We start from the raw sequence: 57311 nt of genomic DNA, 5'->3' as shown, positions 1-57311 counted from the left end.
TGAGGAAAAACAACCGAAATCGGTTCCTTCTCATTTTGGGAGCACTCAGCGGATCAATCCTGCTGTCGCTCTTCTGGGCCGGTTTATGCGTAGCCGGAACAATTTTTTTTTATAAAGACGAGCATGGAAACATGCACTTTACGGATACTCCCACCTCTGCAAAATTTCGTCCTTTTATCTCGTTCCGCTCCGGCATGAGCAGCGCGGACCGGGCTTCCATCACCAGGTACGTCGAACGTTACGGCGCTCAATACGGCATTGACCCGAACCTGATCCTGGCCGTGATCGAGGTGGAGTCAGGCTTCAACCATCAGGCCATATCCCGGGCCGGCGCCCAGGGGCTGATGCAGATCATGCCCGCGACACAGCAGGATCTAGGCTTGGTTTCGCCCTTTGATCCCCAGGAAAACATCGAGGCGGGCATCCGCTATCTGAAGATGCTCATGGAGCGTTTTCCGGACATCACTCTGGCCCTGGCGGCCTATAACGCCGGACCGGCCAATGTTGAGCGTTACAACGGCATTCCGCCATTCAGGGAAACCCAAGACTACGTGCGCAAGGTGCTTTCCAACTACGATCGCCGCAAGTCTGCCCGGAACTAGACATGCTCAATCCAGCCAACAAAGTCACCTTGGCCCGAATTATTGCCGTTCCTTTTCTGGTGCTCCTGTTGCATTTTCCGAGCAAACCGCTCAATGCCGTAGCCATGATCGTGTTCATCCTTGTTGCATTGACCGATCTGGCCGATGGGATCATTGCTCGTCGGTGGAACTTTGTTTCCAACCTGGGCAAATTTCTTGATCCCCTAGCGGACAAGCTACTGATCAGTTCCGTGCTGATCATGCTCGTCAGCCTGGGCTGGGTTCAGGCCTGGATGGCCATAGTCATCATTGCCCGTGAGCTTACGGTCACCGGGCTTCGCGCCATTGCCGCGGATCAGGGGCATGTCATTGCCGCGGACAGTTTTGGCAAATTCAAGGCAGTCATCCAAGTGGTGGCCCTGTGCCCACTGATCCTGCACTATCCATGGTGGGGGATTGATCCCCAACCCATCGGTCTGTTGCTGCTCTATCTCGCGCTGATTTTGACGGTAATATCCGGCACAAAGTACATCTATCAGTTCTTCCGCCAGATAAATCGTGAATAATCCCCTCACCTCCCTCAACTTGCGTCAGTCCTGACGAGAACGAATCATGGCCCAAATTGATGCTTTTTTCCGGATGATGCACGATCTTGGTGCATCGGACCTGCACCTTTCCTCGGGCTCTCAGCCGATCATCCGGCTGCACGGCGAACTGCAACGGATCAAGTACAAAATGCTGGAACATGAGGAACTCAAGAAGTTGCTCTATGAAATAACTCCGGAGCAGAAAATCAAGGATTTTGAAGAGAGCGGGGATGTGGATTTTTCATATGAAATACCCAATCTAGCCCGTTATCGGGTCAATTTTTTTCAGCAACGCCGCGGCTGCGCCGGCGTGTTCCGCGAAATTCCTCAGAAAATACTGACAATTGACGACCTGAAACTGCCGTCCCTTTTCAAAAACCTGGCCATGCTGCCCAAGGGTTTGGTCCTGGTGACGGGACCGACGGGAAGCGGCAAGTCCACGACCCTGGCAGCCATTGTGGACTATGCCAACAGGCATCGCAAGGATCATATCCTGACCATCGAGGATCCTATCGAGTTTGTGCATGAACCGATCAGCTGCCTCATCAACCATCGCGAAGTGGGCAAGGACACCAAAAGCTTCAAGTCGGCCCTGCGCGGTGCGCTGCGTGAAGATCCGGACATCATCATGGTCGGTGAAATGCGCGACTTGGAGACCATCGAGCTGGCCATCGAGGCCGCGGAAACCGGTCACCTGGTTTTTTCAACCCTGCACACCATCTCCGCCTCCAAAACCATCGACCGGATCATCGAAGTCTTTCCCGGAGACGTCCAGGGCCAAATTCGTTCCGGCCTTTCCGAATCCCTACGGGCAGTCATTTCCCAGAATCTTTTCAAACGCGTGGACCGTCCTGGACGGGCCGCGGCCCTGGAAATTCTGGTTGGCGTTCCCGCGGTTCGCAACCTGATCCGGGAAAATAAGACATTCCAAATCAACTCGGTCATCGAAACCGGCCGCAAGTATGGCATGCAATCCCTGGACGACGCCATTCTCAAACTGCTCAAGGAGGGGATCATTTCCCCCTCGGACGCCTACAACAAGTCCGTGGTCAAATCCAAGTTCCGCGATTTCCTGAGCGAACCGCCGCTGGATTTCACCGAGGCCTGACCATGCATAAAAACCAGCTGGACGCCACCATTGCCGAACTCCTCGGCAAGGCCCCGGACACTTCGGATATCCTGTTCACCGCGGGCAAACTCCTTCAGGCCGAGGTTCACGGCAAATTGACCGACGTGCTCACGTCGCTGTTTCAGGGTCCGCTTGTTCCGTTTCAGATCGAATCCGTGGCCTTTTGCATGATGCTGAACAAGCATGCCGGCAGCCTGCGACTGTTTCAGGACCTGATCGAGAAGGGCTCGTGTGATCTGTCCTACGATCTGCCCGGATATTCACGATTCCGGGTCAATATTTTTTTCCAGCAGGGTTCGCCGGCCATCGTCATGCGCAAAATGCCCAGCAAGATCCCCACACTCAAGGATCTCAATCTGCCTCCCCTCTTCGGCCAGATGGCAAACGAGCAATACGGACTGATCCTGCTTACCGGCGGTACGGGAACCGGAAAGTCAACCACCCTCGCTGCATTGATCGACGCCATCAACGAGCGCCACGCCAAGCATATCCTTACCCTTGAAGATCCCGTGGAATTCGTGCATCGCCACAAGAACGGAACCGTCAATCAGCGGGAACTCGGCACGGACTTTGACCAGTTTTCCTCAGGTTTGCGCGCGGCCCTGCGCCAAGCGCCCAAGGTGATTCTGGTGGGGGAAATTCGAGACAAGGAAACCATTGAAATCGCCCTCCAGGCTTCCGAGACCGGACACCTTGTGCTCGGCACCCTGCACACCAGCGACACCGGCCAGACCATTAACCGCATCATCGGGATGTTTGAGCTGGCGGAAGAACGTCTGATTCGTCAACGCTTGGCTCAAGCTCTGCGGTACGTCGTCTCGCAGAGGCTGATGCCGCGAATCGGCGGAGGCCGTGTTGCGGCATTGGAGGTAATGGCCAACACCCTGCGTATCAAGGAATTGATCTCCAATGGAGAGTCCGGTGAAAAGACCTTTTACAATGTTCTGGAAACCGGAGAAACCTACGGCATGTTCACCTTTGATCAGCATCTTGCCAAGCTGTACACCGCTGAACAGATCACCGAACAAACAGCCATGGACACGGCTTCGGATCGCTCCCGCCTCAGCCAGACGATCAACCGGATTAAAACTATACGTGGAGAAAAAGTGACCAACATTGAAGGCTTGGAACTGGACCTGAACTATGACAAATCCAAATCATGAACAGCCTCGGGAATGCAGCTGACTCCGGAATTGACGAAGGAAAATCGTGATGCGACTGATCTGCCCCCACTGTGCCAAGCAGTTGTCCGTGGCCGACGAAAAGATACCGGTGGGCCAACGCTTCCGCCTGAACTGCCCGCAGTGCAGCCAGTCCTTTGCCGTTGATCCCAACGCACCCCAAATCACGGACGCCACTGCGGATAGCCTTCCCTCCTCGCCTCCTGAAAAATTGGAAGACAATACTTTCTATCCACCGGGAGCAAAAATTGCCTTCCTGTGTTTGCAGCATCCGGCATGGCAGCGCGCCCTGATTGATGTTCTCGGCGAACGCGGCCATTATCTTGTTTCGGTTTCTGACGCTGTCGAGGCGTTGCGAAAACTTGAAACCGCGCCATATGAACTTATATTCGTGGAGCAGTCCCCCCATAACCTGAGGGTGCTGCAACGAATCCACGGATGGCCCGGGCTGCGGCGCAGAGGTGTCAATGTCGTTCTGCTCGGCACCGAAGCACCAAGCCTGCACCCCGATGCCTCGTTGCGAAACGGCGTCAACTGGTATCTGCACCTGGAGGATCATTCAGACGCCGCCCACCTTGTGCAGACAATCATTACCGGGTACGAGGAAACGTATAAAACGTGGCGACTGGTTTCGAAAAATATCGAGAATTCCCACAGCTGAACAGTATGGAATCACAAAAAAAAGCACGTTTGATGAATTGCCTGCAAACCATCCTGGAGATGGAATCCGAGTTGAGATCGCTGCGGGAAGCAGGTTCCCTCGTGGGCGAACTCAACTCCTTGCGATCTTTGATGAATGAGCTCAAACTGGAGCAGGTTCGTCTCGATGAAGCGGATATCCAACGCATCGAACTGGCCACCACGGTTTTCCTGCACGAGCTTGAGATGCATTTTCACAATGTTCAGGCAAAACATCCACATACAGGCATATTGCAATAGATTTTCTTGCAGTTGATTTCTCCGTTGCAAAAATTCGCTTCTTGAACCCACCAGGAACATCCGTGAAATGAGCTGGATTCGGATACTCTTCACATTCCTTCTTCTTCTGAATATTGTCCTCTCCTGGAAGCTTTTCGGCCACGATGATGGCTGGAAATCGTATCTGGAATTGCAGCACCGCCGGGACTCCATCGTTCAACAGATTTCCGCGATTGAAGAGATCAACCTGGACCTGAGCCGGGAAATCCGCAGATTGATCACGGACCATGAATATGTGGCCAGCGTGATTCGAATGGAAATGCATTATCTGCAACCCAATGAAGTGCTGTACATCCCCCAAAACGATACGTTCCGGAGACTGCCATGACTGAAAAAATCGCCTGGTTCGAGGAAGTGCTGAATCTGGAACCCAACTCCAAGCTGTTTTTTCCGTTGGCCCGGGCGTACGTTCACGATAATCGCCATGCTGATGCCGTGCAGGTCCTACGCAAGGGTTTGGCTTTTCATCCGGAACACCTGGAAGCCCGATTACTGTTGATCGAATGCCTGGCCGAGCAGAACCTGGAAAAGGGTGAGGATCTGGAGCGGACGTCTCCTGAAGTGGCCTCGTTGTCCGCGACTTTGTCCACCTATCCCTCATTCTGGCGACAATGGGCCGCTCACAGTCGATCCGCGGGACGAAGCGATCTTGCTCTGACCCTGGAGATGCTGGCGATACATTTGGAAGGCGGCGGCTTCAGCTGGGGAGCTGTTCTGGAAAACGGCCTGCGGGCCATGGCCCCTTTCGGCGGCAGCGAACGACAATTTGACGCCCCCTTTCAGGCTTCCGGCGCCCTTGAAACGGATACCGAAGAATCATCCTTCCAGGCGACGGGCATTGTTTCATCTGATCCGCCGGCGGAGGAGATTTCGGGAGATCTCGCAACGGCCGCATCTCCTGCGGACTTTTCCGACAATCCTGACTTGTCAGCATCCGCGGAAGCTTCTGATCTTTCCGGGCTTGCCGACGCTTCTCCTTCTTCCGGTTCAACTGATCCGGAAGAAGCCATTGTCCTTGAAAAGGCTCGCGAGAATGACGCGGACTCCTTTTTCAGCAGTGAGACAAGCCCTGGTTCCGATCTTACCGCCAAAGATGACTTCCTGAAGAGCGATGGCTTAGATTCCGATATCCTGCCCGATGCCCCCCACGCGGACGTCCCCCTGACCGAAGGAGAACGCCGATACTATGAAACCAAGACCTATGCCGACCTGCTGGCTGAACAAGGCGAAAATGTCGAAGCGCTGGAACTGTACAATAAGCTGCTTCAGTCATCACCAGATGACGACCAGCGGAAGGATCTGCAAAACCGTATTCAGGAGCTGAACAGCCGCATCGGCAACTCTTTGAAAGACCAGGAGGCTCTTGATGCTCCTGCCGAACAAGAACTTTTGCCTTTGCCGGACAACGATGAACAATCCGAGCCAGGGGCTATCGCCGACCACCCTGTCGATCTCAAAGCCGCGACAACGGCACGAACCCTGACCCGACTGGCGGAACGCCTGGAATCCCGGGCTGGCCGCTGATCAACGGCTGACCGTCTTCCTTACCCCATGCCGGCTCATTATTTTCCACCTCTTCACACCTTTGGAGTTTCCACGTGTTCATGACCAGACAAACGTTATCACGCTTCTGCCTGCTTGCCGTCATTGCCCTCCTTCTCCCCGCCTTGGCCGGATGTTCGACAACGCAAAAGGCCTGGGACAGGACCACCGATATCTACGACACGTATCTGGACCCTAAACCGGAAATAGACCTCGACCGACGCCCTGGATTGTCGCGCAAGGAACAAGTGCTGGCCGTTCAATTCAGTCTGATTGACCAGCACCTGGAAAGCGCCCTGCGCACCCTTGCCCCCCAGGACAGGTTTCCATCGGAAGCATGGTTTTTGAATTTCCAGTCGCAATTCCCATGGATGACCTCAATCATGGCCGTGGACACGCAAGGTCAAATGTTGGCCCAGTACCCTGAACATCCTCTCAAGACTATCCAGACGCCACCGCTTCTGGACCATGAATGGTCCATGCTTCATCGTGGCCTGCAGGGCTTTGCCCAACAAACTCCGCTGGGTCCCGAACTAATCATGGCCGGCCCGTTCTTCCGTGACGGCATTTGGCAAGGCTTGCTTGTCGCTCATTTTGATCCGCGCCGTCTTGTGGAGTTCGCCACTTCACCGGACCGGCTTGTGATGCTCGCGTCTGGAGAACTGCTGTGGAGCGGGGTTGATCAGGAAGCGGCCCAGGAAATGCAAGATGCTCCCTGGGACCAACTCCTGCGCGGCAATGTCCATGGGCAATGGTCTACGCAGGCGCATACCTTCTCCTGGATGGCCCGCCCCATTGGAAATCTTCGATTAATTTACGCCGTGGCTCTGCCGAATTAGTTTCCTCATCCATCAAGGGAGAATCAGTCATGCCTCAAATTACGGTCATTGAACACCTGCTGTACCATCAAAAGGAATCACCCATGGCCACTGGGCGTTTCACACGCCTGCTTTCCGAAATGATTCTTTCCGGCAAGATCATCAACCAGGAGGTGAACAAGGCCGGATTGGTGGAAATACTGGGGCTGACAGGGGAAACCAATATTCAAGGCGAAAAGGTCCGCAAGCTTGACGAATTCGCCAACCAAGTCCTGGTCCACCGCCTCCAGCAGGCAGGAGTGCTCTGCGCCCTGGCTTCCGAGGAAAACGCCGATCTGATCCTGGTTCCGGAGGATTGTCCTCGGGGAGACTACATCATCATTTTCGATCCCTTGGACGGTTCCTCCAATATCGACGCCAATGTCAGCATTGGAACGATCTTTTCCATTTTCCGGCGCATCAGTACCGGTGAAGAACCAGTGACCCTGAACGACGTACTGCAAAAAGGCGCCCGACAAGTGGCCGCCGGCTACATCATTTACGGCTCCTCCACCATGCTCGTCTACACCACTGGCAACGGGGTACACGGCTTTACCCTGGACCCAAGCGTGGGTGAATTTCTCCTTTCGCATCCAGACATCAAGATTCCGGAACGGGGCAAGATCTATTCCGTGAATGAGGGATATTGGCATTATTGGGACCAAGCTACTCGCAACGCCGTGGACTATTTCAAGAATCCGGACAACGACTCGAAGCGGGTCTACCGTTCACGGTACATCGGCTCCCTGGTGGCGGATTTTCACCGCAACCTCCTCTACGGCGGAATATTCCTTTACCCGGCTGACACCAAGGACCCCGCATGTTCCCACGGCAAGCTGCGTCTGATGTGTGAAGCCAATCCACTGGCCATGATTGTCGAGCAGGCCGGCGGCATGGCCACGGACGGCATCAATCGAATTCTCGATCTGCAACCAAAAGAACTGCATGAACGCGTGCCTCTGGTCATCGGCTCCAAGCTGGATGTTCTCCAGGTTGAAAAATTCATGCGCGCCGGCGCTGCTTCCGGTGCGTAGCGAGGCTGCCCATCGTGCTCTGTCTCGGTATTGAGACTTCCTGCGACGAATCCGCGCTGGCCCTGGTAGAGGATGGCCGGTTGCTCGATGAGTGCCTGCATTCTCAGGAGGCGGTACACGCCCTTTTCGGAGGCGTTGTCCCGGAACTGGCCTCCCGGCGACACCTCACCTCACTACCTTTTCTCCTGGCCCGCTTATTGGAACGCACCGGCAGGAACATCCACGACGTCCAGGTTGTGGCCGCGGCCCGGGGGCCTGGGCTTATGGGAAGTTTGCTGGTTGGAATGGGCATGGCAAAAGGACTGGCTTTATCTCTGAACGTTCCGCTGGTCGGAGTGAACCATCTCCACGCACATCTTCTTGCTGCCGGACTTGAGCAGGACATCGTCTTCCCGGCCCTCGGGCTCTTGGTTTCCGGAGGACATACCCATCTGTACAGGGTTATTTCACCAAGCGAGTTTGAACTCTTGGGACGAAGCCTGGATGACGCTGCCGGGGAAGCCTTGGACAAGACGGCATCCATGCTCAACATGCCCTACCCCGGCGGCCGCTTCATTGATGCCCTGGCCGCCATGGCCGAACCGGATCCTCGGATGTTTCCCAGACCCTATCTGGACAACAAGAATCTCAACTTCAGCTTCAGCGGCCTGAAGACCGCGGTTTCTCTCCACCTTGCGAAGCATCCCCATCTCCGCCTGCCGCGTCTTCCGGACAATGAAGCGCTCATGAGCTGGGCTCGAAAGAATCCGGAAATCTGTACGGTGTGCGCATCACTCAACTGGAGCATTGTGGAGGCCTTGCGCATCAAGATTGAACGGGAACTGGATCTTGGATATCCTTACCGCTCCCTGATCGCCGCCGGAGGGGTCGCCGCAAATTCCATGCTGCGCGGGATCTTGCGAAAGACTGCCGAGCAGCGTAGCCTGCCGCTGATTCTGCCAAGTGCAACCCTATGTACGGACAATGCTGCCATGATCGGCTACATGGGCTGGCTGTTGGCCACGGCAGGATGGTCTCATGACCTGAACGTTGAAGCCGTCCCGCGCGGAAAACCGATTCCCTGGGACTACCATGTCCAATGTGCCCGCCTTGACAGTTCATGCACGCGCAACTAGTCTGGAGGCTTGCACTCGTGCGTATGTACCGCTTCCAATGGTCTTCCATCCATCCCAATCGGCACATCCAAAGAACCTGCTAGCGAAAAGGAGTGACTCATGGCACATGAACTGAATGATACCAACTTTGAAGCCGAGGTCTTGCAGTGCGACCTTCCGGTGCTCGTTGATTTCTGGGCGCCCTGGTGCGGACCGTGCAGAGCCATCGCCCCGGTCATTGAAGAACTGACGCAAGAACTGGCAGGTCAAGTCAAAGTTGGAAAAATGAATGTGGATGAAAGCTCCAAGACTCCATCACGTTTTGGGATCCGTGCCATCCCGACCCTGATCCTGTTTAAGAACGGCGAGGTCCTGGAGCAGCTGACCGGTGCCGTATCAAAAAGCAGCATCAAGGACATGATTGCCAAGAAAATCAAGTAGGCTCATGAAATCCTACGACGCAATTATTATCGGGGGCGGTCCGGCAGGAATGACGGCCGCCCTCTATCTCTTCCGTGCGGGTGCGTCTGTCGCCCTGGTTGAGCGGCTCGCCACAGGAGGACAAGTTCTGACCACGGAATGGATTGAGAACTACCCTGGTCACCCCAGCGGCATCAAAGGATACGAACTGGCCGATCTAATGGCTGACCATCTCAAGGGTTTCTCCTATGATGCCTACCGTCAGGAAGTGCGCTCCATTACCCACCAGATGCCCGGCCTGAACACCGTGCATCTGGAGGAAGAGACAATTCAGGGGAAATCCCTCGTCATTTGCTCCGGCGTGGCCTGGAAGCACTTGGGGTTGCAGAGAGAAGATGAGTTTATCGGACGCGGCGTATCCTACTGCGCTTTGTGCGACGCCAATTTTTTCAAGGGCCAGGCTGTGGCGGCCATTGGCGGCGGAAATACAGCCCTTGAAGAATCCTTGTACCTGTCCAAGATTGTTGGAAAAGTCTATCTTATCCACCGTCGCGATGCTTTTCGGGCGGACAAAATCTTTCAGGAACGGGTCAAGAAGGTTCCGAATATCGAGTGCATCATGAATTCCGTCGCCACCGAGCTTCTCGGAGAAAATGAGCTGAATGGGCTGGTCGTGAAGCATCTCCCAGACGGAACTGAACGCCAGCTCGCTATTTCCGGCCTTTTCGTCTTTGTCGGTTCCAAGGCCCTGACCGATTTTGTTCCTGAGAATCTCGACCAATCTCCTGAGGGATTCATCATTACGGATCAGGAAATGCAGACCAACCTGCCCGGCATTTTTGCCGCCGGAGACGTCCGGCTCAAATTGTGCCGCCAGGTTGCCACCGCTGTCGGAGACGGCGCAACTGCCGCCAATTCCGCATCCCTTTTTCTGGACTCTTTGTGAAAACAACACCTATTCGCGCTCTGCTGCCTTGCTTGCTCCTGACCTTTTTGATCTCAGGCTGCGGCATTATTGACTATTACTTCTTGACGCCTCCCGAAGATACGGCTCAGGAACTTGCCCAGGCCGGATTCGAAGCCATGGAGTCCAAGGAATATCGTCAGGCAATCACCTATTTTACCAAGCTCAAGGACAGATATCCCTTCAGTCCTTTCACTTCCGCGGCCGAATTGGCTTTGGCTGACGCGTACTTCCTGTCAGAACAATACGATGCCGCTGTCCAGACCTATCTGGAATTTGAATCCCTGCACCCCGGTCATGAATCGATTCCCTACGTCTTGTTCCAGGTCGGCATGTCCTACCTGAAGCAGTTTCGCTCCATCGATCGGCCAACGGATAATCTGCATCTTGCCGTTCAATATTTCACCCGTGTCCAGCAAACGTTTCCAGACTCCGTTCACGCTCATGAAGCGGGCGAATTCATCACCCAGGCCCGGACCCGCATAGCCGAGAGCGAGTTGTTCGTTGCCGATTTCTACTGGCGCAGAGGCCAGTATGGTCCGGCATGGCACCGATACCAGCAGGTTTCGCGTGAGTTTGCAGATATTGATGAAATTGCCGAGTATGCCGCCAGACAGGGCGACTTTGCCTACTATCGCTTTCAGAAACAACAATCGCGAGAGGATCGGGAAGAACGAGAAGGGACATGGAAAAGGCTTCTTGATTGGCTCTGATTCCTCAAGTCTTGATTTACCGGCCCGTGACGTCCGAATGCTCTTTCCTCCACGTTCACAGCCGGAATATTTAAATGTCCATACCTGTTCCCCTTGCCTGGCCTGATTTCATTGACGATTGGCGAATCCCGGACCAGGCATTCAGCGATGCTTATGCTTCCTTGAGCGACTTTGAACGTTCATGGATTAAAAAAAACATCGCCCAACTCTACGCACTTCATCCGCCTAACCGGTTACGGTCCTCAGATCATCGGACCGACTGGACCGCCGGATTCCAAACAAGGCACATGCTTCAGCCAAGGCCCTGGGCTGTCGTACTACTATCTGCAATCAACGCCAGTCCGGCACGAACCCTGGCAGCTCTGCTGCCAGCCATGACTGCCGGAATACCTAAGATTCTGGTTGTCCTCCGCCAACAGGCCGGTTGGGATGCCCTTTTGCTGACGAGCCTGGAACTGTGCGGAGCCGAGGTCGTCTGCCACATGGATGACCCGACGATCCTCGACACCCTGCGCCGGATGACCGAACTGGATGCGAATGGAACCATTCTTGCCCTGGATGATGTTGACACTTTGTTCCTGGACGCTGAACCGGCTTTTGCCGGCGTTGACGTGTGGAGACTTCAGGCCGGGCTGCCAATCCGGATCTGGCATGAAACTCCAGACGAGTGGGAATGGAATGTCCTTCTCAGGAATCACCCGGCAACCCCCCTGGAGGTCTGGGGACCGCTCCAGGACCAAGCGCCAAATTCAATTCAGCCAAATTCCGGCACATGGGATCAGTTTTGCCGTGGTTCCCGTGTAACGCTCGGTGTCGGAAGCCATCTGCTTTCGGACACGGCCTTGCCGTCCACCGGATTGATTTTCACACCAGGTCAAGAAGGCTGTTGGTTCTGGCCGAACCTGCCTGCGGATGTTTTTTATCTGCACGGGATGGTTCTGGCCTGTTCAAATGCCTATTCATAGTTTCCACGTGGTGACTTCGTTTTCATAACCAGGAATGATCTCTCCCCGTTTTAGTCGTTGTAACTTCCAATCAGCATATTCGGAACCATGAGCAAATCCAAATCATCCACCGGCGGCCTTGCCCATGTTCGCAATATAGGCATCATTGCCCATATCGATGCCGGAAAGACAACGGTCACGGAACGAATTCTTTTCTTCACCGGAGCCATCCACCGCATGGGGGAAGTTCATGAGGGCAACGCTACCATGGACTATCTTCCCGAGGAACAGGAACGAGGAATCACCATCACCTCGGCCTGCACCACCACGCAGTGGAATCAGCATATCTTGAATGTCATCGACACCCCTGGGCATGTGGACTTCACCATTGAAGTAGAGCGAAGCCTGCGCGTCCTGGATGGCGCGGTTGGCGTATTTTGTGCCGTGGGCGGCGTAGAACCGCAATCGGAGACAGTTTGGCGTCAATCAGCCAAGTTCGGCGTTCCCAAAATCGCCTTCATCAACAAAATGGATCGATTGGGTGCGGACTTCGAATCGGTGCTTGAGGATATGCGGTCCAAGCTGCGCATCACTCCTTTGCTCCTGCAGATTCCCGACGGCCAGGGCCAGGACTTCAAAGGCGTCATCGATCTGCTCCGGATGCGATTCCTTGCCTTTGACGGTAATGAACAAAGTGCCCAATGGCAGGAGGTGCCACTGACTCCTTCCCAGGAGGAATCAGCTCGTCCCTGGCGCGATCAATCCCTGGAAATACTTGCTGAACACGACGACGCCCTTCTTGAGGCGTATCTCTCAGGCTCGCCCATTGATCTATCGGTCCTTAACGAAACCATTCGCCGCCTGACCCTGAGCGGGGCGTTGGTTCCGGTCCTGTGCGGTTCGGCCTTGAAGAATATCGGGATCCAGCCGTTGCTGGATGCGGTCTGCACCTATCTGCCTTCACCCGAAGATACGCCTCCGACAAAAGGCCTGCATCCGGAGAGCCGCAAGGAAATCCTCCTGCCCAATGCTTCTTCCGGCCCCTTCGCGGCACTGGTCTTCAAAATAACTGTGGAAGCCGGAAGACGTCTGGCATATATCCGAATATATTCAGGAAATTTGCGTGAGGGAGATCAGATCCGCAACATTTCACAGAACACTGACGAACGTGTCGCGCACATCTACCAGATGCACGCGGACAAGAAGCAACGACTGGAGCTGGCCCAAGCCGGGCAGATCGTCGCACTGGCCGGATGCAAGTCCACCCGGACCGGAGACACTTTGGCCGACCAAAATCACCCGGTGCTTCTTGAACAGATCGCCCAGTATCAGCCGGTGATTTCACTGGCTCTGGAGCCGAAAACCCAGGCCGACGCCAAAAGGCTTTCTGAAGTCTTGCAGTTGTTTCTGCTCCAGGATCCAACGCTGTTCCTGGATCAGGATCCGGAGACGGACCAGTTGATTCTCTCCGGCATGGGGGAACTTCACCTGGACGTGGTTCTGGAACGAATGGCTCGGGAATACGGAGTCTCTCCACGCTCCGGCAATCCGCAGGTGGTTTACCAGGAAACCATCACCAAGCCGGCGCAGGGGCAGGCCGAATTTGACCGGGAACTGGGCAAGGTTCGGCATTTTGGTGCGGTTCGTGTCCATGTCGCTCCACGCAAGCGAGACGAAGGCTTGGTCGTCCGCTGGACCATGTCCGTCGAAGGCTGGCCGGATGCCTGGATCCAGGCAGTGAACCAAGGCATTGAAGATGGTCTGCGCAGCGGCGTGGTGAAAGGCTATCCGGTCCAGGACGTGCTGGTGGAAATATCCCACCTGGAAAGGCGCGACGGCGATTCCTCCGCTGTCGGCTATCAGATGGCCGCAGCCCAAGCCCTGAAACTGACTTTGAGCGAAGCCGGCCCCCTGTTGCTGGAACCGATCATGAACATCGAGATGACCGTTCCGGATGAACACGTCGGCGAGGTCATCGGCCTGTTCAACTCCCGGGGCGGCCGGGTCGGCAACATGTTCGACCGGGCCGGAGCCAAGGTTATTCTCGGCATAGCTCCCATGCGCCAGCTCTTCGGTTTTTCCACGGCTCTGCGTTCCGCCTCCCAGGGCCGGGCCGGCTTTACCATGCAGTTCGCGCGCTTCGACATTCTGGCGTAACGTTGAACATGAAAACGAAACCTTCACGGCTGTGGTGGGAAAACCTGTTACGCAGCCTGCGCCATCTGTACAAAAAAGTTCTGCGCATCAAGTCCACTCCCCATGATCTCGCATTGGGCATGGCCTTGGGGATATTTATCGGGTTGTTGCCGATCATACCATTGCAGACCATTTTCGTTCTGATATTGGCCGTGGCGTTTCGATGCAGCAAGCTTACCGCCCTCATCGGAACTTCGATCACCAATCCGCTGACCATCCCTTTTTTCTACCTGCTCATGCTCAGGATTGGCCGTTTCTTCCTGCCTGAAGGACGGGGACGGCTCAATCCGGAACACTGGACCATTGGCGAATTGCTGCAGACGGGATGGTATTTTTACGCCAGCATGTTGCTGGGCGGTTTCTTGATCGCCATACCCAGCGCCCTGTTCGCCTATTTTCTGACATTGTTTCTGACCAAAGCGCACCAGGCCAGACGAGCCCGAAAAATGTCCGCCTCACCATATGCAAGATTTTATTCACCCGAGTCTTACGATCAGCCCCCTCCGCAAACCTTCGAGAACTCCGACATCAAAGCCGACAGGCACAATGCGGATGCATCCGACAAATTCTTACGATCATGCAAGTCCAAAGGCTCAAACGCATGATTCGGACGACGCATCGCCCGAAACGCAGTCTCGGCCAGAATTTTTTACAAGATCAAGGCACAGCTGCAAAAATCGTCGCTTCTCTGGATGCGCCAACCAACGCTCGAGTTTTGGAAATTGGACCCGGCCAGGGAGCCTTGACCCGCTGGCTTAACCAATCCGGATGCACCCTGCATGCCCTTGAGAAGGACGCCGACTTGGCCGCCGAATTGAAAGCGCGGTGGCCGGATCTTTCTCTGCTCGTGATGGATGCTCTGGAGTTTCCATGGGAACGGCTGCACGGTCCCTGGAACATCATCGGAAATCTTCCTTACAATGTGGCCTCACCGATCATCTGGGACGTGGTCTCTCGAGTATCCGATCTGGAGCGCGGCATTTTCATGGTCCAGAAAGAGGTCGCGGATCGTATCGCCGCGATTCCGGGAAACCGGAGTTACGGAGCCCTGAGTGTCTGGGTGCAAAGCCATGTGCAAGTCCGCAGATTGTTTGTGGTTGGCCCTCATGTCTTTTATCCCAGACCGAAAATCGATTCCGCGGTAATACGTTTCCTTCCCCTGCCCAATGAAGAACGGACAACTTGCGGCCCGGCTCTTCGTAAATTGTTGAACATCTGCTTTCAGCAGCGTCGCAAGCAACTGAAGACAATCCTTCGGTCCTTCTGGCATGAATACCTGACCATGTGGCTCATTGACCAGGGACTGAAGCCGGAATGCCGTCCCGAGGAACTGTCTCCGAAGCAGTTTCAGCATCTGGCGCAGTTGCTTTTTGCCGTTGAAGCCGTAAATCACAGCGTCACTTGATAGCTGCCCCCAATGCAAAAATGCAAAAGGCCGCCCCATGTGGGGCGGCCTTTTGCATTGGAGGAGGGTGTGAATCGTTTATTTGATGAACAGCATTTCCTGATAACTAGGCAAAACCCACAGATCGTCGGCTACGACGATTTCCAAACTGTCCGCCCATTCCCGGACAGTGTTAATGGCCGGCAAAACCGAATCGCAGAAATACTTTGCTTCCTTGAGTGTGTCTCCGTGCGGCACCTTCTCCAGGACGTCTTCCAGGTCCCCTACGGATTTCTGCATCATGCGCAATTTTGCCGTCACGTCTTCGAGAGTGATCATCTTCACATCATGTCCGATGGCCTTCAGGTTGGCGCAGGTCGCGGCCAACTCGCCCTGATATCGCATGGCAGCCGGGAAGATGATGGTCTTGGCCATCCGGATGACCAGGTTGGCTTCGGTGTTGATGCTCTTGCTGTACTGTTCCAGGTAGATTTCCTGGCGGGAATGCAGTTCCGCCTCTGACAGCACGCCGTATTTAGTGAACAATTCAATGACCGGTTTGGCTGTGATTTCCGGAAGAGCTTCCGGAGTCGTCTTCAGATTGGGCAGGCCGCGTTTTGCAGCCTCCTTGTGCCATTCCTCGGAGTAGCCGTCTCCGTTGAAAATAATCGCTTCATGCTCAGTGATGATTTTCTTCAACAGGCTCTGGACAGCCGTATTCAACTTTTCCGGATCGCCCTTGGTGGCTTTTTCCAGTTCCGAGGCGATGTAATCAAGGGACTCGGTCATCATGGTGTTCAAAGCGACCTGCGGGCCTGCAATGGACTGCGAAGAACCAACAGCTCTGAATTCAAACCTGTTGCCCGTAAAAGCGAACGGGCTGGTCCGGTTGCGGTCGCCCGGATCCATGGGCAACGGCGGAAGGGTGTCCACGCCCACGGTCAGGACGTCCTTCTTTTTCGATCCCTTGATGTTGCCGCTTTTGATCTGCTCGAAGACTTCGGTTAACTGCGCTCCAAGGTAGACCGACATGATAGCCGGAGGCGCTTCATTGGCGCCAAGGCGATGATCATTGCAAGCCGTGGCCACAGTGGCCCGCAGCAATGCGCCATATCGATGCATTGCCCGAATGGCCGCTGCGCAGAAGATCAGGAACTGGGCATTCTCATGCGGCGTTTCACCCGGGTCGAACAAGCTGCCCAGTTCGGCATTGCCCAGCGAGTAGTTGAGATGTTTGCCGGAGCCGTTGATCCCGGCAAAAGGTTTTTCGTGCAACAGGCACTCCATCCCGTACCGCTTGGCCACGTTGCGCAATACGGTCATGACCAGCTGGTTGTGGTCCGTGGCCAGGTTGCCGGCCTCGAAGATAGGCGCGATTTCGTACTGCCCCGGCGCCACCTCGTTGTGGCGCGTTTTCACGGGCACCCCAAGCTTGTACAGTTCGCGGTCCACTTCCATCATAAAGGACAGTACCCGGCGCGGGATTGCTCCAAAGTACTGGTCCTCGAACTCTTGTCCCTTGGCCGGTTTGGCGCCGAACAATGTTCGACCGGCGATGAGCAGATCCGGACGGCTGAAGACGAAATTTCGGTCGATAAGGAAATATTCCTGTTCCGGTCCGGCATAGGAAATGACGGGGAGCTTGGTCTCCACGCCGAAAAGCTGAAGCACGCGCTTGGCCTGCTTGTTCAATGCCTGCAGGGAACGCAGAAGCGGCGTTTTTTTGTCCAGGGCCTCTCCGGTCCAGGAGACGAAAGCCGTGGGAATACACAAAAATGTTCCATTGGGGTTTTCCAGAATGTATGCCGGACTGGTCACGTCCCAGGCTGTGTAGCCGCGGGCTTCAAAGGTGGTCCGCAGTCCTCCGGAGGGAAAACTGGAGGCATCCGGCTCGCCCTGGATCAGCATTTGGCCGCTGAACTGGGCCAAAGCGCCACCGTTCCCATCCGGAACAAGAAACGCATCGTGCTTTTCCGCCGTCAACCCGGTCAGGGGATAAAACACGTGGGTAAAATGGGTCGCCCCGCGTTCAATGGCCCAGTCTTTCATGGCGTTGGCCACGATGTCGGCCAGGGCCGAGTCCAGCTTTTCTCCGTATTCGATGGTTTTCTTCAGGGACTTGTAGGCATCTCCGGGCAGACGTTCCTTCATCACCTTGTGATTGAAGACATTACAACCGAACAGGTCCGTAGGTTTTGTTTCCGCGAAATTCAACGGCGCCGCTGTCGGCGAGTAGTTGGTAACCGCCGAAATGGCGTTCAAGCGAGACTGGATTCCACTCATTAAATCTTCTCCTTTGCTTATATTTCCTTGTGTTGACAAATATCGTGGCCTCAAGAAATACTGGACTTGAAACAGTATGATATGAATTAGCGTGTAAGGGTTGAATGCGACGCCTGAAGTTGCCATCACTTTCATTGCCTCGAAATCGCAATACATCTTGCAACTGTTGTTCCAAAAAAATAAGACGCAGTATTCTGGAATGTTAGTGGCTCAAACAGAACACTCGCCATTTTATTCTTACAATTTTGTATAGATTTTTTCTCCTGATTGTGCTTTTCATGCCTCGATTATTACATTTATGTACACCAAAGATCTTGCTAAATGAGGAGCATCTAGGATCATGACTCAGACCATTTCCGCCCTGACGAAGAACAGCCCAGGTGTTCTGGCCGACATGGCCCAGGCGATCCGCAAATACAACGTCAACATCCGCAGCATCTCCGCGGGTGAGACGGAAGACCCGACAATATCGCGCCTGACCATCGGCCTGGATGGATCGGAGGACGACATTCAGCGCATCACTGAGGAAATGGCCGACATGGATGTGATCATCAGCATGGATGATCTGCGGCGCAAGGAATTCGTCGACCGGGAACTGGTTCTGGTCAAGGTGGCCATGGAATCCGCCTGCACCACGCAGATCATGCAGATCTTCGAGGTTTTCCGGGCCAACGTGGTGGGCATGGGACAGCGATCGATCACGGTGGAAATGAGCGGAGACCGGGAACGGGTCGATGGCCTGATCAAGATGCTCGCCCCCTTTGGCATCAAAAGCCTTTGTCGTTCGGGAATGATTGCTCTCAAGCGCGGCGACGACTGACTGCAAGGCACTGACTGATGCCCATAGCCTCTCTTGACGAACTGGTTCGCCGGTCCATACCGGATGACAATCCTCCCCGACTGGCCATTGCCCGTTCCGGAGACGCCTATGCACTGGAAGCGGCCCTGAATGCCTATGCCGCGGGGCTGATCGATCCGGTGCTTATCGGCGACATGGAGACCACCAGCCGTATCGCCCGGGACCTGCGAACGGACATTTCCGCATTGCACCAGGTGCATCTTCCTGACGACGTCGCCGCTGTGCGCGAAGCCGTGCGCATGTTCCGGGAGCACGAGGCGGATTTGATCATGAAAGGCGGCGTCGGCACGAGCACGCTGCTCAAGGCCGTGCTGGACAAGACCCATGGTGTTCCGCCCCAGGGCATCATCAGCCATGTCACGGTATTCGAGAATCCTCATGCTGAAAAACTGCTGCTGCTCAGCGACGCGGCGGTGAACATCCGCCCCAACCTGCAACGCAAGGTGGAAATCGTGCGCAACGCCCTGGCCGTGGCGCGCAAGCTGGGAATTGTACGCCCCAGAGTTGCCCTGCTTGCCGCCACGGAGAAGGTAAATTATCCGGCAATGCCCGCCACCCTGGACGCGGACCTGATCGCCCGAATGGGCGCCGAAGGCGCTTTTGGCGATGCGCGCGTCGCCGGCCCCATGGCCCTGGACATCGCCTTGTCCGCCCGGTCCGCGGCCAGCAAGCATTTTGTCGACGAAGTCGCCGGGCATGCCGATATTCTCATCACCCCGGACATCGAAAGCGGCAATATGCTTTACAAGTGCCTGAACACCCTGCTTGGCCTGGATGTGGCCGGCGTGGTCGTCGGCAGTTCCGTTCCCATTGTCGTGCCCTCCCGAGCCGACAGCCCCCGCTCCAAGTTCCTGTCCATCGCCTTGGCGGTTTTTCTCGCAAGAGGCCGATCATCCTGACCACTGCCGACACTTTTCCAAAAATCATCCGCTCCAGAACTATAGCTGTATGCAACATGCCATCCTGACCATCAATCCCGGCTCCACATCCACGAAAGTCGTCCTTTTCCAGGACGGCAAGCCGATCCTTTCCCGCGATGAACAGCATCCCAAAATGCAGCTGGCTGCTTTCGCCGATGTCTGGAGTCAGTATGCCATGCGCCTGGATACAGTCCTCAAAGCCCTTGCCGAGTCGGCTTTTGGAGATCTACGCCTTGATGCCGTGGTCGGGCGCGGCGGATTGCTGGCTCCGTTGCCCGGCGGCGTCTACGACATCAACGAACAAATGATCGATGATCTTCGGAATCAGCGTTACGGCGAGCACCCCTGCAATCTGGGCGCGCCGCTGGCCCTGGAGTTGGCCTCACGCTTCGGAGGCAGAGCCCTTGTGGTGGATCCGGTGGTCACGGACGAACTGAGCGCGGAAGCCAGACCCACAGGATTGCCGCAAGTGCATCGACGAAGTGCTTTTCATGCTCTGTCCCAGCGCGGCGCGGCCCGGGAAGCCGCCCGTCGCCGGGGCCTGAAGTATGAGGCAGGCAAGTTCATCGTCGCCCATCTTGGCGGAGGAATCAGTATCGGGGCCCACCTGCGCGGCCGTGTCGTGGAGGTGACCAACGCCCTGGACGGCGAAGGTCCCATGACTCCCGAACGCACCGGCGCCTTGCCGGTCATGGAAGTCCTTCGTCTGCTTGAAAACGGCGATTACGATGTTCCCGGCCTTCGCCGGGCTGTCCTGCGCGGAGGCGGCATCCTGGCTCACCTGGGCACCAATGATTTTCGCGTCGTGGAATCGCGAATCCGCGAAGGCGATCGACATGCTCAAGATGTTTTCCATGCCTTTGCCTACAACATTGCTCGGCATGCAACCTCCCTGCTGCCTGCCCTGATCACCTCTACCGACCCTTTACCGGTGGATGCCCTGGTCATCACCGGAGGCCTGGCCAAGAGCACCGTACTTGTTGCCGAACTTGCCGCTCGCCTCTCGCCCATCATGCCCATCGAGACCATCCTCGGAATGACCGAAGCCCATGTCATGGCTTCGAGCGCCTCGGACGCACTTCAGGGAACAATCCAAATCCAAGTCTATCAGGGCTAACCGCCGACTCTCGTAACAGCACCTTTCGTAACTGCCCAAATGAGTGGGCAGTCGAACGCCAAGGAAAAACCTGAATTCCGGTTTTTACCGAAATACCTTTTTACCATAGCGTCTCCAAGCTGCCAGTGAAATAGTCAAATTGAGGTTGAAAAATTGCAAATCCTGATGCCCAGCAGGTTTATTCCTCTCGCAAAAGAATGTAGTAGCTGTTCGAAAGACGATTTTGAAGGCAACGATGTACTGTTGCATCATCAATACTAGACTAGCGAAATACCTATTGGAGATCGAGCATGGACATGAATGAACTTGGAAAAATGCTCCAGAGCGAGAGGCTGCGTCAAGGGCTGGAACTAGCTGACGTTACCACGGCGACCAGGATCAACAGCTCTGCCCTCAAAGCGATTGAAGAAGCAGACGAGGCGGCTTTGCCGCATCCGGTATATCTGAAGAGCTTTGTTAGAAACTATGCCAATTTCCTAGGATTGGATACGGCTCCCCTGGAAGACGTCCTCAGGGAGTTCAATGCGGAATCCGATCTGACGAAATGGTCTCCTGTTGAGCAGGTTCCCACGGGCAGGAGTTTTCCTTTTTTGGGATCTTCCGTGGCTGTTGCCGTGCTCATTACGTTCATCGGCGGGGGCATATGGTTATTCCAGAAAGATTATTTCGACCTGACCGGGCTTACCGCACAGAAAAACCCTCCTGCCGCGCAAAAGACTTCGCCATGGGATGCCTTGCCCGAAGAATCAACAGCAAAACTGCTCGGTCCATTGGACCAGCCCGAGCAAATTCTGGACATATCCTTCAATAACCTGGAAACGGCTCCAGAGGCCGCTTCCGGAGTGCAGTTCAAGCTTGAAGACGGGCAGACCGTTGAAGTTGCATCGCTGCAGGAACAATCGGAAGAGAGAATAGCTGTGCTGCAGGATCTGGACTTACGCAAGGCCGCGCTGGGCAACGTTCAGCTTTCGGTTGCAGAAGGAGGCTTTTTGGCAAGCTTTGACTTGAGCAACCTCACCAACGACATCCTGTCCGGCAAAATCTCCATCAATTTTATCAGCAAGGACGACGAAACTTATTGGGCTCTTGGAAACGAAGAGATACCTCAATTCAGGATCCGCAACTTTCGAAACATCAACACCCGTCTGCACCTGCCGTCGGGATTGGACAAGAACGACTTGGCCGCGACGCAGATCGTGGTAACCGACTCCCATGGTGAAAACATCATCGTCAAGTCCTTCCCCATGAAAAATGTCTAAGCGTCAGCCGGATTGATCTTCCGGAAGCGAATGCTTCCATAACGGGTTCACTTGCCATTCCTTCCAACAGGGCAAGACAGAAGCGGAAAAATCCGGCAAATCTATTCTGCAGTGATGCAGATAGATCCATCCCAGATCCGGCCCCGGCCCGTACAGGGGATCAAGAACCACCGGATGGCCGGCCCAGGCCAGATGCGCCCTGATCTGATGCCGCCGCCCTTTCAGTATTTCCACAAGAACCAGACTCTCATCTCGCTCATCACTCGATGAAAGCGGCAAAGCCCGAGTCCACCGCAAGGGGTCCGGCTCGATTCCGGGTATGGGACGAACCCTTCGCCGTTTGGCCGTGTCCAGGGTCGTTTGAATCAACATCTCTTCGCTGAGATTTCCACGAACCGCTGCCAGATATTGCTTCCGCACCAGGCCCTGCTCCTGCCAGGCGGCATATTTTTGCGCCGCCGGATCACCCAGGGCCACCAGCAAAAGACCTGAAACGGATTGATCCAGGCGGTTGAGCAAGATCGCCGGAATGCCCGGAAAGAGTTCCGGCAACACCGCTTCAATACTGGGTCCAGTGCTTCCGGCCACAACTTCACTGTGCATCCCGCTTGGCTTGACAAGTGCCGCGAAGGATTCATCGCGAGCCGCCAACACAACCGGAAGATGGTCATCCGGATTCCGGCTCTCCACATCGCCGCGTCCACTCTCCAGAGGCCTCAGACTGATCCGCTGTCCAGCCTGGACCCTGAATCCGGCCACGCGTCGTCGTCCCTCCACCAGAACCAGGCACTGCTCAAATACTCTCCGGGCTCCTCGCCGCCCCAGCCCGGACGTACACCGCATCAACGCCTGATCCAGCCGCAATCCCTGACAATCATGGGGAACGGTCCACTCCCCGCCTCCCCGCATGAATTCCTGATCCAATTCGGATTCGGATGCCGAATTTCCCAACCTATTCGCCAATGATCTTCACCAACACCCGCTTGCGGCGGTTGCCGTCGAACTCTCCATAAAAAATCCGCTCCCAGGTTCCGAAATCCAGCCGTCCCTCGGTGACGGCCACCACCACCTCCCGGCCCATGATCTGGCGCTTCAAATGGGCGTCGCCGTTGTCCTCGCCGGTCCGGTTGTGGCGGTACTGGCTGATCGGAGCATGCGGCGCCAGCCGCTCCAGCCAGGCGTCGTAGTCGTGGTGCAACCCGGATTCATCGTCGTTGATGAACACGCTGGCCGTGATATGCATGGCATTGCACAACAGCAGCCCTTCCCGGATGCCGCTTTCCCGCAGGCATTCCTCCACCTGGGGGGTGATGTTGATGAAGGCCCGACGCCCTGTAACATGAAACCACAATTCCTTACGATAGCTTTTCATATGCCTCTCCCTTGGTTTGATCAAAGGTTTGATCGGGGATTTGCTCGGGGATTTCGCACTGCTCAGGTCTGCCCAGGGGATCGTCAAAGCCGGCGGCCGAGCCGGGCGTTTCCATGCGGATGAAAAAAGCCAGCAAAGACGGAATCACAAAAATGGTAAAAACCGTTGAAAGAGCTAGTCCGCCCAAAACCACGCTGCCAAGTCCGCGGTAAAGTTCCGATCCCGGTCCCGGAAAGACCACCAGTGGCAGCATGCCGAAAATGCTGGTGGCCATGCTCATGTAGATGGGCCGCAGCCGGACCCTGGTGGCTTCCAGCACGGCCTCCAGGTGCTCCATGGCCAGCTGGCGGACATTGATCAGCGACTGGTTGACCAGCAGGATGGCATTGTTCACCACGACCCCCACCAGAATAACGAAGCCGAGCATGGTCAGAACGTCCAGAGGCTGGGGCGCGATGAACACGTTGACCAGCTTCAGTCCCACGAATCCCCCGGCCGTGGCCAGGGGAACCGTGAACAGGATGATCAACGGGTAGAGAAAGTTGCCGAACAAGGCGGACATGAGCAGATAAATTATCAGCACGGCCAGCACGAAATTCCATTGCAGGGCCAGGCGGGTCTCGTTCAGCTTGTCGGCCACGCCGCTCATTTCCACACTCGAGCTTGCCAAAAGTCCCTGGGCACGCAATGCGGGAACAACCTGGGTTGCAACGGTTTCCATGGCCTCTTGCAAGGTCACGGCCTCGGGCGGCGTCAATTGCAGGGTCACGGTCCGCTGACGCTCCAGGTGCCGAATCTGGGTGATGCCGGTGGTCCGTTCCATAGATGCCAGTGAGGAGACCGGCAGCGGAATGCCCTGGGGTGTCGCCACGAGGGCTGAATGCAAAACTTCAGGGTTGGCCATGGTTTCGGTGGAGGAACGCAGCACGAGATCGATGGTTTTCCGCCCCTCTTCCTTGAATTCGCCGATCCTGCGTCCATGGGTCAGCACGTCCAGGGCCAGCCCCAGGTCCGCGGACGTCATTCCAGCCGCCCTGAGCCGATCCCGGTCCGGAATGAAACGTATCTCGGGGTAGGTTAATTCCAGGGATGGGATCGGGCGGACCTGGGCTCCGGGATAGATGCCCCGGAGCATGCCGAACATGGCTCCGCCCACGGTCACCAGTTCCTCCAGATTCGGCCCCACGATGTCGATGTCGATGGTCCGGCCGCGGCCCAGCCTGGTTTGAAAAATCCCGGCCTGCAGGCTCACGCCGAGCATGCCGGGAATGGAACCGATCACGTTGCGGAATAGGGGGATCAATTCACCGGCCCGCTGCTCGTGGATGCTGGTGGCCCCAAAAAACATGAAGGATTCCGATCCGACGTAAAACAGGTGTTGAATACCCGGAAATCCGTCCCGGTCCTGATCATAATGGGGCTGTAGCCGCTCATGAATGTGCCGGCCGATCTCCACCCTCTCCGGGTAGGACAACCCGGGTGGCGGAATGAGAATGTTCAGGATCAGATTGCGGTTTCCCTGGGGGAGGTAATCCATTTTCGGGAAGAACAGCCAGGCGATGAGCAGGGCCGCGGCGGTCAGACCGCTGACGGTCAGAATGCGGGTGAACCAGTTGCGCACGGCTTGGCGCACGAAAAACATGATCAGATTGACCATGAAGCCGCCCAGCCGCTGCAGGGGCCCGAGATCCCGCGGCTTGACCGAACTGACCACTCGGAAAATTTGGCAGGTCAGGGAAGGGATGACCATCACTGAAACCAGCAGGCTCAGACTGATGGCGCAGGTCACGGCAATGGCGATGTCCTTGAACAGCTGCCCGGCCTCCTCCTGAATGAACACCACCGGCAGGAAGACGGCCACGGTGGTCAGGGTGGATGCCAGAATGGCCCCCCAGACTTCCCGGGTTCCGTCCAGGGCGGCCTGACAGGTGGGCTTGCGCATCTTTAGGTGACGATCGATGTTTTCCAAAACCACGATGGTGCTGTCGACAAGCATGCCCACGGCAAAGGAGATTCCGGCCAGGCTGACCACGTTCAGATTGCGGCCCAGGGCGTTCATAAAAATGAAGGTGCCGATAATGCTGATCGGAATTGCCCCGGCGGCGATGCTCGTGGTGGAGATGCGCCGCAGGAATACGAAGAGCACGATCAAGGCCAGGGTTCCGCCAATCAGGATGTTCTGCTGCACCAGCCCGATGGCTCCCAGGATGTAATTGCGCTCGTCCGCCAGCCATTCCAGGTTCAAGCCGTTGGGATTGAGCAGGTCCCGATTCAGCCCCTGAACCACTGCCTCCATCCGGTCGGTCAGATCCAGGACGTTGGTTCCGGGTTCGGCCTGCACGCCCACGGTGATGCCCTTCTGGCCTTTATGCAGCATGGCTGCCGAGGGCTTTTCATAGCCGAATTCGGCATGACCCACGTCGCGTAAGAAGACCCGTTGCAGACCGGTGGACCGCAGGGGAATGTTCTCGATCTCCGCGGGGCTTTGAAACTCCGCCACAGTGCGGATTCGATAATCCCTCCGCCCCACGTCGATGCTGCCGGCGGCCACATTCACGTTCTCGGACTGCAGGCCGCGTACGACCTCGTTCAGGGTCATGCCATAAGCCGCAAGCCGCTCCGGCAGGACCACGACATGCATTTCCCGCTGCGTGCCCCCGAAGACGAAAAGATCCGCGACCCCTTCCACCCGCTCCAGATTCTGACGGACTTCATTCTCGAAAAACGTGCGATAGGTGTCGATGTCCTGTGGGTTGTCCGGCAGCACCCGCAGCGAAGTCCAAATGACCGGCGAAGAGGCCGCCCCCGTGGCGGAAATCACCGGTCGATCTGCGCCCTGGGGATACGAACGGACTTCATTCAACTTGTTGGAAACGCGCAGCAGGGCGTCATCCACGTTCGTCCCCAGAGAGAACCGCAGGTTGATGCGGCCAAAGGAACTGAAGCTTTCGCTCTCCATTTCAAGCAGGCCGGGAATGCCTTTGAGGACGTTTTCCTGCTCCTCGATGATGTCCCGCTCGATTTCGTAGGGAGTGGCCCCGACCCAGACCGTCTGGACCGAAATTTCCGGCTCGACCACCGTGGGACTGAGCTGATAGGGCATGCCGAACAGGGAAATCAGGCCGAACAGGACGACGAAAATCACGCCCACCATAATGGTGACCGGATTACGAATGGCGAAACTGATTGGATTCATTGATGACTCGGGAGTGGATTCAGATGGAAGTCTTTTATGCAAAATGTCGCGCGGACCACCGGCGCCTCACGCCGATCCAGATCAGTGTTCGAAGATAATCCTCGCGTCCATCAGGGTCCGGCGCCCTCGGACTGGTTGCCGCGAAGGCGCACGGGCTGGTTGTCCCTGAGCCGCTCCTGCCCCTTGACCACAACCAGATCGCCCTCTTCGACCCCCTGGGCCTGGATGCCGGCCTTGTCCCAGGCATAGGCGGCGACGGTCACCGGGATCATTCTGGCCTGCTCTTCCCGGACCAGAAAAATGACGCTGCCCATGGGACTGGAAACCACCGCATCCCGCGGAACGATCAGCCCCTCATGGCTTTCACCGGTTGGCATGAAAAGGCGGACCTCCATGCCTTCCAGCAATCCTGGTTCGTCGTGCAGCCGCACCTTGACCGGGAATGTCCGGCTGCCCACGTCACCCCTTGGGATGACGGCCGTGACCCGCCCTTCCAGCTCTCTTCCTACTGCCTGGCCGGCCACGGTCTGTCCCTGCTCAAGGGACATTGCCACGTTGATCGGGACGTTGACCATAATATCCAGCAGCCCTGTGCGGGCCACTTCGGCCACCGGGGAACCGGGAGCCAGCCATTCCCCGAGATTGCTTTGCCGGGAGAGCACGACCCCGTCAAAGGGCGCCCGTACCTCCAGTTTGCGCAGTTCTTCCTGGATCTTGGCGATCTCCGCCGCCAGAGATTCAGCCCGGCGCTCAAGCCCCTCGACCTGAAACCGGACATGATCATATTCCTGCTCGGAAACCGTGCTCTGCTCGAAAAGCCGCTCCAATCGTCCCAGTTCCCGCTGGGCCCGGGCAAGTTCCACCAGCGCTTCCTCGCGTTGCGCCTGCCGCGACTGCAGGTCCTTGGACTTCAACACCCCGTCCATGGTCACCAGCTTTGCGCCCTGGCTGACCGTGTCGCCCTGCTCGAAATGCACCGCCGTGATCCGCCCGCTGACTTCAGCGGCCACCAGGGAGGTTTCCTGGAAGTAAACCGTGCCCAGGAATTCCTTTTCCACACGCATCAGGCCGGATGTAATGCTGTCCACCTCCACAACGGCCGGAGGCTGTCCGGGAGGTTGGGCGAGAACCTCGCCGCCATTTACCAGCCCTAAAAATATCATCACCAACAGAATCCGCCAGCAATTGTTCATCTTCTCTCCAGAATGCTTTTCTCTTCCGTGTTTTGACCGCTTCGGCAGGTGTGTTACCGCGGCATCGAACATACTCAAAGGCGATGATCAAGATGTCAAGTAGCCGCAAAGGAAAAAGCGAATGATGCTTGGCTTTTCTGAACTCTGAGGCTATCAGCCTGGCAGCAGTGCAGGCGGCGAAACGGCTCGACTGCCGCATGACGGAGCGTCCATTGCGCCTGCCACTGCAACTGATTCGTCTTGTACAAGGCCGGGACAAGAACAACCGGCCTTGCTGCGGCGCACGTTCACTTTGTGATCAGTCTGGGGCATATCCGATCCCCGGGGGATGTATGCAAATCCAAAAATTTCTCATTGCCGGAGGCAATTCCACAGCTCTTGTGCTGGAATGCCCTTCAGGCAGGCGCAAGACCCTTGTGGCCGACCTTCTCCAGGAGGTGGAGCAGGTCGGATTCATCATGGTGGATGATTCCCGTTCCCCGAGAATGGAAATGATGGGCGGAGAATTTTGCATCAATGCCTCCCTGGCCTTTGCGTCCACCCTGGGACCACAAGGTTGGATCAAAGTCAGCGGGCTGGAGCAGCCCGTTGCCTACAAAAACCATGGCGGCACAACCGTCATCACCGTGCCCATTTCGTGGAGCAGGCAGGACAACATTATACTGCTGCAAGGCATCGGCTTCATCCTGCTCCCATCGGCACAACGCCCGAACATGGGTAAGGCGTTCCTTGCGGATCTCTGTTCCCGGTTCTCCATGCCGGCCTTTGGTGCTGTCCTGTACGCGGAAAACCGCATCACCCCCTACGTTCATGTCGCGGCGGTGGATTCTTTTGTTCCCGAGACCGCCTGCGGATCAGGCAGCGTGGCCTACAGCATTTTTAGCGGCGTCAATCGGGTCGTGCAGCCTTCGGGAGGAGTCATAGCCGTCAGCCAACCGGGTAACCAAAAGGGCGCATCGAACCATTCTCATTTTATCATCGAGGCCGAGGTGACGTCATTGACGGAGTGAATCATCGCCTTGCGTTCTTTTTTGAAAGACAAGTGCCCGCCAAACATGCGAGATTGCAATATCAAGACAAACCGGACCTCGGCTGAATACTTGTTCTAAATAAAGAATATATTGCCCTTTGTGATGGGTACGTTTACTATTTTTTCGCCGTGAATGACATGGCTTAATCCTAATAGAAGGTTGACGACCTGATATCGATTGTTTTCTCGACGCACTCGCCAAAAAATATCATAATATCATGCCAAAATTACATAAAACGTGTTCACACTGCGCCGGATTGCTGGAGGATTACCTCAATCCCGTCCCCACGGTGGACATCCTTATCCACATCCCCGGACAGGGAATAGTGCTCATCGAGCGCCGCAATCCGCCACCTGGCTGGGCCTTGCCCGGGGGGTTCATCGACCATGGCGAATCCGCTGAGCAGGCCGCTGTGCGGGAGGCTCGGGAAGAAACCGGCCTGGATGTCGAGCTGACCGGTCTTCTCGGCGTCTACTCCGATCCCCGGCGTGATCCCCGCCAGCACACCATAACTACCGTTTACACGGCCCAGGCCGTCAACCCGGAACAAATGAAAGCCGGAGACGATGCAGGCAAAATCGGGATTTTTCCAGTGGACGACCTGCCTTCGGACCTGGCCTTCGACCATGGCCGGATCCTGCAAGATTATTTGCGTATCTTTCAGCCCCTGAACAAACCCGTTCCCTGAAAGCCAGCGGACGCCGTTGACGGGAGAAAATCATATGGACAACTATCCTCAGGTCCTGTTCGTGACCTCGGAAATGTACCCGTTTTCGAAGACCGGGGGGCTCGCGGACGTGATGGGAGCCTTGCCTTTGGCTCTTTCCCGGCTCGGCGTCAATGTCGGGGTGATCACCCCGTTCTATGGCCGGCTCGCCAGCAGCGAATTCCCCTTGCGGCTGATTTACGAGGACTGCCCCGTCGGCTACCCCTGGCCGGACACCACAGCAGACATTTTCCTGGCCGACTACCACGGCCTGCCGGTCTACTTCATCTCGCGCGGTGAATATTTTGATCGGCGCTTTCTGTATTGCACCCACAAGGGAGATTATTTCGACAACTGCGAGCGGTTTATTTTCTTTTGCCGGGCAACCATGGAGTGGACCAGACGACTGGCCCATCCACCGGCCGTCATCCATGCCCACGACTGGCACGCCGCCCTGGTGCCGGCATACCTGCACTTCCTGCGCAAGGTCGATCCCTTCTGGGAGAACACCAAGTCCGTGATGACGGTCCACAACCTGGCGTTCCAGGGCCGCTTCGCCTACCGCCTCTTTCAGCACTCCGGACTGCCTCATACGGCGTGGCACAGCGGCGGGGCCGAATACTTCGGGGACTTCAATCTTCTCAAAAGCGGAATTTCCTACGCAGATATGGTAACCACGGTCAGTCCGACCTATGCGGAAGAGATACTCACACCGGAATTCGGATGCGGACTGGAAGGCATTCTTCAGTACAGGGCTTCGGACCTGCGAGGCATCCTCAACGGAGCCGACTACGAAATCTGGGATCCTCGTCAGGACCGGTTTCTCCCGTGCACCTACTCACCGGAACTGCTGAAAGGCAAACTGCGCTGCAAGGAAAGTCTCTTCCATGAACTTTGTCTGGACCCGAAAATGCTTACCCGCCCACTGCTGGGCTTTGTCGGCCGTCTGCGTCGTCAGAAAGGCATCGACATGCTTCTGGACATCCTGCCGGAACTGCTCCGTCGTGACGTATCCGTTGTGGTTCTGGGCGAAGGCAATCTGCAGTTCGAGGCCCTGCTCCAGGACATGATGGAAACCTATCCTGGTCGATTCGTGGCGCGGATCGGATATACGGAGGACTTGGCCCACCGCATTCAGGCCGGCGTGGATTTGTTCCTGATGCCCTCCCGATACGAACCCTGCGGCCTGACCCAGATGTACAGCCTCCGGTACGGCAGCCTGCCCGTCGCCTCGGCGGTTGGGGGCTTATTGGACACCATCGTCAGTTACCCCCACCCGGAATCTACGGGCTTCATCTTTTCGCCCGCCGAATCTGATGCCTTTCTGAAATGCATCAATCAGGCCCTGGACCTTTGGTCAAAGCGTCAGCAGTGGAATGCAATGCAGGTGCGGGCCATGCGTACCGATTTCTCATGGACCAGCGCGGCTCAAAAATATATTCGGGCCTACAGCGAACTTGGCGCGGATCTGTCCAAAGGATAAGCTGTTGGACGAGATTTCCGTGCAATACGTGCCTTCAACCTGAAAAATGAGGACGTTTTACCCATGAAAATGAACGAAATCCGGGCCATGGCCAAGGAAAAAGGAATCAAGTTCGGCATCGGCATCACCAAGATTCAAGCCATTCGAATGATCCAACTTGATGAAGGCAATTTTGATTGCTTCGCCCGGGCCGAGACAGGTTTTTGCGACCAGACCGGTTGCGTCTTTCGTGAGGATTGTCTCTCCCTTTCTCCCCGACAAAAGGACGCATGACTTCCCATTCCCGACCGCGTCCCGGTTGCGGATCAAAGCCCGAAAAGCCTCTACAATCGTCCTTTTATACTAGCCGATTATAACTGCATCATGCCCTTCCCGTATGCATACTAAGACGCAGTCGGGCCAGTCGGCAGCGCCAAGCCTTTCCACCGTCGCCCTGACTCTTGGAGATCCAAACGGTCTGGGTCCGGAGCTTGTTTGTCGTATCTTCGGCGAATCACTCTTCCCCGATGGACGCATCCTGATCATCGGACCTGAACAGGCTTTGCATCATCACCTGCGGATGAGGAGCCAACCCTCCTTCTGGCGCCCCTTACCGGATGTGAACACAATTTCCCTGCAGCCTTCCGGAGTGTATCTCCATGCTCCTCCCAGCCTTTCCAGGTTACCGTTTCAGCCCGGACTGGCCACCATAGCCGGGGGCAAGGCCGCCGGCGAATCCCTTGAAATTGCTTGCACCCTGCTTGACTCTCACACCGCCCACGCACTGGTCACCTGCCCGCTGAACAAGGCCATGCTCCAGCAGGCAGGATTCGCCTATGCCGGGCATACCGAATTCCTGGCCGCCCGTGCCGGATTGTCTGGGGACAATGTCTGCATGCATTTCTGGGGACCGGAACTGCGGGTCAGTTTGGCCACCACCCACCCGGCACTGCGGGCCGTGCCGGAATTGATCACAACGAAACTGATTCTCCACAAGCTGGAATTGACGCACAAGCTGATGCATTCTATGGACATGCGCCGGCCCATTGCTGTATGCGGCCTCAATCCGCATGCCGGGGAGGAAGGGAGCATCGGTGACGAGGAACAAAGAATCATTACTCCAGCCGTGGCCGAGGCAACGGCCCGGGGATGGAACGTCGTCGGTCCGCTGGCCGCGGACACAGTTTTTCACCGCGCCAGGATCGGCGACTTCTCTGCCGTCTTGGCCATGTATCACGACCAAGGACTCGCGCCATTCAAGCTGCTCCACTTTCATGCCGGCATCCAGATGACCCTTGGCCTGCCCTATGTGCGCACCAGTCCGGATCACGGCACGGGGTATGATCTCGTCGGCAGGGATGCGGCTTCACCGGAAAGCCTGCTTAATGCCGTGACCATGGCTCTGAACCTGATCTCAACACGTCAATAAGGTAATCATGTCTCAACCAATGCCTCCATCATCGTTGGAAGATCCGCCCTACACGCATATCGCCCCGCGTCTGCGTGGGCTGCGCGAAGCCCTGGACCTGAGCGTCGAAGAAATGGCCGCAAAGATTGAATCCACATCGGATAAAGTTGCCCTGTACGAATCCGGTACAGTGGAAATTCCGGTAGGCCATCTTTTTCAGATCGCCCGGGCCTGCGGCGTCGACCTGACCGTCCTCCTTTCCGGTGGCGAGGCCCATTTGCACAATCACGCCCTGGTCCGCCGCGGCAAAGGCATGAGCGTGGACCGGCGCAAGGACTACACCTACAAAAGCCTGGCCTTCAGTTTCACCGGCCGCAGGATGGAGCCGTTTCTGGTGACCGTGCCGCCGAAAACCGAAGATGAGCTGACATTCACCGAACACGCCGGCCAGGAATTCATCCACATGATCTCCGGCAAGCTGGAGCTCCGCCTTGGCGACCAGATTCTCATCCTGGAACCGGGAGACAGCCTCTACTTCACGTCCAGAACGCCCCATGCGCTGCGAGGGCTGGATCAGGCCGAAGCCACGTTTCTGGACGTCATTATCTAGGCCTTCGCGGTGCCAACTGCCTGTGAAACCTCCGGAAATTCCACACCATTCAAGGGAACCGGCAGTGACGGAACATGGTGTGTCTTGATTTCCCACCACTGATCCCTCCTGGAAGCGCAAAGCCCGCGTCGAATTTTTCAACATCTCATCGAGAACGAGCGACAAATGAACGTTTCCTCCACGTCATACGAAGACTTTGTGAAATCCTTTCAGATCGACATACCTGAAAACTACAATTTTGCTTTTGACTTTCTGGCCGAACAGGCCCGGCAGGATCCTGACCGACCGGCCATGATCCATGTCGACGATGCCGGAGTTCGTAAGGACTACACCCTTGGCTTCTTCGAGCTGGAATCCAACAAGCTGGCCAATGCCCTCCGGAAACTCGGCCTGGGCAAAGGCGACCGGGTGATGCTCATCCTGCACCGACGGGTGGAGTTCTGGATCAGCATGCTCGCCTTGCACAAAATTGGCGCCGTGGCCGTGCCTTCCCCAGCTCTGCTCACCGCCAAGGACATCGTCTACCGGGTCAACTTCGCCCGCATTAAGGCCGCGATAGTCGATGGCGGAGTCGCGCCCGTTGTTCAAGCTGCCCTTGCGGATTGTCCCGGCCTGCGCACCCTGATTCATGTCGGATCCGGAGAGGCGACGCTTCCGGCACGTGGCTGGCTGGATTACGCCGCGACCGTTTCCGAAGCCGCAGAAACGTTTCCTCGGCCCGAAGACGCAGCCGGCGGCCAGGAAAGCCTGCTGATCTTTTTTTCTTCCGGCACCACCGGGCCGCCGAAGATGGTCGAGCATGTACATACCTATCCTCTGGGTCACTATACCACCGGAATCCATTGGCATGATCTGCGCCCAGGCGACATCCACCTTACACTGGCCGATACGGGATGGGGCAAGGCGGTCTGGGGGAAATTCTACGGTCAATGGATGGCCGGGGCCGTTGTTTTCGTCCACGACTTTCGGGGCAAGTTCGATCCGGCAAAGCTGTTGGCGCTCCTGGCCGAGCACAAGGTGACGTCCTTCTGCGGACCGCCCACGGTGTACCGATTCCTGATTCGCCAGGATTTCTCCGGCCTGGACCTCTCCAGCCTGCGTCATTGCACCACTGCTGGAGAACTGCTCAACGACGGCGTTTTTCATGCCTGGAAAGAAGCCACCGGACTGGCCATCTACGAAGGCTACGGACAGACCGAGACCACGCTGCAGGTCGCCACGTTTCCCTTCATGACGCCCAAGCCGGGTTCCATCGGCAAGCCCAGTCCGGGGTGGGACGTGGTGCTCCTCAACGACGACCAGCAGCCCTGCGCGCCGGGCGAGGAGGGCGAGATCTGCATTCGCCTCGATGGCGGCAATCCCCTGGGACTCTTCACCGGCTATCTGGATGAGCCGGAGAAGACGGCCCAGTCCAGGGCCGGCGGGTATTATCATACCGGCGACAAGGCCTGGACGGACGAGGAAGGGTATCTCTGGTTTCTGGGAAGGGTGGACGACCTGATCAAGAGTTCCGGCTACCGGATCGGACCGTTTGAGGTCGAAAGCGTTTTGATCACCCACCCGGCCGTGGTGGAGGCCGCTGTCACCGGCATCCCGGACCCGGTTCGCGGCCAGGCGGTCAAGGCCACGGTGGTGCTGGCTCCGGGATATGCTGCTTCGGAAGCATTGACCAAAGAGCTCCAGGAGCATGTCAAATCCCTGACCGCCCCCTACAAATATCCCAGGGTCGTGGAGTATCTCGACGAACTGCCCAAAACCATCAGCGGCAAGATCAAGCGGGCCGAGATCCGGACCCGGGACATCCAGGAGGCGGGCAAGGCAGGCTGATTACGAGGGGAGGAAGCGGGGTGGAACTTGCGAGGTCGGAGAGTCCAGCGCGACTTCCTCAGGTGAGTAGACACGATTGCGATTGCGATTGCGATTGCGATTAGAAGAGATTCGTTGTTTATCTGGGAAGTTGGCAATAGGGGCGGTAAGTTCAGAATTTGCCGAGGTTCGTTTGACCAAAGACGCTTCCATGACGAAAACACAGCCCCGCATCTGGGGGACATTGGATCCGTTTCTCGAATCCGGGGCGATCTGGGGCCGCAGGGTGGCGAATGAGCAGTTTCTGTCGGCCCTTTTTGATCTCGATCCGTTTGACGCCTACCATTTCTTTCTTGCCACGCCCAGAGAAGTACAGCAGACCGAGGAGATTTTCAGGCAACGATATCCAGGCTTTCTGAATAACGGTCATGTCCGCTTTTTCCTGCGCCATGAATTGCCGAAAGCCCTGCGGACCAATGGCTATCACTGCTTCCATCTTTCGGACTGCATCAACCACCCCCCTGCCCTGGCCCGATTGCGCAACGCCTATTCCGACGACCTCTTTCCCGTCACCAGCGTCACTCATTCCCTGAGTTATCCCGGATACCCGGCCCAATTCCTGGCCCACCTCTGGTCCGGATGCACGGCCCGCGACGGGATCATCGCCACGTCACGTGCCGGAAAAGGCGCCGTGCAGGCCTATTTCACCCATCTGCGCCGGCATTTCGAGCTGGATGCGCACCGGTTCCCGCAGCCCGAGGTGTCCGTCATCCCTCTGGGCATGAAGCCTCCTAGCACGCCAGCTCCCCACGAGGCCATTCGCCGCAAGGGCAGAGACGGCCTGAAGGCGTCCGACGAGACCTGCGTAATGCTGGTGCTGGGCAGAATTTCGCCCCATGCCAAAATGGACCTGTTGCCCCTGCTCCGGGCATGGCAGCGGATTGCTCCGAAAAAAGACTCCCGGGTACTGCTTGTGATAGCCGGCTGGGTCGAGCCGCGGGACGACTTTCCCGAAACATTTTCCGCCCTGGCCCGCAACGTCGGGCTTCCCATCCGGCTCATTCCCCGTCCCGACGATGAGCTCAAGCAGGAACTCTATACCGCGGCGGACATCTTCATTTCCCTGGCGGACAATCCTCAGGAAACCTTCGGGCTGACCCTCCTGGAGGCCGGTCTGGCCGGACTGCCGGTCATCGCCGCCGATTACAGCGGGTACCGGGACATCGTTCTCCATGAACAGACCGGATATTTGATTCCCACCATCGGGCCAAAGGATTCAGACGACATCGACATGCTTTCCGGCTTGATCCCGGATTACGAGGTCCAGTTTCTCCTGGCGCAACAAACGGCGGTCCTTGTACCTGCACTGGCCGAAGCCCTGAGACGGCTGATCGACAACCCCGAGCTACGCCGCGACATGGGCCGGCGGGCCGAACTCCACGTCAGAACCCATTACTCCTGGCCGGATCTGATCCGGCAACATCTTGCGCTTTGGGATCACCTTTGGGAGCAGGAGGTCGCCCCCTTGCCCGGAAAAGTCTTCGCCCGTCCCCTGGAGCTTCCCTATGCCGGAATTTTTGCCGGCTTTCACCATTCAACCATGGACGCGCAAACAAGACTGCGTTGCTCGCGCATTGGCGAAAAAATCTATTCGGGTCGGGATTTTCCGGTGATCTATGCCGGGTTGGAAGATCTGGTCACGCCGGAGGCCATCAGGCAGATCCTTTTTTGCGCCCGCAAGCCAGTGACCTTTGCTGAATTGGTGATGAAAATGGACCGGCTCTTTCCCCAGATTGACCAGGCAACCGTTCGCTTCTGCCTGCATTGGGCCCTGAAGCACGATCTGCTGGAAATCATGCCCGAAGAGGAAGGGACATTGGATCAAGTCAGCTGAGGCTTGGCTTGTTACGTCGACTCAAGGCAAACCAAGTCCATCTTGCCCCAAACGCCCACCTGGTCCCCGCACTGGGCGAAGACCCCGTCCAAGCCATGTCTGGCGAAACGTTTGGCCTGATCCATGACCCGGGACATCTCCCCGGGCGACTGCAGCATGTTGCCAAGGGCGGTGGCCGCGGCGTCGGCCAGGGCGGCGTTTTTGGAGCGCGTCACCACCAGGTCGGCTTGGCCGAAGCTCAGGGAATGGCCGATGGTTGCTGATGATGAGCAAAGTGAACAAGGGAAATCCTCAGGCATTAAACGTAATCCCATGCTCATTTCGCTTTTGGGAACCGCAAGCAGGCCGACAATGCGCTCCCGGGTCGATTGCAGGTAAAGATCTCCGCCATTCTCCACGATGAGGTTCGGACTCCGTGACGCGCATCGTTCGGCTACCCATTGCGCCACGGACCCGGCCACGGCGGCCATTGGGCCAACGTTGCAGATCCGACCAGCCTTGGCCATGGCCTGGATGACGGCTGGAACAGAAGACTTGACGTCCACGGGCTCAAGGCTGGTCGCGAATTCGGGTTGGACCGCGATGTGCGCCTCCAGTTGTCCGCGGCAGTCATTCACGGCCTGCAGCACTTCCCTGCGCAAGTCGCTTTCAGCGACAACCCACAGATCCGTCTGCGCCACCACCACTTGGAATCCTACTTCCCCTGGTCCCGGCCGGCACCGACCACGGTAACTTCTCCATGAAGAGAGATGCGGAGGGGAAGGAAACTGTTCAGCCATGGTTCACAAGTTCAGGCGCAACGTGCGGATCACGCTACGTGTCATCCCGGTAATGGCATCCCTTGCTCTGGGGATTGCGCATGGCCGCCGTCGTAATGATGTAGGCCGTCTGGCAGCCGTGGAACAGATCCACCAGAGATTTGGAAATTTGGGTTTCCTTGTAGAAGGAGTGCAGGCGTTTGTTCAGGTCGCGCAGGTCGTCGAAAGCGCGTTTCAGGCGGGGCGTGGTCCGCTTGATGCCCACGTAGTTCCACATGGTATGCTTGATGGTCGCCCAATCCTGACTCACGAGTACCGGGTCCTCGTTCTGGCGATGCCCCAGGGCGAACCACGGAGCGATGGAGGACTTCAACCGGTTGTTCAGCATGGCGTTGCGCTTCACGCGCAACGCGATATCCTGCCCGATGGCGTGCCCCCACACCAATCCTTCCAGCAGCGAAGTGCTCGCCAGGCGATTGGCTCCGTGAACTCCGGTGCACGCGCACTCGCCGCCCGCATAGAGCCGTTCGATGGTGGTCCGCCCCTGCTGATCCACCAGAATGCCCCCACAGAAGTAATGGGCAGCCGGGACAACCGGGATGGGTTCCTTGGCCATGTCGACCCCGCCTTCCAGGCATTTCTGATGAATGGTCGGAAAGCGCTGCGCGATATCGGTGTCGATGTAGTTCGCTGCGTCAAGATAGACAAAGTCCTCGCCGGTCTTGAGCATCTCATCGACAATGGCCCTGGTCACAATGTCCCGGGGAGCCAGATCAGCCCGGGGATCATAATCCGCCATGAAGGCATGGCCGTGAACGTTGACCAGTTTCGCGCCCTCGCCGCGCACTGCCTCGGAAATCAGGAACTTGCGCGGACTGCGGTGAAACAGGGATGTCGGGTGAAACTGGATGTATTCATGGTTCATCAGCCTGGCCCCGGCGCGGTGGGCCATGGCAAAACCCGAGCCCAGCGAGCCCGAAGTATTGGTGGTGTTCAGGTAGATCTGGCCGATCCCGCCCGTGGCCAGAACCGTGTAATCCGCCAGAAAACGCCGGACGATTCCCGTGGAATGTTCAAGCACGTACGCCCCGACGCACTGGTTCTCGATCTGGTAGCGTATTTCCAGGGAATGACTGTGATGGTGGGTGGTCAGGACGTCGATGGCCGTCATTTCGGTCATCACGCGGATGTGCGGATTCTTGCGTACGGCCACGATCAGGCTGTCCATGATCACACGCCCGGTATAGTCCGCGCTGTAGAGGATTCGAGGCCGACTGTGACCGCCTTCCATGGTCAGGTGGTATTCCCCGTGCTCTTCACGGGCAAAGGGCACGGCCAGTTTTTCCAGAAAAATCTTGTTCAGGACTTCCGGCCCCTTGCGGCAAAGAAACCGCACGGCGCGGGGATAGTTCAACTCCCAGCCCGCGGTGATGATGTCCTTGGCCATCAGCTGCGCGGAATCCCCAAGCCCGCGGTAGACAATCCCCCCCTGGGCCAGGGCCGTGTTCCCGTCGTCCAGCTGGCGACCAGCACAGATCAACACTACATCCACGCCGGCCTCGGCGATGGTCAGCGCCGCGACGCAACCGGCAATCCCGGAGCCGATGACCAGGGCTCGTGTCTCGACAGTATCGATCATTTTCTGCTCGCCATGACGTCCAGCATGGTTTCCAGGGCCTTGCGGGCCTTGGGGGCGATGGCGGAATCCACCCGCACCGCCGCATGCTCGTCAAGATTTTCAAGTGTGCTCAGGAGTCTTGCTTCGGTTATCTTCAGCATGGCGCTGCAATACCCGGCTCCCAATGGATAGATATGCTTGTCTGGATTCAGCCTTGCCAGCCGCAGGACAAGATTGTCCTCGGTGCCGATGTAGATCGTCGCGCCCGGCGACGCTTCCCGGACAGCCCGGATGATCCCGGAAGTGGAGGCCGACACATTCGCCAGGGCGACAACGCCGGGCTCGCATTCCGGATGCACGAACACCAGGGGGCGGGGATCGTCTTCCTGAACAAGCCGGACATCCTCGGGCTTGAGCCGAAAATGGATCGCGCAGACTCCCGGCCAAAGCAGAAGCTTTCTGGAAAGGGAATCCGAGTCCAAAAGGCCGTCCTTGTCCCGCACATTCAGTACGGCCCGCTCCTGCACCGGAATGCGCAGCAGATCAGCGGTATTCATCCCCAGGTTCTTGTCCGGCAGGAAAAGGACGCAGTCTCCCTGGCCCATGGCCCAGTCCAGCATGATCGCGGCATTGGCCGACGTGCACACGCTGCCGCCATACTCGCCGCACAGCGCCTTCACGCCCACCGTGGAATTGACATACGCCAGAGGAATCACTTTGCGCCCAAGGTCGGTAATTTCCTGCAGGACCTTGGCCACCCGCTGAGTCGGCGCCGTACCGGCCATGCAGCAGTGGGCCTTTGGATCAGGTATCAGGACGGACTGTTCTTTCGTGGCCAGCAGGGCCGCCGTCTCGGCCATGAAGGAAACGCCGCAGAAGACGATATACTTGGCGTCCAAATCCGGTATCTTCCGCGCCAGCTCCAGGGAATCGCCCTGGAAGTCCACGTGCTGAACAACCTCGTCGCTTTGATAATGATGACCGAGAATGGCCAGGGATGAGCCGAGCTGTTGGCGAAGCGCCGTGATTCGTTCGGATATATGGTTATTCATTCAACGATCCTTGGGATTGAAAAGAAGAGCGAAAATTCGTCATGCAACTGCTCGATAATAGTGCAAGCATGGCCTGGATGCCGACCTTTTTTAGCAGTTACTCGAACATCAGCTGAGTTCTTTAAATTTATCAACTTCCGTTTGAGTTCACTTTTTCGGACACGGGATAGATGTCCATGCTGATGTCCGCGCAGGTGGCGGAATGGGTTAGTGCGCCGGCGGAAATGAATGTTGGGCCCAGTGCCGCCAGTTCGGCGATGGTTTCCAGTTTGACCCCGCCGCTGATCTCCGTTTCCATCCCGGGGGGAATCATGGCCAGAGCCCGCGCCATTTCATCGCGGCTCATGTTGTCCAGCATGATTCGCTGCACAGGCAGGGCAGCAGCTTCCGCGACCTCCGCCAGAGTCCTGCATTCCACCTCGATGGGCGGACAGGGGTCGTAAGCGGCGAGAAGAAGGCGCACCGCCGGGGTTATCCCCCCGGCCCTGTCGATATGATTGTCCTTGAGCATCAACATTTCACTCAAATCTAGCCGATGATTGGTTCCACCGCCCATGGCCACGGCGTACTTTTCCGGGTACCGCAGGCCGGGGGTTGTTTTCCGAGTATCCAGCAATCGCACCCCGGAGCCGGCAATTTTCTCACAAAATGTCCGTGTCAGATTGGCGATGCCGGACAGCCGCCCGATGAAATTGAGAATCACCCGTTCCGCCTTGAGCAGTGTCGTCGCGGACCCCTGAAATTTGACGACATGGGTCCCTGCAGGGACATGCGCCCCTTCAGACACGACAAATTCAATGCGGACATGACCTGGAAAACGCCCAAGGATCATGGGCACAATGGGCAGGCCGACAACAAGGGTATCCTGCTTGACCTTAATGCCGGCCTCTGCCTGCTCATTCTCAGAAAAAAGAGCCATGGACGTCAAATCCTTTCCGTCCTCGTCCAGGCTGAGCTGGATGAGTCTGTCCAGAAACGACAAGGACTTTTCGTGAAAAAATGAGTCAAACAATGATTGGTTGTTCATATCGCTCACCTGGCGTTCAATGCCAAACATCCTCCTCATATTCACTACGACAGGCCTTCCATTCTTGTAAAGAATGGAAGGCGCCCTTATTCAGCCCTTCAGATGTATCTCCACCAATTCAATGCCGGAAAAATTCCGGCAAAAAAATATGTCTTGTTTGCGATGAATTTTCTCCGTATGATCGTTTTCGTATCACTGAAGGTCGTTGCTGAGTCAGTGTGTCGCCGCCTGATCATAATGCAGAATTACACTAACTCCGGAAGTTGTGCATGCCAGAAAGAGCATCTGTGGAATACGCACCTCTCTGCCTTGAGTACTCACGGGCATCGGCCATTCAAAGGCGCATCCTCGAAAAGATCGACGACTACGCGGAATATAATTTCTCATCTCTGCAAAGCACGGCGCTCAATGTTTTTTTCGATCTGGCCCAGGAATTCGACTCTTTTCGGGATCTGATGACCGTATGCACCCTGGTACCAAAGGTCTTTTTTGATTTGGAATGCACGCTGTACCTGTTTCTGGAGGAGAAGGTCGAACATTTCAGGGTTTGCTACGATTCCAGACAACCAAAACCCGCTGCCGACATCCCGTTTTTTATTTCTCCCACCGCTCACGGCGGTCATTACTATCTGCCGATTCACGGCAACATCGAGCTTCAGAACTACTTGCCGCTCAAGCTGGACGGGAACTTGATCGGCATTCTAGACATATTTCCGGAACAGTCGTTGAACGAGCACGACCGCCTTTTTTTCGAAAAATATGCCAATCGGATCGGCTTTCAACTGCACAGCAAGATGATCAGCCAAAAGAACCAGGAACACCTTCATTTCATCCGCAGCCTGGTCAAGGACATCGGCCACAACGTGGTTGTTCCGAACATGTATTTCAAGCTGTTCTATCGTCGTCTTGAGGGAACCATCAATGCCCTGGGGGAACTCAGCCGTGATTTTTCCGCCATGTCGTCCCACCAGGATGCTGCGTCCCTGCATGCCGCCCATGGCCGGCTGCTGGACAACAGGCTGACATATATACATGACGCGCTTCAGGATCAGTTTCGGGAAATTCTGCGCCACTACGATAATACCAGTCTATTTTTGGAAACGTTGTTGCGTCGCAGTCATTTTGAACAGGGTCGATATGTTCTGGAAAAAAGGACCTGCAACTTTAAGAGTCAGATTATCGATCCGCAGACAGAACGTTTCAAATCCGAGTTTGAAGCCCGCGGCATCGAGATCGCATGGGCTGGAATCCCAGACAAGGAAATAGAGGTCGTTGTGGATGTCGGCCTGATCAACCAGGTGTATGCGAACCTTTTTTCCAATGCGGTGAAATATACCGCTCCTGTGAGGGATATTTGCGGCAGGGAGGTCAAATTCATTTCCTACGGCTGGCAGGATATGCCGAACTTCTTCGGTCAGGGGCGTGACGGCATCAAGCTGAATGTCTTTTCCACCGGCCCGCACATCTCCGAAGATGAACGGAACATGCTGTTTGAAGAGGGGTTTCGGGCAGGCAATGTCGATGATGAGCCGGGGACGGGTCACGGGCTGTTCTTTATCCGTCAAATCATTGAACTTCATGGTGGTCGAATGGGTTATGAGCCGACACCAATGGGCAACAACTTCTACTTCATTCTGCCCAGAGATCCATCTGACGGCTCACCTTCCGCCCCCTTGTGATTTTTTCAGTACTTGGATAAAATTCACATTATTTGGTTTGTCACGAGGCTAGTGACAAGGAGGTGAAACTGATTCCCCGTTCGCAGGCGGCAATGGTCCTTCTCAAAATAACTGAGGTATTGAAGTGTACGCCCCGGCACATCTTTTGAAAGGAAATGGGTTGTGAACAAACGGATTTCCAGCTTGTATTGTTTTTCCAGACTGCCTTGCTCACCACCTGACGGCTCTCCTCCCGCTCTTGTGATTTTTACATTACTCTGATAAAATTCACAATATTGTGGAATTGTCACAAGGCTAATGGGAAGGAGGGAAAAATGATTCCCTGATCGCAGGCGGCAATCGTCCTTCCCAATACAACTAAGGTTTTGTGGTTCTTTCGTCCTGTACACCTTTTGAAAGGAGTTGCATTATGAACAAACGGTTTTCCAAGCTTGTATTGTTTTCCTTGACGGCTTTGCTCGCCTTGCTACTGGCGACATCCGCCATGGCCCAGACCGAACGTATTGTACCCAGAGCAGAAAACTTCCTGTTCTTTGTGGACCATTCCGGTTCCATGGCCATGAGTGCTCCGAACGAAACCAGTAACTCCCTGGCCCCCCGCCACGACCCGAACAAGCTGGGAAAGATCGGCTACGTTAAAGAAATACTTCGGGCAATCAACAACGACATCCCGAACATGCCATTCAATGCCGGCCTTTACACCTATGGGCCTTTCCAGGAATACATCGCTCCGGCTCCTTATGCTCAGGGACGTCTGGATCAAGGCATTGATCGCCTGCAGGATCGATACGACATCTTCGGGCGTCTGACGCCCATGGGTCTCGGCTTGCAGTCCCTGGACACCGTCGTCTCCGGCCTTTCCGATCGCCGCGCGGTGATCATGGTCACGGACGGTGAATCCAACCTCGGCGCCGATCCTTTGCCGGTCATAGAAAACATGTACGCCAAGTACGGCAACAACATCTGCTTCCACGTCATCAGCTTCGCCCAAACCCCGGCCGAGGTAGCCCAGGTACAGCAGATTGCGGCCATCAACCCCTGCTCCGTTACCGTGGATGGAATGGACCTGCTGGACGACGCCAGGCGTGACGACTTCATGCGTAGGGTTTTTTACGACACCGAAATCATTCCCGCAGCACCGGTCGTCGAACCCGAACCAGCGCCCGCTCCTCCGGTGGAAGAAGTCATCGTTTTCCGCAACGTCAACTTCGACTTCGATCGTTCCGAGATCCGTCCCGAATTCGTCCCCGTCCTGCGGGAAGCAGCTGAGATTATTCAAACTCGCCCCGGCAGAATGGTATTCGTTGACGGCCATACCTGCAACATCGGACCGGCTGAGTACAACATGGGTCTTTCCCAGCGCCGCGCCGCCTCCGTCCGTGATTTCCTGGTCAATGAAGGCGTGGCCGCGGAACGCATCCAGACTCAAGGTTTCGGTCTGACCGCTCCTCGCTTTGACAACAATACCCGCGAAGGTCGCTCCCTGAACCGTCGCGTGGAAATCCGCTTCGAATAAAGTTCGGGTCGCATCCCCCTCCTCATCCGGGGAGGGGGCCTTTTACCAATTAATCATGCCATGAAGTTCAAAAGAACCCTGTTGTTGATGTTTCTGCTCTTGTTGCCGCCCATGCATTTGGTGGCCTCTGGACGCGACGTGCTTGCCGTTCCCGTGGTACCAAGCCATGTTGAGCAGCAATTCTCCGATTTTTCACACAAATGGATTGACAAGATTGATCGAAACTTTGCCTCCCGTATCGGAAAGATGGAGATAATTCCTCATTCCGGAGGCTATCTCGCTCGTTACATGCAAATCGACCGGGATTCGATTTCCTGGTCCGTCAAGACAATCTCCGGCTCGCCTCTCAACTACATCGGCCTTCTGGAATATGTGGAATGGACTTATGAATGCATGGCTCCCACCCGCGAGGCGGTGGAACAGGGCCCCTTCGTGAGGGTCCGCGGGCGCCAGGTTACGGAGATATTTCAGTACGACAAGAACAAATGGCTTGAGTAACGGCACCTTGCGTATGACAAAAAAAAGCGATTCGGATGAACCGAATCGCTTTTTTTTTGTATCCCGGCGGGAGCTGCAGCGCAGCAAACCGGATTTAATCAACCAGAAACGTTTATTCCCGGTTGCGTCCGATATGCAGCAAAGAAAAATAGGATAGCTGCTCAGGTACGTTGTCCAAGTTTGAATAAACGGACTCGCCCGACAGACCGCAACGCTCCACCAACCTTGCCCTCTTGTCCAAACCTTTGTCTCTCAGTGCTTTCCTGAGAATCGCAAACCGTTTGGCCGGTTTCAATATCACCACCGCGTCCGCGGTGTTTAAAAGCCGATCCAGCTGCTCCGGTTCCGCGTTTCCCGTGGTCACGGCAAGACACTCATCTCCTTCCACCAATGTCCGCCCCAATCGTGCCGCCGAGGCCTGATACGAGGTGATGCCGGGGATGATCCGGATGTCGACATCGGCATCACACTTCCGCATATCTCGAGACAAGTGACCGAAGGTGCTGTAAATCAACGGATCGCCCAGGGTGATGAACGCGGCGCTTCGGCCGGTATTCAGGTGCTCCAGCACGGCCTGGGCGTTTTGCATTCGGGCGCGGCAACGTATTTCATCGTCTCGGGTCATGGGGAAGTCCAACCGCCGGATCAAAACGTCTTCTCTCAAATGAGGTCGGATAATGTCTAGAGCCAGAGAAAAGTCGTTCTTGATCGAAGCCGGTGCAAACACCGTGTCCACCACGGCCAATGCCTTCACCGCGGCCAGAGTGATCAGATCAGGATCTCCCGGTCCGACGCCGATTCCATACAATATGCCTTGCTTCGATCTCATCTATAAATCCTGTTACAATATTCAACTCGCTTTCTCGAGATGCAAATCTTATCTATTGTTGTTTTTGTGATCTGCATGAGGTGAGAAATTCACGTACCTACACATATACCCATACCAACATTAATCCGAGCAGAAGACGATACACGACAAAAGGCTGCATGCCCACAGTTCGGATAAATTTCAGAAAATAGTGAATGCACAGATAGGCGCTGATGCCGGAAAGAAGCGTGGCGATTCCGATGATGCCCCACTGAACGGGTTCGGGCTGGTTGAGGAGATGTCTGGCCTCCAGTGCGCCGGCCAAAAAAATGACCGGAATGGACAGCAGAAAGGAGAAGCGGGCCGCTCCATCCCGGCTCAATCCCATGAACAGACCGGCGGTCATGGTGATCCCGGACCGGGATGTGCCGGGAATCAAGGCAACTGCCTGGGCGCAGCCGATGACCATAATATCCTTCCAGGTCAGGCTATGTTCATTACGATCACCCTTGCGGCGCCAGTCCGCCAGTCCGAGAAGCAGGCCGAAGAACATCAGGCCGAAGGCAAGAATCAAGGGGTCACGCAAATGCATGGCCACGACATCGCGAAAGATCAAGCCGGCCAAGCCTACGGGAATGGTCCCGAGAATAACGGCCCACCCCAGCCGTGAGCTTGAGGTGTGCCCCTTGCCGGTGAGGGACCGAGTAAAATCCCGCACTATTTCAATGAGGTCCGTCCGAAAATAGCAGACTACGGCCACTAGGCTGCCCATGTGCACGGCAACGTCAAAAGTCAGTCCCTGGTCCTCCCAATCCGTAAGGGCGGACACAAGTATCAAATGCGCTGAACTGGAAATGGGCAGGAATTCGGTCAGCCCCTGGACCAGGGCCAGAATAGCGGCTTGCAGTAGGTTCATGAATACTCCGCTGAGTCGAGATGTTGATGCTGCCGATCCGGAATGAAAATAAAAAAATCGGCCCAACGCCGATCATCTGTTTATGCAGGTTTTATAAACCTAGTTGATGCAATTTTTCCTCCAGATTGAGGCATTCCAGGGTCATCTCATCAGCCGACAGGATTCCCGGTACGAGGTACGGCCGGCCATAAACGACCCTACAGTGCGCTCCAGGCCAAGGTAGCTGGAACTTGTCCCAGGCATTTTGAAAAACAAAGGAGCGGGACATGAACACCCGCAGCGGCAAAAGATGGACTCCGGTCTTGGCGGCCAGGTAGATCGCGCCTTCCTTAACCTTGTGCCGTGGCCCTCGCGGACCGTCTACGGTAAACACCACGTCCGCACCGTGCTCGCGCATCTCTTTGCGCGCCGCGATCAGTGCACCCGCTCCGCCGCGTCGGCTGGATCCTCTGGCCAGTTTATAGCCAAAACGGGCCATGACCTGGGAGAGAAATTCCCCGTCACGACTCTGGCTGACTACGGCCACGACACCTTGATCCCGGTGCAGGTGAAGTAGCGGAAAGAGTTCGTCATGCCAGCAGGGGACGACGAATCTCACACCCCGCCCGCGCATCTGCTCGCATTCCTCAAAATTTTCCTGGGAGTAGCGCAGTGTTCGGCTCAGCAGGTTCGTGAGCATTGCGGCTATCGGTACAAATCGTACCGGATTGATGCGCAGCCTCATGCCGAGGCTTCTAAGGCAGATGGAGTGCGAACACAAGAAGGACGCCGGTTCTCAAGTAAATGCTCAATAAGACCGAGCAATCGATTACGAAAAAAGACCTGGATCCAGGCTTTCGCCGGAGTGACGAATCAGGGCAGATGGTTGCCTGTTTGCGGTCAACCGGCGGAAGCCGGCGCGTTATTGCGACCCATGGAGAGCTGCCTGGTGTTACCATTTTCTTCATTTCTCAGGCGATATAGACAAAAACTATTACATTTGCTGAAGTCTATTGAGAATCCTAATTTGATCAAGACGCTCGTCTTTCATAGGATCATTCTAACATTCCATCCACCATCATATACATGAGGAACAAGTATGCACCAAAAAGATCTGGATTGCCGGGGATTACCCTGCCCGCAACCCGTTGTGCAATGCAAGCACAGCATCGACCAGGACAAGCCTGACGAAATCTCCATTCTCGTGGACAATGAAGCAGCCCGTCAAAATGTCACCCGTTTTTTAAAGTCCCAGGGCTACCATGTCGACGACCAGAAGGAAGCCGAGAGTACGTGGCTGATCAAGGGATCTTTCGAGGAAGGAAGCCTCATCACCCGGGATGCTGAGCAGACAGAGGCAACTTCTCAACCAGCAACAGAGATCAGAACCCTGGTTTTTCTCAGCGCTCCCGGCATTGGCGAGGGAGATCCGGCCCTGGGCGAAAAACTGATGGTCAATTTTCTGGCCACTTTGCCGGAAATGGGTTCGCAGCTGTGGCGGATGATCCTGGTCAACGGAGCGGTACAGCTGGCCGCTAAAGACCATCCGTGTCTGGAGAGCCTGCAAAAACTCGAAGCCCTCGGCGTCTCCATCCTGGTCTGCGGCACATGTCTCACGCATTTCGGACTCATGGAAAAGAAGGCCGTTGGGCAGACCACGAACATGCTGGACGTCGTAACCAGCCTGCAAATGGCAGGAAAGGTCATTCGTCCATAAAACTTCTCGCCTCGCAGCCTCTTTCAGGTTGCCATTCGCCTTCCCCCCTCTTCCGCATCGACGACCGCCTCTAATCATTCCGGTGATTTACCCGTCATGGACGTGGTCGTCGATGCGCAGGCACTTCCGTTGCTCTTCAGATAGTGACTCCATATTCACCATAAGTTATCTTTGTGAAAAGATACTTTCTTGAACCATCTTCAACGGATGACCCATGACGCACATCACCGATCGCATCGGCAACTCGCTCAAGAACATAAGCACCACGACAACTTCGATGCCGACTTTTTTTCTCGCCTTTTTCTGCATCTTTCTCTTACTCCTGCTCGTGGCCTGTGACCGCGGGGAAGAAGTCAAAGCCGTGGACTTCAGCAAGACCGTACCCCTTCCTTCACCGGAAGCGACTCCGCCTGATCGTCCTGTTCTGCGCGGGGCCGTGGGCGCGATGATCTCACCGAAGGAAACTCATGAGATTTATCTGCAACTCCTGGCCTACATTAGTGACCGCATGGACATGGAGCTGGAGTTCATCCAGCGTCAAACCTATGCCGAGGTCAACGAACTGCTAGGCCGGGGCGATTTGGACTTGGCGTTCATCTGTTCCGGTCCGTATGCTCTGGGACGGGAAGAATTCGATTTTGAGCTGCTGGCCACCCCGGTCGTTCAGGGGGAACACGAATACCGTTCCTATCTGATCGTCCACCAGGAAAGTCCGTTCCAGAGTCTGGAAGACCTGCGCGGGACCACCTTCGCGTTCACGGACCCGCAGTCCAATACCGGCCGGTTGGTCCCTGAATACTGGCTGGCTCGGATGGGCGAACGCCCGGAAACCTTTTTCCGGGACGTGATCTACACCTACAGTCACGACAACTCCATTCAGGCCGTGGCCCAGGGATTGGTGGATGGCGCGGCAGTGGACAACCTGATCTGGGATTTCTTTGATCAGAAAAAACCCGTCCACACCTCCCGGACCCGGATCATCAAAACTTCGGATTCCTACGGTATCCCGCCGATCGTTGTTTCCAGCTCCCTGCCGCCAGAACTGACCGATCAGATCCGGGACCTGCTGCTGGGAATGCATGGGGATCCCCATGGCGCGGCCATCCTTCATGAGTTAATGATCGACCGTTTTGTCAGGGCCGACAAGGCCTGGTACGCATCGATTCAGGATCTCCACGACACGATTGACGCCCTCCGGATCAACCAGCAACCATGAAGTATTCCCGCTCACTGAAGGGGACCCTGCTTTTCGCCGTCGCCGGCCTGGTGGTGCTCAGCACGTTATTGACGGCATTGCTGGCATCCCATCGCTACGCCCAAAGCCTGGAACAGACCCTTGCCGCCCAGACGGAAAACGTCGGACGCGCCCTGGCTGCCGAGGCCGCCGACCTGGTCCTGGTCAACGACCTTGTCAGTCTGCGCAACATGCTGGAACGCCAGCGCAATGCCCACCCTGCCCTGACCTACCTGTTCATTGTCCGTGACGGCCGAATTCTGGCCAGCACCTTCGGTATCGAAATGCCGGCCGATCTGCTCGCGTTCAACCTTCCGGAACACTTGGCGGGCGACGAAATGAGCCTGCACCGGATTGTCACCGAAACCGGGAGCCGCCATCTGGACATGGCGTTGCCGATTTTCGACGGTCACGCCGGAATACTCCGCCTGGGAGTTTCCGAGGACCATCTGCGCCGCGAAGTGCGCAACCTCTGGACCTCCATCGGCATCGTGGCCCTGCTCATCCTGATTCCAGCCCTCGCCGGGGGGCTGCTTTTTCTGAACCGCATGACCCGGCCACTGCTCGCCCTGGTACAGGCTGCCCAGAACTTCGCGCCGGGAAAGGCCCCTGATCCGCTCCCGCTCCATGGGCAAAAAGAAATCGCCGTGCTGGCCGAAGCGTTCAATATCATGACCAGGCGCATACACGAATACACGCGGCGTCTGGAGGATCAGGCTCTGGAGCTCGAGCAGGCCCAGAGCCAGTTGCGGGCATCTTGTGAGATCGTGCGCAATGTCTCGGCGCTCGGCTCTTTGCGCGAAATCGGCACCTACCTGATCCGGCGGACCAAGGAGATCGTGCACTGCGGGGAGGTCAATCTGCTGGTCTTCAATGCTGATCGGACAATGTTTTTCGTGATCAGCTCCGAGGAAATATTTGAAGTCTTCGCACCAGAAGCCATCGCTTCGGCCGAGGCCCAGCTTCATGGCATGGAACCGATTTTTCAGCCGCGGACGCCGTTGTTTGACCCTCCATTGATTTCCAATACATTGAAAGAACTCCCGAACCAGGCCATCCTCCCCCTGCACCATGAGGATCGTCTCTGTGGCGCCATGATTATTGGCTGCGCCGTAAACCTCCCCTTCCAACACCAGGATCTGGAACTGGTCAGCCTTGTCCTGGCCCAAGCTTCCGGAACCTTACGCCGTGCCGCGCAACAGGAGGTGGAGTCGGGCAAGTTTCAATCCCGCCAGGATGCCCTGCCCGGATTTATGGGCATCATCGGCCGGGACGCGAAACTGCGGCAGATCTTTCAACTTATCGAGGACGTGGCGGCCACGGACGCCACGGTCCTGATCCAGGGGGAATCGGGCACGGGCAAGGAACTGGTGGCCAGGGCCATCCATGATCTCAGCCCGCGCAAGAGCAACCCCTTCGTAGTCATCAACTGCTCCGCCTATCCGGCCACACTCCTGGAAAGTGAACTGTTCGGCCATGAACGAGGAGCGTTCACCGGGGCACAGAAACAGCGCCCGGGGCGGTTCGAACAGGCCAACGGCGGAACCGTGTTTCTGGATGAAATCGGTGAAATCTCGGCCACGGCCCAGGTCAAACTCTTGCGTGTCCTGCAGACCCAGCGGTTTGAACGAGTCGGCGGAGACAAGACCGTGGACGTGGATGTGCGCATTGTCGCGGCCACGAACAAAAATCTCCTGGAAGAGGTCAAGGCGGGAAATTTTCGCGAGGATCTCTACTATCGTCTGGACGTCGTGCCCATCAATCTTCCACCATTGCGTGAACGCGGCAATGACGTTGTTCTCCTGGCCGGACATTTCCTGCGCCGCTTCCGCTCTGAGCAGGAAAAGACCGTCGCTGAGATCAGTCCCAAAGCCATGCGCCTGCTCCTGGATTACTCCTGGCCGGGCAATGTTCGGGAACTGGAGAATGTCATTGAGCAGGCCACGGTTTTGGCCAAGTCCAATGTCGTCACACCGGAAGAACTGCCCACCCGGCTCAGGACCGCCTTGGGTCCATCCTCAAGCGCGTCCCCGACCTTGGAGGAACAGGAGCGGATCATCATCCAGGAAGTCCTGGAATCCTGCTCCTGGAACAAAAAACTGGCCGCACAACGCCTGGGCATCGGCCGCAGCACGCTCTACGCCAAGATCAAACGCCTGGGGATCACCGTCCCGGAGGATGCGTAATCAACCATTGCGAACGTTTTCTTCCTGGCATTTTATTTTAGAATATCCCATTAAGTTGAAATAAAGATGGATTGTGTTTTAGGTTTAAGGCAGGCGGATGCTGCGTAAACTTCAAGGCAGATACGTGACCATATCGACGGTGGGTGAGAAGGCTCAGGCAGCGGTTTCATGACTCCTTCCAAACAGAGAGGATTTGAATGAGCGAAATTGAATTGAGCAAAAACCTGTTGGCGGGAATTTTTGCGATGAATAACCAACTGGCTGAGATAGATGACTCGGTGTTTATTCAAATTATCAAAGCAGGAATAGACCGTGCGGCAACTGGCGACGCCAGGGTTCATGCTCAGCTTCTTGAGCATGCGATCGCTTTGTACACAGAGTCATGGCTCCAGCAGGCATTTGAAGAAGACGAAGATGCAGATGTGGAAATGGAGAAAAACGAGGCTAGGGAATCATTCATGAAAAACTATACTGCCGATGCCTAGCACGTCACCCGATTTGTTTTGTTCAGGCATAATGGCCGCTCTAAGGCAAAAAAACGGCTTGTTTTTGAACAGATCGTTAAACAATTCAGCATATTAACCCGGCCAGATACAGCTCTGGGAGGACCTGTCGCGAACTGAGACTGAATATGAATCTCCGGAGTGGCATAGTGAAGTGCTTGTGCGCGCGAAGAGGATATCCGGGCTGGCAGAGATGAGTTTGTGCCCTGGGAGGAAGCGAAGCGAACTTGATATGTCTGCAGGTTGGTTCAGCCCGCCCCAAAGCTAGACAAATTGTCTTGATTTTTCCTTCCTGGCGCTTTATTTTAGGATACATCCTTAAGTTGAAATAAGGCCGAATTGTATTTTAGGTTTGAGGCACGCGGATGCAGCGAGAAATCCAAGGCAGATACGTGACCATTTCGACGGTGGGCGAGAAGGCTCAGGCCTTCGTGCCCGCGCCGCTGCCACCGCGTCCGCCCATCGACTGGACGCCGGAGTTGCGCGGCAAGTTCGATCAGGCGCTGCTGGCACTCGGGCGGCTGGATAGCGTCTCGACCTTGCTGCCGGACACATCGCTTTTCCTCTACATGTACGTCCGTAAGGAAGCGGTGCTCTCCTCCATGATCGAGGGCACGCAGTCGTCCCTGTCCGACCTTCTGTTGTACGAACTGGATCAGGTGCCCGGCGTCCCCCTGGATGACGTGCGGGAGGTCAGCAACTATGTCGCCGCCCTGGATCGCGGCCTGCACCTGCTGGAAAAAGGATTGCCTCTCTCGCTTCGGCTGTTCCGCGAAATCCATGGCGTTCTGCTGGCCGAGGGACGCGGCGGCAGCCAGGCCCCTGGTGAGTTCAGGCGCACCCAGAACTGGATCGGCGGCACCAGACCGGGCAATGCAGCCTTTGTTCCGCCTCCGGCCGAAGAGGTACTGGAGTGCATGAGCAAGCTGGAACTCTTCCTCCACGACCAGCCGGAGTCGACCCCGGTACTGCTCAAGGCGGCGCTGGCCCATGTTCAGTTCGAAACGATCCACCCGTTTTTGGATGGGAACGGCCGTCTGGGACGTCTGTTGATCACTTTGCTGTTATGTGAACAGAAGGTGCTGAAGACGCCAATGCTCTATCTCAGCCTCTACTTCAAGACGCACCGCCGGTATTACTACGAATTGCTGAACACCGTGCGCCTGACCGGCGACTGGGAAGCCTGGCTCGACTTCTTCTCCGAGGCGGTGATCGTCACCGCCACCCAGGCCGCGGAAACCGCCCGGCAGCTCCTCGACCTGTCAAACCAGGATCGCGACAAGATCAGCGGCCTCGGTCGGGCCGCGACCTCAACCCTGCAGGTTCACCGGGCCCTGATGGAACATCCCCTCGCCACATCGGGTTCACTGGTGCAGAAAACCCGCATCACACCGGCCACCGTGAACAAAGCCCTTTCCCACCTGGAACAGCTCGGCATCGTCAAAGAGCTGACCTCCCAAAAACGCAACCGCCTGTTCAGCTATGCGGGGTATATTGAGATCATGAGCCGTGGTACAGAACTGCCGGGCATGTAGTTCTGGTCGAGTCTCCATGGCCGGTGACAACTCATTTGAACCACTCCCCGCTTGGCGCGTTCATGGCTACTGATCGCGATGGGTGCTTGCAAAAGCAAGCTGCCCTGGGATACGGCGCGAGTCTACGGAAAAACAGTGCGATCATCAAAAAAAAGAACGTGATACGCCAAATTCAAGACTTGGCTACAATGGTACGCATCGTGGGCGAGGCCAAGAAGTATCCCATCACAGATGAGAATCACGACCATAAAGTACACGCCATAGAACGCTTGAAGGAACAAGAATTAAAAAACGACCGAGACCTTGCCGCTTTTACCTAAAAGCCCAGTAACTCTTCCCCCTCAAGTGATTATGCCCCCACTAGCAAAGCCACGCAGATGGAGTGAGAATGGCCCGAGAACGAACAAGCATGTTTGAAGACATCATCCTTGCCGCCAACAAGCTGCCTTGGTGGGCATGTTTCATATTGGCGGCGGTGTCCTACGTTATTCTTGATTATATTGCCTCCCGCCCCTTGCCTGACATTACCGGTGACCCGATGCGGATTGCGGATGTCGTTGCCCCCACCCTTGTTTCCCACATGGCCTTTTTCGGAAAGATAATTCTGCCACTCGCATTCGGATTCGCGGGAATTGCCTCGGCTATCAATGCGTACAGGCAGAAAAAACTGTTCGCCGATGTCCAGTCGCGGCCACGAGCGTCTACATTGCAGGCCATGTCCTGGCAGGAATTCGAGCGGCTTGTGGCGGAACACTTCCGCCGACAAGGCTTCTCAGTAACCCGAAATGGAGGTGCCGGGCCGGACGGCGGCGTGGATTTGGATCTGCGCAAGGGCGAAGAAATCCACTTGGTGCAGTGCAAGCAGTGGAAGGCGTACAAGGTCGGGGTTCAGCCGGTGCGGGAATTCTACGGAATCATGTCCGCCCGAGGCGCTGCCGGAGGCTTTTTCATCACCTCCGGAACGTACACAACGGATGCCAGGACTTTCGCCCATGGGCTCAATCTGGAACTGATCGACGGCCAACGGCTGCTGGCCCTGATCGATCAAACTAGGTTGCACGACGTCGGACAGGACGCTTCCGCCTTTGTCCCGCCTGCTGACGACACTCCCCTCTGCCCCAGATGCAGCGCGAGAATGACCATGCGCACCGCCCGTAAAGGACCGTGGGCAGGACGAGAATTCTGGGGCTGCGTCAATTTTCCCGGTTGCAAGGGAACGCGGACCATGGATGTTGATAAAACGTGAGAAGCCGGAATTTTACAGTGCCAATTTCAGGGGCAAAATGGACGTTCTAAGGTAAAATAGCTGGCTGTTTTTGAATATATAACTAGATAATTCAGCATATTAAGTCTGCCCGACCCCAATTCCAGGAGCTTGGAAGAGCTCGGCTGTAATTTATTTTTTGACATAGCATGAATACCGTGTTACCGTGTTTACATGATACGATCATTTAAAAACCAAGCCACTGAAGATGTTTTCGATGGGAATAACAGCAAGATCGCCCGAAAAATATGCCCACAATATCTTTGGACTTTGGCAGCACGAAAACTGGAACAGGTTGACTCCGCAACAAACCTTGATGATCTAAAAGTACCCCCGGGAAATCGTTTGGAGGCGCTGTCAGGGATTCGTGATGGGCAGTATAGTGTTCGAATCAATGATCAGTATCGAATATGTTTTAAATGGGATAATGGTAATGCAGACAATGTTGAAATTGTCGATTATCACTGAAAGGAGGATATTATGGTTAGAATTCCAAAATTTAGGGAGCCCACGCATCCTGGAAAAATGCTAATGGAGGATTTTTTGGCTCCAATGTCAATAACTCAACGTGATTTGTCTGATGCGATTCATGTCCCTTACCAGCGAATTAATGAGATAGTAAATGAACGGCGCGGAATTACACCAAGCACAGCTTTACGCTTGGCAAAATTTTTTAATATGTCAGATGATTTCTGGATGAATATGCAACTTCGTTGGGACTTGTATCGTGCCAAAAATTCAGAAGAAAAGGAACTGCGTCTGATTAAGCCATACATTCCTTCTGAATGCACAGCTCATATTTAGATTAATCCGCTCCCTCTGTGTTATTTGAGTGAGATTCCCGATTTTGCGGCGAAAGGCGAGAGCTCGACTAGATGAAAATAGCGGCATTAGAACCTGGGCTTTTTGGGAAGCTTCCGGGTGTAGTTGGAATTCGCGTCAATTGGCAGAAGAACCTGAGAACGACAACGGCCTTGAGACTGAGCTTTGTGAGGAACCAGAATTTTGAGTACCCATTTTGGGGGCAAAATGGGTGTTCTAAGGCAAGATAACGGCCTGTTTTGGAGCAAATGACCAGACAATTCAGCATGTTGTCTCGGTCCGACCCCAATCTAACTCCACATGAAGCACTACCAGAAGGCGGCCGTCCTGCTCAATCTGGCCAATGCGCTCAAGGAAAAGGGAAGCTGGTGCGGGGAAACGCATATCCAGAAAGCCACATTCTTTTTGCAAAGCATGTTGGGGGTCGGGCTTGGCTATGAATTCATTCTATACAAGCACGGTCCGTACTCCTTCAATCATCAAGGATGACCTGTCCTCGTTTTTGGCCGACGATATTTTTTGGTTCTTCGACGTTTGATGTGGAATTGACTGACCACAACCTGTTTAGGTAGCCCTCTCCGCAGGAGGGCTTGCCATGTTTGCTGAAGAAATTTTTGCCTTGGGCCTGGGCCTTACGCCGCCTTGGAAAGTTATGAGCCAACATCTCGACACAGAGGACACCCCGACCAAGCTCATGTTAGAGATCGGAGCCGAGCGGGGTGTCCTGTATCCGTGTCCCAAATGCGGTTCCGCATGCAAGGCCCACGACTTCAAGGAGTACACCTGGAGACACTTGAACTTCTTTCAGCATCATTGCTACCTCACGGCTCGAGTGCCGCGGATTGATTGCCTTGAACATGGCATCCGCCGGGTGGAAGTCCCTTGGGCCAGAGAAGGCAGTCGTTTCACCCTGCTTTTCGAGCAAGTGGTCATGTCCCTTGTCCGTGAGATGCCGGTCAACGCCGTTGCTCGCCACGTTGAAGTCACGGATAAACGCTTGTGGCGCATCGTCCGCCATTATGTGTCCAAAGCCATTGCCGCACTGGATCTGAAGAGCCTTAAGGCTGTCGGCCTGGATGAGACGGCCTCCAAACGCGGACACAACTATATCACCGTTTTCATCGACCTGGACCGGACCGAAAAACCTGTGATCTTCGCGACCCCCGGCAAAGGCAAAGAAGGCCTGGCGAAGTTCTGTTCGTTCATTGAGGCGCACGGCGGTCATCCCGATAACGTCATCGAGGTTGTCTGCGACATGTCGCCAGCTTTCCTTTCGGCCATTGAGAAAGAATTCAAGGCCGCCAAGGTCACAGTAGACTGGTTCCATGTGGTCCAACTCTTCACCAAGGCTGTCGATGATGTCAGAAAGCTGGAGGCTAAGCAGACCAAACTGCCGGAGCATACCCGCTGGACCGTGCTCAAAGGCGGGGAAAAAGGACGCACAGATGGCCAAAAGAACGCTCTGCTGGAACTCGTCGA

56 protein-coding genes (1 of these 56 running past the window's edge) are annotated in these 57311 nt (G+C 55.9%); 44 read left to right on the top strand and 12 right to left on the bottom strand.

Annotated elements, in window-relative coordinates; all coding sequences use genetic code 11:
- The 18 genes from BLP93_RS05110 to rsmA all read left to right on the top strand — a co-directional run.
- Window positions 1-602, top strand: the 3' portion of a protein-coding gene (locus BLP93_RS05110) for a lytic transglycosylase domain-containing protein (protein WP_092118082.1). 1 nt of this gene lie to the left of the window's left edge; the window shows 602 of its 603 coding nt (coding positions 2-603); its start codon straddles the left edge of the window (only 2 of its three bases are visible, at window positions 1-2); it ends in the stop codon at window positions 600-602.
- Window positions 603-604: 2 nt separating this feature from the next.
- Window positions 605-1147, top strand: a complete 543-nt coding sequence (gene pgsA, locus BLP93_RS05105) for a CDP-diacylglycerol--glycerol-3-phosphate 3-phosphatidyltransferase (protein ID WP_092118079.1) — start codon at window positions 605-607, stop codon at window positions 1145-1147.
- Window positions 1148-1193: 46 nt separating this feature from the next.
- Window positions 1194-2276 (top strand): type IV pilus twitching motility protein PilT, encoded by a 1083-nt coding sequence (locus tag BLP93_RS05100; RefSeq protein ID WP_092118076.1) that lies wholly within the window; start codon window positions 1194-1196, stop codon window positions 2274-2276.
- Window positions 2277-2278: 2 nt separating this feature from the next.
- Window positions 2279-3460, top strand: coding sequence for a type IV pilus twitching motility protein PilT (locus tag BLP93_RS05095; RefSeq protein ID WP_092118073.1), 1182 nt, complete (start codon window positions 2279-2281; stop codon window positions 3458-3460).
- 49 nt (window positions 3461-3509) lie between these two features.
- A complete protein-coding gene (locus BLP93_RS05090; RefSeq protein ID WP_092118070.1) occupies window positions 3510-4139 on the top strand; it encodes a zinc-ribbon domain-containing protein in 630 nt (209 codons plus the stop codon).
- A 5-nt stretch (window positions 4140-4144) separates the two neighbouring features.
- Complete coding sequence (locus BLP93_RS05085) at window positions 4145-4417, top strand: hypothetical protein (RefSeq protein WP_092118068.1); 273 nt, start codon at window positions 4145-4147, stop codon at window positions 4415-4417.
- Between the two features lie 67 nt (window positions 4418-4484).
- Window positions 4485-4784, top strand: coding sequence for an FtsB family cell division protein (locus tag BLP93_RS05080; RefSeq protein ID WP_092118065.1), 300 nt, complete (start codon window positions 4485-4487; stop codon window positions 4782-4784).
- A complete protein-coding gene (locus tag BLP93_RS05075; RefSeq protein WP_092118063.1) occupies window positions 4781-5980 on the top strand; it encodes a tetratricopeptide repeat protein in 1200 nt (399 codons plus the stop codon). The genes BLP93_RS05080 and BLP93_RS05075 overlap by 4 nt, the downstream gene beginning before the upstream one ends.
- Window positions 5981-6060: 80 nt before the next feature.
- Window positions 6061-6837, top strand: a complete 777-nt coding sequence (locus BLP93_RS05070; protein WP_139162928.1) for a hypothetical protein — start codon at window positions 6061-6063, stop codon at window positions 6835-6837.
- 29 nt (window positions 6838-6866) lie between these two features.
- A complete protein-coding gene (fbp, locus tag BLP93_RS05065) occupies window positions 6867-7889 on the top strand; it encodes a class 1 fructose-bisphosphatase (RefSeq protein ID WP_092118059.1) in 1023 nt (340 codons plus the stop codon).
- A 14-nt stretch (window positions 7890-7903) separates the two neighbouring features.
- A complete protein-coding gene (tsaD, locus tag BLP93_RS05060; protein ID WP_092118056.1) occupies window positions 7904-9004 on the top strand; it encodes a tRNA (adenosine(37)-N6)-threonylcarbamoyltransferase complex transferase subunit TsaD in 1101 nt (366 codons plus the stop codon).
- A 99-nt stretch (window positions 9005-9103) separates the two neighbouring features.
- Window positions 9104-9424, top strand: coding sequence for a thioredoxin (gene trxA / locus BLP93_RS05055; protein WP_092118053.1), 321 nt, complete (start codon window positions 9104-9106; stop codon window positions 9422-9424).
- Between the two features lie 4 nt (window positions 9425-9428).
- Complete coding sequence (locus BLP93_RS05050) at window positions 9429-10349, top strand: NAD(P)/FAD-dependent oxidoreductase (protein WP_092118050.1); 921 nt, start codon at window positions 9429-9431, stop codon at window positions 10347-10349.
- Window positions 10346-11080 (top strand): outer membrane protein assembly factor BamD, encoded by a 735-nt coding sequence (bamD, locus tag BLP93_RS05045; RefSeq protein WP_092118047.1) that lies wholly within the window; start codon window positions 10346-10348, stop codon window positions 11078-11080. The genes BLP93_RS05050 and bamD overlap by 4 nt, the downstream gene beginning before the upstream one ends.
- A gap of 374 nt (window positions 11081-11454) precedes the next feature.
- Window positions 11455-12045 (top strand): hypothetical protein, encoded by a 591-nt coding sequence (locus BLP93_RS05040; protein WP_139162927.1) that lies wholly within the window; start codon window positions 11455-11457, stop codon window positions 12043-12045.
- 87 nt (window positions 12046-12132) lie between these two features.
- Complete coding sequence (fusA, locus tag BLP93_RS05035) at window positions 12133-14181, top strand: elongation factor G (RefSeq protein ID WP_092118041.1); 2049 nt, start codon at window positions 12133-12135, stop codon at window positions 14179-14181.
- 8 nt (window positions 14182-14189) lie between these two features.
- Window positions 14190-14825: a DUF2062 domain-containing protein gene (locus tag BLP93_RS05030; RefSeq protein ID WP_139162926.1), complete on the top strand. Its 636-nt coding sequence runs from the start codon at window positions 14190-14192 to the stop codon at window positions 14823-14825.
- Window positions 14822-15625, top strand: a complete 804-nt coding sequence (gene rsmA, locus BLP93_RS05025) for a 16S rRNA (adenine(1518)-N(6)/adenine(1519)-N(6))-dimethyltransferase RsmA (RefSeq protein ID WP_092118035.1) — start codon at window positions 14822-14824, stop codon at window positions 15623-15625. The genes BLP93_RS05030 and rsmA overlap by 4 nt, the downstream gene beginning before the upstream one ends.
- A gap of 78 nt (window positions 15626-15703) precedes the next feature.
- Here rsmA and BLP93_RS05020 read toward each other — a convergent pair whose 3' ends face one another.
- Window positions 15704-17887, bottom strand: coding sequence for a glutamine synthetase III family protein (locus BLP93_RS05020; protein ID WP_092118032.1), 2184 nt, complete (start codon window positions 17885-17887; stop codon window positions 15704-15706).
- 340 nt (window positions 17888-18227) lie between these two features.
- Between BLP93_RS05020 and ilvN the strand changes: the two genes are divergently transcribed.
- The 4 genes from ilvN to BLP93_RS05000 all read left to right on the top strand — a co-directional run bounded on the left by ilvN (window position 18228) and on the right by BLP93_RS05000 (window position 22042).
- Window positions 18228-18707, top strand: a complete 480-nt coding sequence (gene ilvN / locus BLP93_RS05015) for an acetolactate synthase small subunit (RefSeq protein ID WP_092118029.1) — start codon at window positions 18228-18230, stop codon at window positions 18705-18707.
- 17 nt (window positions 18708-18724) lie between these two features.
- Window positions 18725-19645 (top strand): phosphate acyltransferase, encoded by a 921-nt coding sequence (locus BLP93_RS05010; RefSeq protein ID WP_092118026.1) that lies wholly within the window; start codon window positions 18725-18727, stop codon window positions 19643-19645.
- Between the two features lie 49 nt (window positions 19646-19694).
- Window positions 19695-20783 carry a butyrate kinase gene (gene buk, locus BLP93_RS05005; protein ID WP_092118024.1) on the top strand — a complete coding sequence of 363 codons (1089 nt, stop codon included), beginning with the start codon at window positions 19695-19697 and terminating at the stop codon, window positions 20781-20783.
- A 290-nt stretch (window positions 20784-21073) separates the two neighbouring features.
- Window positions 21074-22042: a helix-turn-helix domain-containing protein gene (locus BLP93_RS05000; protein WP_092118021.1), complete on the top strand. Its 969-nt coding sequence runs from the start codon at window positions 21074-21076 to the stop codon at window positions 22040-22042.
- Between the two features lie 3 nt (window positions 22043-22045).
- Here BLP93_RS05000 and BLP93_RS04995 read toward each other — a convergent pair whose 3' ends face one another.
- The 4 genes from BLP93_RS04995 to BLP93_RS04980 form a co-directional block, all read right to left on the bottom strand.
- Entirely contained in the window at window positions 22046-23005 is a 960-nt protein-coding gene (locus BLP93_RS04995; protein WP_139162925.1) for a pseudouridine synthase family protein, read from the bottom strand.
- A complete protein-coding gene (locus BLP93_RS04990; RefSeq protein ID WP_092118015.1) occupies window positions 22995-23414 on the bottom strand; it encodes a secondary thiamine-phosphate synthase enzyme YjbQ in 420 nt (139 codons plus the stop codon). Before BLP93_RS04990 ends, BLP93_RS04995 begins: the two co-directional genes overlap by 11 nt.
- Complete coding sequence (locus BLP93_RS04985) at window positions 23398-26610, bottom strand: efflux RND transporter permease subunit (protein ID WP_092118012.1); 3213 nt, start codon at window positions 26608-26610, stop codon at window positions 23398-23400. Before BLP93_RS04985 ends, BLP93_RS04990 begins: the two co-directional genes overlap by 17 nt.
- 110 nt (window positions 26611-26720) lie before the next feature.
- The gene (locus tag BLP93_RS04980) at window positions 26721-27803 is read right to left on the bottom strand and encodes an efflux RND transporter periplasmic adaptor subunit (RefSeq protein WP_161946198.1); all 1083 of its coding nucleotides are present in this window, start codon (window positions 27801-27803) and stop codon (window positions 26721-26723) included.
- A 332-nt stretch (window positions 27804-28135) separates the two neighbouring features.
- Here BLP93_RS04980 and BLP93_RS04975 point away from each other — a divergent pair, with 332 nt between their 5' ends.
- The 8 genes from BLP93_RS04975 to BLP93_RS04940 all read left to right on the top strand — a co-directional run bounded on the left by BLP93_RS04975 (window position 28136) and on the right by BLP93_RS04940 (window position 36720).
- A complete protein-coding gene (locus BLP93_RS04975) occupies window positions 28136-28813 on the top strand; it encodes a hypothetical protein (protein ID WP_139162923.1) in 678 nt (225 codons plus the stop codon).
- Between the two features lie 238 nt (window positions 28814-29051).
- On the top strand, window positions 29052-29522 hold the full coding sequence (locus tag BLP93_RS04970; RefSeq protein WP_092118003.1) for an NUDIX domain-containing protein: 471 nt from the start codon (window positions 29052-29054) through the stop codon (window positions 29520-29522).
- A 34-nt stretch (window positions 29523-29556) separates the two neighbouring features.
- Window positions 29557-31023 carry a glycogen synthase GlgA gene (glgA, locus tag BLP93_RS04965; protein ID WP_092118000.1) on the top strand — a complete coding sequence of 489 codons (1467 nt, stop codon included), beginning with the start codon at window positions 29557-29559 and terminating at the stop codon, window positions 31021-31023.
- Between the two features lie 63 nt (window positions 31024-31086).
- Window positions 31087-31296 carry a hypothetical protein gene (locus tag BLP93_RS17170; RefSeq protein WP_092117997.1) on the top strand — a complete coding sequence of 70 codons (210 nt, stop codon included), beginning with the start codon at window positions 31087-31089 and terminating at the stop codon, window positions 31294-31296.
- Window positions 31297-31399: 103 nt separating this feature from the next.
- A complete protein-coding gene (gene pdxA / locus BLP93_RS04955; protein WP_092117994.1) occupies window positions 31400-32431 on the top strand; it encodes a 4-hydroxythreonine-4-phosphate dehydrogenase PdxA in 1032 nt (343 codons plus the stop codon).
- 7 nt (window positions 32432-32438) lie between these two features.
- Window positions 32439-33020 carry a helix-turn-helix domain-containing protein gene (locus tag BLP93_RS04950; RefSeq protein ID WP_244148648.1) on the top strand — a complete coding sequence of 194 codons (582 nt, stop codon included), beginning with the start codon at window positions 32439-32441 and terminating at the stop codon, window positions 33018-33020.
- 165 nt (window positions 33021-33185) lie between these two features.
- Complete coding sequence (locus BLP93_RS04945; RefSeq protein ID WP_092117988.1) at window positions 33186-34847, top strand: AMP-binding protein; 1662 nt, start codon at window positions 33186-33188, stop codon at window positions 34845-34847.
- 190 nt (window positions 34848-35037) lie between these two features.
- A complete protein-coding gene (locus BLP93_RS04940; RefSeq protein WP_139162922.1) occupies window positions 35038-36720 on the top strand; it encodes a glycosyltransferase family 4 protein in 1683 nt (560 codons plus the stop codon).
- An 11-nt stretch (window positions 36721-36731) separates the two neighbouring features.
- Here BLP93_RS04940 and BLP93_RS04935 read toward each other — a convergent pair whose 3' ends face one another.
- From BLP93_RS04935 to nadC, 4 genes are all read right to left on the bottom strand, one after another.
- Window positions 36732-37499 carry a UPF0280 family protein gene (locus BLP93_RS04935; RefSeq protein ID WP_092117982.1) on the bottom strand — a complete coding sequence of 256 codons (768 nt, stop codon included), beginning with the start codon at window positions 37497-37499 and terminating at the stop codon, window positions 36732-36734.
- A 34-nt stretch (window positions 37500-37533) separates the two neighbouring features.
- Window positions 37534-39117 carry an L-aspartate oxidase gene (nadB, locus tag BLP93_RS04930; protein WP_092117980.1) on the bottom strand — a complete coding sequence of 528 codons (1584 nt, stop codon included), beginning with the start codon at window positions 39115-39117 and terminating at the stop codon, window positions 37534-37536.
- A complete protein-coding gene (nadA, locus tag BLP93_RS04925) occupies window positions 39114-40148 on the bottom strand; it encodes a quinolinate synthase NadA (protein ID WP_092117977.1) in 1035 nt (344 codons plus the stop codon). The genes nadB and nadA overlap by 4 nt, the downstream gene beginning before the upstream one ends.
- A 130-nt stretch (window positions 40149-40278) precedes the next feature.
- On the bottom strand, window positions 40279-41175 hold the full coding sequence (gene nadC / locus BLP93_RS04920; protein ID WP_092118467.1) for a carboxylating nicotinate-nucleotide diphosphorylase: 897 nt from the start codon (window positions 41173-41175) through the stop codon (window positions 40279-40281).
- Window positions 41176-41462: 287 nt separating this feature from the next.
- Between nadC and BLP93_RS04915 the strand changes: the two genes are divergently transcribed.
- From BLP93_RS04915 to BLP93_RS04905, 3 genes are all read left to right on the top strand, one after another.
- Window positions 41463-42854 carry a GAF domain-containing sensor histidine kinase gene (locus tag BLP93_RS04915; RefSeq protein ID WP_244148647.1) on the top strand — a complete coding sequence of 464 codons (1392 nt, stop codon included), beginning with the start codon at window positions 41463-41465 and terminating at the stop codon, window positions 42852-42854.
- A gap of 409 nt (window positions 42855-43263) precedes the next feature.
- Complete coding sequence (locus tag BLP93_RS04910; protein ID WP_092117971.1) at window positions 43264-44370, top strand: OmpA family protein; 1107 nt, start codon at window positions 43264-43266, stop codon at window positions 44368-44370.
- 60 nt (window positions 44371-44430) lie between these two features.
- Window positions 44431-44868, top strand: coding sequence for a hypothetical protein (locus BLP93_RS04905; RefSeq protein WP_092117968.1), 438 nt, complete (start codon window positions 44431-44433; stop codon window positions 44866-44868).
- Between the two features lie 112 nt (window positions 44869-44980).
- On the opposite strand, the gene cobI is transcribed toward BLP93_RS04905, so the two are convergent.
- The 3 genes from cobI to BLP93_RS04890 form a co-directional block, all read right to left on the bottom strand.
- On the bottom strand, window positions 44981-45697 hold the full coding sequence (gene cobI, locus BLP93_RS04900) for a precorrin-2 C(20)-methyltransferase (protein ID WP_092117965.1): 717 nt from the start codon (window positions 45695-45697) through the stop codon (window positions 44981-44983).
- Between the two features lie 97 nt (window positions 45698-45794).
- The gene (locus tag BLP93_RS04895) at window positions 45795-46592 is read right to left on the bottom strand and encodes an undecaprenyl-diphosphate phosphatase (RefSeq protein WP_092117962.1); all 798 of its coding nucleotides are present in this window, start codon (window positions 46590-46592) and stop codon (window positions 45795-45797) included.
- 91 nt (window positions 46593-46683) lie between these two features.
- A complete protein-coding gene (locus BLP93_RS04890) occupies window positions 46684-47316 on the bottom strand; it encodes a lysophospholipid acyltransferase family protein (RefSeq protein WP_092117959.1) in 633 nt (210 codons plus the stop codon).
- A gap of 354 nt (window positions 47317-47670) precedes the next feature.
- Here BLP93_RS04890 and yedF point away from each other — a divergent pair, with 354 nt between their 5' ends.
- From yedF to BLP93_RS04830, 11 genes are all read left to right on the top strand, one after another.
- Window positions 47671-48288: a sulfurtransferase-like selenium metabolism protein YedF gene (yedF, locus tag BLP93_RS04880; protein WP_092117953.1), complete on the top strand. Its 618-nt coding sequence runs from the start codon at window positions 47671-47673 to the stop codon at window positions 48286-48288.
- 214 nt (window positions 48289-48502) lie between these two features.
- Window positions 48503-49504 (top strand): substrate-binding domain-containing protein, encoded by a 1002-nt coding sequence (locus BLP93_RS04875; RefSeq protein ID WP_244148646.1) that lies wholly within the window; start codon window positions 48503-48505, stop codon window positions 49502-49504.
- Window positions 49501-51708, top strand: a complete 2208-nt coding sequence (locus tag BLP93_RS04870; protein WP_092117950.1) for a sigma 54-interacting transcriptional regulator — start codon at window positions 49501-49503, stop codon at window positions 51706-51708. Before BLP93_RS04875 ends, BLP93_RS04870 begins: the two co-directional genes overlap by 4 nt.
- A 197-nt stretch (window positions 51709-51905) precedes the next feature.
- Entirely contained in the window at window positions 51906-52193 is a 288-nt protein-coding gene (locus tag BLP93_RS04865) for a hypothetical protein (protein WP_092117947.1), read from the top strand.
- Window positions 52194-52576: 383 nt separating this feature from the next.
- Entirely contained in the window at window positions 52577-53746 is a 1170-nt protein-coding gene (locus tag BLP93_RS04860) for a Fic family protein (RefSeq protein ID WP_092117944.1), read from the top strand.
- A 62-nt stretch (window positions 53747-53808) separates the two neighbouring features.
- Window positions 53809-54066, top strand: a complete 258-nt coding sequence (locus BLP93_RS04855; RefSeq protein WP_092117941.1) for a hypothetical protein — start codon at window positions 53809-53811, stop codon at window positions 54064-54066.
- A gap of 68 nt (window positions 54067-54134) precedes the next feature.
- Window positions 54135-54992, top strand: coding sequence for a restriction endonuclease (locus tag BLP93_RS04850; RefSeq protein ID WP_092117939.1), 858 nt, complete (start codon window positions 54135-54137; stop codon window positions 54990-54992).
- A 192-nt stretch (window positions 54993-55184) separates the two neighbouring features.
- On the top strand, window positions 55185-55478 hold the full coding sequence (locus tag BLP93_RS04845; protein WP_092117936.1) for a type II toxin-antitoxin system RelE/ParE family toxin: 294 nt from the start codon (window positions 55185-55187) through the stop codon (window positions 55476-55478).
- A gap of 12 nt (window positions 55479-55490) precedes the next feature.
- Entirely contained in the window at window positions 55491-55814 is a 324-nt protein-coding gene (locus tag BLP93_RS04840) for a HigA family addiction module antitoxin (protein ID WP_092117933.1), read from the top strand.
- A 318-nt stretch (window positions 55815-56132) separates the two neighbouring features.
- Window positions 56133-56321 (top strand): hypothetical protein, encoded by a 189-nt coding sequence (locus BLP93_RS17105; RefSeq protein ID WP_092117930.1) that lies wholly within the window; start codon window positions 56133-56135, stop codon window positions 56319-56321.
- 106 nt (window positions 56322-56427) lie between these two features.
- On the top strand, window positions 56428-57311 hold an 884-nt coding region (locus BLP93_RS04830), incomplete at its 3' end, for an ISL3 family transposase (protein ID WP_139162921.1).

The sequence above is a fragment of the Desulfonatronum thiosulfatophilum genome (assembly GCF_900104215.1).
In the GTDB taxonomy this organism is placed as follows: Bacteria; Desulfobacterota; Desulfovibrionia; order Desulfovibrionales; family Desulfonatronaceae; genus Desulfonatronum; species Desulfonatronum thiosulfatophilum.
Note: the sequence above shows the minus strand (reverse complement) of the source record. Positions and strands in the feature narration are given on the sequence as shown.

Excerpts from the sequence above, each read along its gene's own strand:
- pgsA (WP_092118079.1), top strand. The coding sequence starts at position 605 with ATGCTCAATCCAGCCAACAAAGTCACCTTGGCCCGAATTATTGCCGTT.
- BLP93_RS05100 (WP_092118076.1), top strand. The coding sequence starts at position 1,194 with ATGGCCCAAATTGATGCTTTTTTCCGGATGATGCACGATCTTGGTGCA.
- BLP93_RS05095 (WP_092118073.1), top strand. The coding sequence starts at position 2,279 with ATGCATAAAAACCAGCTGGACGCCACCATTGCCGAACTCCTCGGCAAG.
- BLP93_RS05090 (WP_092118070.1), top strand. The coding sequence starts at position 3,510 with ATGCGACTGATCTGCCCCCACTGTGCCAAGCAGTTGTCCGTGGCCGAC.
- BLP93_RS05085 (WP_092118068.1), top strand. The coding sequence starts at position 4,145 with ATGGAATCACAAAAAAAAGCACGTTTGATGAATTGCCTGCAAACCATC.
- BLP93_RS05080 (WP_092118065.1), top strand. The coding sequence starts at position 4,485 with ATGAGCTGGATTCGGATACTCTTCACATTCCTTCTTCTTCTGAATATT.
- BLP93_RS05075 (WP_092118063.1), top strand. The coding sequence starts at position 4,781 with ATGACTGAAAAAATCGCCTGGTTCGAGGAAGTGCTGAATCTGGAACCC.
- BLP93_RS05070 (WP_139162928.1), top strand. The coding sequence starts at position 6,061 with ATGACCAGACAAACGTTATCACGCTTCTGCCTGCTTGCCGTCATTGCC.
- fbp (WP_092118059.1), top strand. The coding sequence starts at position 6,867 with ATGCCTCAAATTACGGTCATTGAACACCTGCTGTACCATCAAAAGGAA.
- trxA (WP_092118053.1), top strand. The coding sequence starts at position 9,104 with ATGGCACATGAACTGAATGATACCAACTTTGAAGCCGAGGTCTTGCAG.
- BLP93_RS05050 (WP_092118050.1), top strand. The coding sequence starts at position 9,429 with ATGAAATCCTACGACGCAATTATTATCGGGGGCGGTCCGGCAGGAATG.
- BLP93_RS05040 (WP_139162927.1), top strand. The coding sequence starts at position 11,455 with ATGACTGCCGGAATACCTAAGATTCTGGTTGTCCTCCGCCAACAGGCC.
- fusA (WP_092118041.1), top strand. The coding sequence starts at position 12,133 with ATGAGCAAATCCAAATCATCCACCGGCGGCCTTGCCCATGTTCGCAAT.
- BLP93_RS05030 (WP_139162926.1), top strand. The coding sequence starts at position 14,190 with ATGAAAACGAAACCTTCACGGCTGTGGTGGGAAAACCTGTTACGCAGC.
- rsmA (WP_092118035.1), top strand. The coding sequence starts at position 14,822 with ATGATTCGGACGACGCATCGCCCGAAACGCAGTCTCGGCCAGAATTTT.
- BLP93_RS05020 (WP_092118032.1), bottom strand. The coding sequence starts at position 17,887 with ATGAGTGGAATCCAGTCTCGCTTGAACGCCATTTCGGCGGTTACCAAC.
- ilvN (WP_092118029.1), top strand. The coding sequence starts at position 18,228 with ATGACTCAGACCATTTCCGCCCTGACGAAGAACAGCCCAGGTGTTCTG.
- BLP93_RS05010 (WP_092118026.1), top strand. The coding sequence starts at position 18,725 with ATGCCCATAGCCTCTCTTGACGAACTGGTTCGCCGGTCCATACCGGAT.
- buk (WP_092118024.1), top strand. The coding sequence starts at position 19,695 with ATGCAACATGCCATCCTGACCATCAATCCCGGCTCCACATCCACGAAA.
- BLP93_RS05000 (WP_092118021.1), top strand. The coding sequence starts at position 21,074 with ATGGACATGAATGAACTTGGAAAAATGCTCCAGAGCGAGAGGCTGCGT.
- BLP93_RS04990 (WP_092118015.1), bottom strand. The coding sequence starts at position 23,414 with ATGAAAAGCTATCGTAAGGAATTGTGGTTTCATGTTACAGGGCGTCGG.
- BLP93_RS04985 (WP_092118012.1), bottom strand. The coding sequence starts at position 26,610 with ATGAATCCAATCAGTTTCGCCATTCGTAATCCGGTCACCATTATGGTG.
- BLP93_RS04980 (WP_161946198.1), bottom strand. The coding sequence starts at position 27,803 with ATGAACAATTGCTGGCGGATTCTGTTGGTGATGATATTTTTAGGGCTG.
- BLP93_RS04975 (WP_139162923.1), top strand. The coding sequence starts at position 28,136 with ATGCAAATCCAAAAATTTCTCATTGCCGGAGGCAATTCCACAGCTCTT.
- BLP93_RS04970 (WP_092118003.1), top strand. The coding sequence starts at position 29,052 with ATGCCAAAATTACATAAAACGTGTTCACACTGCGCCGGATTGCTGGAG.
- glgA (WP_092118000.1), top strand. The coding sequence starts at position 29,557 with ATGGACAACTATCCTCAGGTCCTGTTCGTGACCTCGGAAATGTACCCG.
- BLP93_RS17170 (WP_092117997.1), top strand. The coding sequence starts at position 31,087 with ATGAAAATGAACGAAATCCGGGCCATGGCCAAGGAAAAAGGAATCAAG.
- pdxA (WP_092117994.1), top strand. The coding sequence starts at position 31,400 with ATGCATACTAAGACGCAGTCGGGCCAGTCGGCAGCGCCAAGCCTTTCC.
- BLP93_RS04950 (WP_244148648.1), top strand. The coding sequence starts at position 32,439 with ATGTCTCAACCAATGCCTCCATCATCGTTGGAAGATCCGCCCTACACG.
- BLP93_RS04945 (WP_092117988.1), top strand. The coding sequence starts at position 33,186 with ATGAACGTTTCCTCCACGTCATACGAAGACTTTGTGAAATCCTTTCAG.
- BLP93_RS04940 (WP_139162922.1), top strand. The coding sequence starts at position 35,038 with ATGACGAAAACACAGCCCCGCATCTGGGGGACATTGGATCCGTTTCTC.
- BLP93_RS04935 (WP_092117982.1), bottom strand. The coding sequence starts at position 37,499 with ATGGCTGAACAGTTTCCTTCCCCTCCGCATCTCTCTTCATGGAGAAGT.
- nadB (WP_092117980.1), bottom strand. The coding sequence starts at position 39,117 with ATGATCGATACTGTCGAGACACGAGCCCTGGTCATCGGCTCCGGGATT.
- nadA (WP_092117977.1), bottom strand. The coding sequence starts at position 40,148 with ATGAATAACCATATATCCGAACGAATCACGGCGCTTCGCCAACAGCTC.
- nadC (WP_092118467.1), bottom strand. The coding sequence starts at position 41,175 with ATGAACAACCAATCATTGTTTGACTCATTTTTTCACGAAAAGTCCTTG.
- BLP93_RS04910 (WP_092117971.1), top strand. The coding sequence starts at position 43,264 with ATGAACAAACGGTTTTCCAAGCTTGTATTGTTTTCCTTGACGGCTTTG.
- BLP93_RS04905 (WP_092117968.1), top strand. The coding sequence starts at position 44,431 with ATGAAGTTCAAAAGAACCCTGTTGTTGATGTTTCTGCTCTTGTTGCCG.
- cobI (WP_092117965.1), bottom strand. The coding sequence starts at position 45,697 with ATGAGATCGAAGCAAGGCATATTGTATGGAATCGGCGTCGGACCGGGA.
- BLP93_RS04895 (WP_092117962.1), bottom strand. The coding sequence starts at position 46,592 with ATGAACCTACTGCAAGCCGCTATTCTGGCCCTGGTCCAGGGGCTGACC.
- BLP93_RS04890 (WP_092117959.1), bottom strand. The coding sequence starts at position 47,316 with ATGAGGCTGCGCATCAATCCGGTACGATTTGTACCGATAGCCGCAATG.
- yedF (WP_092117953.1), top strand. The coding sequence starts at position 47,671 with ATGCACCAAAAAGATCTGGATTGCCGGGGATTACCCTGCCCGCAACCC.
- BLP93_RS04875 (WP_244148646.1), top strand. The coding sequence starts at position 48,503 with ATGACGCACATCACCGATCGCATCGGCAACTCGCTCAAGAACATAAGC.
- BLP93_RS04870 (WP_092117950.1), top strand. The coding sequence starts at position 49,501 with ATGAAGTATTCCCGCTCACTGAAGGGGACCCTGCTTTTCGCCGTCGCC.
- BLP93_RS04865 (WP_092117947.1), top strand. The coding sequence starts at position 51,906 with ATGAGCGAAATTGAATTGAGCAAAAACCTGTTGGCGGGAATTTTTGCG.
- BLP93_RS04860 (WP_092117944.1), top strand. The coding sequence starts at position 52,577 with ATGCAGCGAGAAATCCAAGGCAGATACGTGACCATTTCGACGGTGGGC.
- BLP93_RS04855 (WP_092117941.1), top strand. The coding sequence starts at position 53,809 with ATGGCTACTGATCGCGATGGGTGCTTGCAAAAGCAAGCTGCCCTGGGA.
- BLP93_RS04850 (WP_092117939.1), top strand. The coding sequence starts at position 54,135 with ATGGCCCGAGAACGAACAAGCATGTTTGAAGACATCATCCTTGCCGCC.
- BLP93_RS04845 (WP_092117936.1), top strand. The coding sequence starts at position 55,185 with ATGATACGATCATTTAAAAACCAAGCCACTGAAGATGTTTTCGATGGG.
- BLP93_RS04840 (WP_092117933.1), top strand. The coding sequence starts at position 55,491 with ATGGTTAGAATTCCAAAATTTAGGGAGCCCACGCATCCTGGAAAAATG.
- BLP93_RS17105 (WP_092117930.1), top strand. The coding sequence starts at position 56,133 with ATGAAGCACTACCAGAAGGCGGCCGTCCTGCTCAATCTGGCCAATGCG.